Annotated in this window: 59 protein-coding genes and 1 tRNA gene (1 of these 60 running past the window's edge); 21 read left to right on the top strand and 39 right to left on the bottom strand. The window is 62.6% G+C overall.

The window, feature by feature from the left end; genetic code table 11:
* The 17 genes from nuoL to HFRIS_RS18650 form a co-directional block, all read right to left on the bottom strand.
* Positions 1-326: the 5' end (the start) of an NADH-quinone oxidoreductase subunit L gene (nuoL, locus tag HFRIS_RS18730; protein WP_039876423.1), read on the bottom strand. It extends 1,765 nt beyond the left edge of the window; the window shows 326 of its 2,091 coding nt (coding positions 1-326); it begins with the start codon at positions 324-326; the stop codon falls past the left edge of the window.
* A 115-nt stretch (positions 327-441) separates the two neighbouring features.
* Positions 442-750: an NADH-quinone oxidoreductase subunit NuoK gene (nuoK, locus tag HFRIS_RS18725; protein ID WP_006712949.1), complete on the bottom strand. Its 309-nt coding sequence runs from the start codon at positions 748-750 to the stop codon at positions 442-444.
* Between the two features lie 18 nt (positions 751-768).
* A complete protein-coding gene (locus tag HFRIS_RS18720) occupies positions 769-1,428 on the bottom strand; it encodes an NADH-quinone oxidoreductase subunit J (RefSeq protein ID WP_039876421.1) in 660 nt (219 codons plus the stop codon).
* A 135-nt stretch (positions 1,429-1,563) separates the two neighbouring features.
* The gene (gene nuoI / locus HFRIS_RS18715; protein WP_006712947.1) at positions 1,564-2,052 is read right to left on the bottom strand and encodes an NADH-quinone oxidoreductase subunit NuoI; all 489 of its coding nucleotides are present in this window, start codon (positions 2,050-2,052) and stop codon (positions 1,564-1,566) included.
* 21 nt (positions 2,053-2,073) lie between these two features.
* Positions 2,074-3,144, bottom strand: coding sequence for an NADH-quinone oxidoreductase subunit NuoH (gene nuoH, locus HFRIS_RS18710; RefSeq protein WP_006712946.1), 1,071 nt, complete (start codon positions 3,142-3,144; stop codon positions 2,074-2,076).
* Between the two features lie 2 nt (positions 3,145-3,146).
* Positions 3,147-5,474 (bottom strand): NADH-quinone oxidoreductase subunit NuoG, encoded by a 2,328-nt coding sequence (gene nuoG, locus HFRIS_RS18705; protein WP_006712945.1) that lies wholly within the window; start codon positions 5,472-5,474, stop codon positions 3,147-3,149.
* 83 nt (positions 5,475-5,557) lie between these two features.
* Positions 5,558-6,853 carry an NADH-quinone oxidoreductase subunit NuoF gene (gene nuoF / locus HFRIS_RS18700; protein ID WP_006712944.1) on the bottom strand — a complete coding sequence of 432 codons (1,296 nt, stop codon included), beginning with the start codon at positions 6,851-6,853 and terminating at the stop codon, positions 5,558-5,560.
* Entirely contained in the window at positions 6,850-7,341 is a 492-nt protein-coding gene (gene nuoE / locus HFRIS_RS18695) for an NADH-quinone oxidoreductase subunit NuoE (protein WP_006712943.1), read from the bottom strand. The genes nuoF and nuoE overlap by 4 nt, the downstream gene beginning before the upstream one ends.
* A 92-nt stretch (positions 7,342-7,433) precedes the next feature.
* Positions 7,434-8,687, bottom strand: coding sequence for an NADH-quinone oxidoreductase subunit D (locus HFRIS_RS18690; protein WP_006712942.1), 1,254 nt, complete (start codon positions 8,685-8,687; stop codon positions 7,434-7,436).
* Positions 8,687-9,283, bottom strand: coding sequence for an NADH-quinone oxidoreductase subunit C (locus tag HFRIS_RS18685; RefSeq protein ID WP_039876418.1), 597 nt, complete (start codon positions 9,281-9,283; stop codon positions 8,687-8,689). The genes HFRIS_RS18690 and HFRIS_RS18685 overlap by 1 nt, the downstream gene beginning before the upstream one ends.
* Positions 9,284-9,292: 9 nt before the next feature.
* On the bottom strand, positions 9,293-9,769 hold the full coding sequence (locus HFRIS_RS18680) for a NuoB/complex I 20 kDa subunit family protein (protein WP_006712940.1): 477 nt from the start codon (positions 9,767-9,769) through the stop codon (positions 9,293-9,295).
* A 3-nt stretch (positions 9,770-9,772) separates the two neighbouring features.
* On the bottom strand, positions 9,773-10,132 hold the full coding sequence (locus HFRIS_RS18675) for an NADH-quinone oxidoreductase subunit A (RefSeq protein ID WP_006712939.1): 360 nt from the start codon (positions 10,130-10,132) through the stop codon (positions 9,773-9,775).
* 119 nt (positions 10,133-10,251) lie between these two features.
* Positions 10,252-10,336, bottom strand: a tRNA-Leu gene (locus tag HFRIS_RS18670).
* 109 nt (positions 10,337-10,445) lie between these two features.
* Complete coding sequence (gene secG / locus HFRIS_RS18665) at positions 10,446-10,820, bottom strand: preprotein translocase subunit SecG (protein WP_077235632.1); 375 nt, start codon at positions 10,818-10,820, stop codon at positions 10,446-10,448.
* Between the two features lie 82 nt (positions 10,821-10,902).
* The gene (gene tpiA, locus HFRIS_RS18660; protein ID WP_006712936.1) at positions 10,903-11,652 is read right to left on the bottom strand and encodes a triose-phosphate isomerase; all 750 of its coding nucleotides are present in this window, start codon (positions 11,650-11,652) and stop codon (positions 10,903-10,905) included.
* Positions 11,653-11,754: 102 nt separating this feature from the next.
* Complete coding sequence (locus tag HFRIS_RS18655; protein WP_006712934.1) at positions 11,755-12,732, bottom strand: NAD(P)H-quinone oxidoreductase; 978 nt, start codon at positions 12,730-12,732, stop codon at positions 11,755-11,757.
* A gap of 27 nt (positions 12,733-12,759) precedes the next feature.
* On the bottom strand, positions 12,760-13,287 hold the full coding sequence (locus tag HFRIS_RS18650) for a winged helix DNA-binding protein (protein ID WP_006712932.1): 528 nt from the start codon (positions 13,285-13,287) through the stop codon (positions 12,760-12,762).
* Positions 13,288-13,498: 211 nt separating this feature from the next.
* Between HFRIS_RS18650 and pxpB the strand changes: the two genes are divergently transcribed.
* The 6 genes from pxpB (at position 13,499) to HFRIS_RS18620 (ending at position 18,945) form a co-directional block, all read left to right on the top strand.
* Positions 13,499-14,152 carry a 5-oxoprolinase subunit PxpB gene (gene pxpB / locus HFRIS_RS18645; RefSeq protein ID WP_006712930.1) on the top strand — a complete coding sequence of 218 codons (654 nt, stop codon included), beginning with the start codon at positions 13,499-13,501 and terminating at the stop codon, positions 14,150-14,152.
* Positions 14,149-15,183: a 5-oxoprolinase subunit C family protein gene (locus HFRIS_RS18640; RefSeq protein WP_006712929.1), complete on the top strand. Its 1,035-nt coding sequence runs from the start codon at positions 14,149-14,151 to the stop codon at positions 15,181-15,183. The genes pxpB and HFRIS_RS18640 overlap by 4 nt, the downstream gene beginning before the upstream one ends.
* Positions 15,184-15,193: 10 nt before the next feature.
* Entirely contained in the window at positions 15,194-15,934 is a 741-nt protein-coding gene (gene pxpA / locus HFRIS_RS18635) for a 5-oxoprolinase subunit PxpA (protein ID WP_006712927.1), read from the top strand.
* A gap of 213 nt (positions 15,935-16,147) precedes the next feature.
* A complete protein-coding gene (locus tag HFRIS_RS18630; RefSeq protein ID WP_006712925.1) occupies positions 16,148-16,876 on the top strand; it encodes a DUF969 domain-containing protein in 729 nt (242 codons plus the stop codon).
* Entirely contained in the window at positions 16,873-17,859 is a 987-nt protein-coding gene (locus tag HFRIS_RS18625) for a DUF979 domain-containing protein (RefSeq protein ID WP_006712924.1), read from the top strand. Before HFRIS_RS18630 ends, HFRIS_RS18625 begins: the two co-directional genes overlap by 4 nt.
* Before the next feature lie 81 nt (positions 17,860-17,940).
* A complete protein-coding gene (locus tag HFRIS_RS18620) occupies positions 17,941-18,945 on the top strand; it encodes a DUF2891 domain-containing protein (protein ID WP_006712922.1) in 1,005 nt (334 codons plus the stop codon).
* Between the two features lie 84 nt (positions 18,946-19,029).
* Here HFRIS_RS18620 and HFRIS_RS18615 read toward each other — a convergent pair whose 3' ends face one another.
* The 3 genes from HFRIS_RS18615 to rpsO form a co-directional block, all read right to left on the bottom strand.
* On the bottom strand, positions 19,030-20,322 hold the full coding sequence (locus HFRIS_RS18615; protein ID WP_006712920.1) for an NAD(P)/FAD-dependent oxidoreductase: 1,293 nt from the start codon (positions 20,320-20,322) through the stop codon (positions 19,030-19,032).
* Positions 20,323-20,670: 348 nt separating this feature from the next.
* A complete protein-coding gene (pnp, locus tag HFRIS_RS18610; RefSeq protein WP_006712918.1) occupies positions 20,671-22,806 on the bottom strand; it encodes a polyribonucleotide nucleotidyltransferase in 2,136 nt (711 codons plus the stop codon).
* Between the two features lie 330 nt (positions 22,807-23,136).
* On the bottom strand, positions 23,137-23,406 hold the full coding sequence (gene rpsO / locus HFRIS_RS18605; protein WP_006712917.1) for a 30S ribosomal protein S15: 270 nt from the start codon (positions 23,404-23,406) through the stop codon (positions 23,137-23,139).
* A 214-nt stretch (positions 23,407-23,620) separates the two neighbouring features.
* On the opposite strand from rpsO, the gene HFRIS_RS18600 reads away from it, so the two are divergent.
* Positions 23,621-24,145, top strand: coding sequence for a hypothetical protein (locus HFRIS_RS18600; RefSeq protein ID WP_006712916.1), 525 nt, complete (start codon positions 23,621-23,623; stop codon positions 24,143-24,145).
* A gap of 80 nt (positions 24,146-24,225) precedes the next feature.
* Here HFRIS_RS18600 and HFRIS_RS18595 read toward each other — a convergent pair whose 3' ends face one another.
* From HFRIS_RS18595 to HFRIS_RS18580, 4 genes are all read right to left on the bottom strand, one after another.
* Positions 24,226-25,578 (bottom strand): GntP family permease, encoded by a 1,353-nt coding sequence (locus tag HFRIS_RS18595; protein ID WP_006712915.1) that lies wholly within the window; start codon positions 25,576-25,578, stop codon positions 24,226-24,228.
* Positions 25,579-25,818: 240 nt separating this feature from the next.
* Positions 25,819-26,202: a RidA family protein gene (locus HFRIS_RS18590; RefSeq protein WP_006712914.1), complete on the bottom strand. Its 384-nt coding sequence runs from the start codon at positions 26,200-26,202 to the stop codon at positions 25,819-25,821.
* Positions 26,203-26,274: 72 nt separating this feature from the next.
* The gene (locus HFRIS_RS18585) at positions 26,275-27,765 is read right to left on the bottom strand and encodes an N-acyl-D-amino-acid deacylase family protein (RefSeq protein ID WP_006712913.1); all 1,491 of its coding nucleotides are present in this window, start codon (positions 27,763-27,765) and stop codon (positions 26,275-26,277) included.
* A gap of 1 nt (position 27,766) precedes the next feature.
* Positions 27,767-28,651, bottom strand: coding sequence for a MurR/RpiR family transcriptional regulator (locus HFRIS_RS18580; RefSeq protein WP_006712912.1), 885 nt, complete (start codon positions 28,649-28,651; stop codon positions 27,767-27,769).
* Positions 28,652-28,812: 161 nt separating this feature from the next.
* On the opposite strand from HFRIS_RS18580, the gene HFRIS_RS18575 reads away from it, so the two are divergent.
* Both HFRIS_RS18575 and HFRIS_RS18570 read left to right on the top strand, forming a co-directional pair.
* Positions 28,813-30,105: an amino acid deaminase gene (locus HFRIS_RS18575; RefSeq protein WP_006712911.1), complete on the top strand. Its 1,293-nt coding sequence runs from the start codon at positions 28,813-28,815 to the stop codon at positions 30,103-30,105.
* A gap of 81 nt (positions 30,106-30,186) precedes the next feature.
* A complete protein-coding gene (locus HFRIS_RS18570; RefSeq protein ID WP_006712910.1) occupies positions 30,187-31,110 on the top strand; it encodes a sugar kinase in 924 nt (307 codons plus the stop codon).
* 13 nt (positions 31,111-31,123) lie between these two features.
* Here HFRIS_RS18570 and HFRIS_RS18565 read toward each other — a convergent pair whose 3' ends face one another.
* A complete protein-coding gene (locus tag HFRIS_RS18565; protein WP_006712909.1) occupies positions 31,124-32,452 on the bottom strand; it encodes a tetratricopeptide repeat protein in 1,329 nt (442 codons plus the stop codon).
* Positions 32,453-32,670: 218 nt separating this feature from the next.
* Positions 32,671-34,236: an aminotransferase-like domain-containing protein gene (locus HFRIS_RS18560; RefSeq protein ID WP_006712907.1), complete on the bottom strand. Its 1,566-nt coding sequence runs from the start codon at positions 34,234-34,236 to the stop codon at positions 32,671-32,673.
* A 175-nt stretch (positions 34,237-34,411) separates the two neighbouring features.
* Here HFRIS_RS18560 and HFRIS_RS18555 point away from each other — a divergent pair, with 175 nt between their 5' ends.
* The 3 genes from HFRIS_RS18555 (at position 34,412) to HFRIS_RS18545 (ending at position 37,241) form a co-directional block, all read left to right on the top strand.
* The gene (locus tag HFRIS_RS18555) at positions 34,412-34,780 is read left to right on the top strand and encodes a hypothetical protein (RefSeq protein WP_006712905.1); all 369 of its coding nucleotides are present in this window, start codon (positions 34,412-34,414) and stop codon (positions 34,778-34,780) included.
* A 210-nt stretch (positions 34,781-34,990) separates the two neighbouring features.
* A complete protein-coding gene (locus HFRIS_RS18550; protein ID WP_006712902.1) occupies positions 34,991-36,490 on the top strand; it encodes a sensor domain-containing diguanylate cyclase in 1,500 nt (499 codons plus the stop codon).
* Positions 36,447-37,241 (top strand): alpha/beta hydrolase, encoded by a 795-nt coding sequence (locus tag HFRIS_RS18545; protein ID WP_006712900.1) that lies wholly within the window; start codon positions 36,447-36,449, stop codon positions 37,239-37,241. The genes HFRIS_RS18550 and HFRIS_RS18545 overlap by 44 nt, the downstream gene beginning before the upstream one ends.
* Before the next feature lie 4 nt (positions 37,242-37,245).
* Here the strand turns inward: HFRIS_RS18545 and HFRIS_RS18540 are convergent, their stop codons facing one another.
* The 8 genes from HFRIS_RS18540 to HFRIS_RS18505 all read right to left on the bottom strand — a co-directional run bounded on the left by HFRIS_RS18540 (position 37,246) and on the right by HFRIS_RS18505 (position 44,714).
* The gene (locus HFRIS_RS18540; RefSeq protein ID WP_006712898.1) at positions 37,246-37,746 is read right to left on the bottom strand and encodes a hypothetical protein; all 501 of its coding nucleotides are present in this window, start codon (positions 37,744-37,746) and stop codon (positions 37,246-37,248) included.
* Between the two features lie 197 nt (positions 37,747-37,943).
* Positions 37,944-38,804 carry a CDP-diacylglycerol--serine O-phosphatidyltransferase gene (pssA, locus tag HFRIS_RS18535; RefSeq protein WP_006712897.1) on the bottom strand — a complete coding sequence of 287 codons (861 nt, stop codon included), beginning with the start codon at positions 38,802-38,804 and terminating at the stop codon, positions 37,944-37,946.
* A 76-nt stretch (positions 38,805-38,880) separates the two neighbouring features.
* Positions 38,881-39,525 carry a phosphatidylserine decarboxylase gene (locus tag HFRIS_RS18530; protein WP_006712895.1) on the bottom strand — a complete coding sequence of 215 codons (645 nt, stop codon included), beginning with the start codon at positions 39,523-39,525 and terminating at the stop codon, positions 38,881-38,883.
* A 226-nt stretch (positions 39,526-39,751) separates the two neighbouring features.
* Positions 39,752-40,282, bottom strand: coding sequence for a hypothetical protein (locus HFRIS_RS18525; protein ID WP_006712893.1), 531 nt, complete (start codon positions 40,280-40,282; stop codon positions 39,752-39,754).
* Between the two features lie 89 nt (positions 40,283-40,371).
* Positions 40,372-41,181 carry an SIMPL domain-containing protein gene (locus tag HFRIS_RS18520; protein WP_006712891.1) on the bottom strand — a complete coding sequence of 270 codons (810 nt, stop codon included), beginning with the start codon at positions 41,179-41,181 and terminating at the stop codon, positions 40,372-40,374.
* A gap of 231 nt (positions 41,182-41,412) precedes the next feature.
* The gene (ilvC, locus tag HFRIS_RS18515) at positions 41,413-42,429 is read right to left on the bottom strand and encodes a ketol-acid reductoisomerase (protein WP_006712890.1); all 1,017 of its coding nucleotides are present in this window, start codon (positions 42,427-42,429) and stop codon (positions 41,413-41,415) included.
* A 72-nt stretch (positions 42,430-42,501) separates the two neighbouring features.
* Positions 42,502-42,993 (bottom strand): acetolactate synthase small subunit, encoded by a 492-nt coding sequence (gene ilvN / locus HFRIS_RS18510; protein WP_006712888.1) that lies wholly within the window; start codon positions 42,991-42,993, stop codon positions 42,502-42,504.
* Positions 42,994-42,995: 2 nt separating this feature from the next.
* Positions 42,996-44,714, bottom strand: coding sequence for an acetolactate synthase 3 catalytic subunit (locus HFRIS_RS18505; RefSeq protein ID WP_006712886.1), 1,719 nt, complete (start codon positions 44,712-44,714; stop codon positions 42,996-42,998).
* 556 nt (positions 44,715-45,270) lie between these two features.
* Between HFRIS_RS18505 and HFRIS_RS18500 the strand changes: the two genes are divergently transcribed.
* The 5 genes from HFRIS_RS18500 to HFRIS_RS18480 all read left to right on the top strand — a co-directional run bounded on the left by HFRIS_RS18500 (position 45,271) and on the right by HFRIS_RS18480 (position 48,974).
* The gene (locus tag HFRIS_RS18500; RefSeq protein ID WP_006712884.1) at positions 45,271-45,849 is read left to right on the top strand and encodes an RNA polymerase sigma factor; all 579 of its coding nucleotides are present in this window, start codon (positions 45,271-45,273) and stop codon (positions 45,847-45,849) included.
* Complete coding sequence (locus HFRIS_RS18495; protein WP_006712883.1) at positions 45,846-46,253, top strand: DUF3619 family protein; 408 nt, start codon at positions 45,846-45,848, stop codon at positions 46,251-46,253. The genes HFRIS_RS18500 and HFRIS_RS18495 overlap by 4 nt, the downstream gene beginning before the upstream one ends.
* Before the next feature lie 4 nt (positions 46,254-46,257).
* A complete protein-coding gene (locus HFRIS_RS18490; protein WP_006712882.1) occupies positions 46,258-47,139 on the top strand; it encodes a DUF3106 domain-containing protein in 882 nt (293 codons plus the stop codon).
* A 285-nt stretch (positions 47,140-47,424) separates the two neighbouring features.
* The gene (locus HFRIS_RS18485) at positions 47,425-47,949 is read left to right on the top strand and encodes an RDD family protein (RefSeq protein ID WP_006712881.1); all 525 of its coding nucleotides are present in this window, start codon (positions 47,425-47,427) and stop codon (positions 47,947-47,949) included.
* Positions 47,950-48,044: 95 nt separating this feature from the next.
* The gene (locus tag HFRIS_RS18480; RefSeq protein ID WP_006712880.1) at positions 48,045-48,974 is read left to right on the top strand and encodes an alpha/beta fold hydrolase; all 930 of its coding nucleotides are present in this window, start codon (positions 48,045-48,047) and stop codon (positions 48,972-48,974) included.
* A 130-nt stretch (positions 48,975-49,104) separates the two neighbouring features.
* Here the strand turns inward: HFRIS_RS18480 and HFRIS_RS18475 are convergent, their stop codons facing one another.
* Together HFRIS_RS18475 and HFRIS_RS18470 are read right to left on the bottom strand one after the other, a co-directional pair.
* Positions 49,105-49,452: a hypothetical protein gene (locus HFRIS_RS18475; protein ID WP_039876428.1), complete on the bottom strand. Its 348-nt coding sequence runs from the start codon at positions 49,450-49,452 to the stop codon at positions 49,105-49,107.
* A gap of 124 nt (positions 49,453-49,576) precedes the next feature.
* On the bottom strand, positions 49,577-50,422 hold the full coding sequence (locus HFRIS_RS18470) for a ferritin-like domain-containing protein (RefSeq protein ID WP_039876407.1): 846 nt from the start codon (positions 50,420-50,422) through the stop codon (positions 49,577-49,579).
* 128 nt (positions 50,423-50,550) lie between these two features.
* On the opposite strand from HFRIS_RS18470, the gene HFRIS_RS18465 reads away from it, so the two are divergent.
* Both HFRIS_RS18465 and hslO read left to right on the top strand, forming a co-directional pair.
* Positions 50,551-51,075, top strand: coding sequence for a gamma carbonic anhydrase family protein (locus HFRIS_RS18465; RefSeq protein ID WP_006712877.1), 525 nt, complete (start codon positions 50,551-50,553; stop codon positions 51,073-51,075).
* A gap of 20 nt (positions 51,076-51,095) precedes the next feature.
* Positions 51,096-52,025: an Hsp33 family molecular chaperone HslO gene (gene hslO, locus HFRIS_RS18460; RefSeq protein WP_006712876.1), complete on the top strand. Its 930-nt coding sequence runs from the start codon at positions 51,096-51,098 to the stop codon at positions 52,023-52,025.
* Positions 52,026-52,390: 365 nt separating this feature from the next.
* Here hslO and HFRIS_RS18450 read toward each other — a convergent pair whose 3' ends face one another.
* From HFRIS_RS18450 to HFRIS_RS24985, 3 genes are all read right to left on the bottom strand, one after another.
* Positions 52,391-53,113, bottom strand: coding sequence for a pseudouridine synthase (locus HFRIS_RS18450; protein ID WP_006712873.1), 723 nt, complete (start codon positions 53,111-53,113; stop codon positions 52,391-52,393).
* 1 nt (position 53,114) lies between these two features.
* Complete coding sequence (locus tag HFRIS_RS18445) at positions 53,115-53,942, bottom strand: RNA methyltransferase (RefSeq protein ID WP_039876404.1); 828 nt, start codon at positions 53,940-53,942, stop codon at positions 53,115-53,117.
* A gap of 65 nt (positions 53,943-54,007) precedes the next feature.
* Positions 54,008-54,256: a hypothetical protein gene (locus HFRIS_RS24985; protein ID WP_244436318.1), complete on the bottom strand. Its 249-nt coding sequence runs from the start codon at positions 54,254-54,256 to the stop codon at positions 54,008-54,010.
* Between HFRIS_RS24985 and HFRIS_RS18440 the strand changes: the two genes are divergently transcribed.
* Together HFRIS_RS18440 and HFRIS_RS18435 are read left to right on the top strand one after the other, a co-directional pair.
* Positions 54,249-55,046 (top strand): inositol monophosphatase family protein, encoded by a 798-nt coding sequence (locus HFRIS_RS18440; protein WP_006712869.1) that lies wholly within the window; start codon positions 54,249-54,251, stop codon positions 55,044-55,046. The two genes, HFRIS_RS24985 and HFRIS_RS18440, sit on opposite strands and share 8 nt — an antisense overlap.
* A 99-nt stretch (positions 55,047-55,145) precedes the next feature.
* Positions 55,146-55,598, top strand: a 453-nt coding sequence (locus tag HFRIS_RS18435) for a VOC family protein (RefSeq protein ID WP_006712868.1), incomplete at its 3' end; no start/stop codon positions are given.

Genomic DNA, 55,598 nt, shown 5'->3' with positions numbered 1-55,598 from the left:
TGGACCATCAGGGACACGAAGGTCACCACGCACATCATCATCGCGGTCAGGCTGTCGACCATGAAGCCGATCTCCAGCTTGAGACCTGCCACCGTCATCCAGTTGTACAGCGTACCGTTGTAGGTGGCGCCATCCAGCACTGCGAGCAGGGTCTGGATCGAGATGATGGCGGCGATCAGCACGCCAAGGATGGTCACGGTGTGCGACACCTTGCGGCCAACCACGTTGCCGAAGAATTTGGTACCCAGCAGACCGGCGATAGCCGAGCCTGCCAGCGGCGCCAAGGGTACAGCAAGAAGAAGATGTGGGTTAAGTTGCCCAGCCATGATGAACCTTATCGCTTATTGGCTGCCCCGCTTGCACCATCTGCTGCAAGGGGGCCTCCCATCTTTAAATGAAATCCAAACCAGAACGCAAAAACAGGATGCTGCGGATGCCGACTCAGCCCTTGAGGCTATCGAGGTCTTCCACGTTGATGGTATCCAGGTTACGGAACAGCACCACCAGAATCGCCAGACCGATCGCGGACTCAGCCGCGGCCACGGTCAGGATGAAGAACACGAAGATCTGTCCGCCCGCGTCACCGAGGTAATGCGAGAAAGCAATGAAGTTCATGTTGACCGCCAGCAGCATCAGCTCGATCGCCATCAGCAGCACGATGATGTTCTTGCGGTTCAGGAAAATACCGACGATCGAGATCGCGAACAGGATCGCGCCGATGATCAGGTAGTGGGAGAGCGTGATTGCCATGATTCTTGTTCGCCCTTCTTAAGATTGTTGACCGGCGGCCGGCTTGTCGGCCACGACGGCGGCATCGGTGGCCGACGCGTTGCGGGTGGATTCGGCAGGCATGCTGACCAGACGCACGCGGTCCGATGCCTTGACCTTGACCGCCTGGGCCGGGTCGAAGTACTTGCTGTCCTTGCGCTTGCGCAGGGTCAATGCAACTGCGGCGACGATGGCCACCAGCAGGATCACGGCGGCGATTTCGAAGGCGTACACGTATTCGGTGAAGATCAGCTTGCCCAGCGGCTTGGTCTGGCCCAGCGTGTCGGATGCGGCCGGCACCTGCGATTCGGACACCCAGAAGCTGCGCAGCAGGACCGCGGCCATCTCCAGCACAATGATCACGCCGATGGTGGCAGCCAGCGGGAAGTAACCCCAGAAGCCTTCGCGCAGCTTGTCCAGGTTGATATCGAGCATCATCACCACGAACAGGAATAGCACCATCACCGCGCCGACGTAGACCAGCACCAGCACGATGGCCAGGAATTCGGCCTTGAGCAGCATCCAGAGACCGGCTGCCGAGAAGAAGGACAGCACCAGGAACAGCGCGGCATGCACCGGGTTGCGGGCCGTGATGACGCGTACGGCGGCAATCACCAGGATCACCGCGAACACGTAGAACAAGACAGTTTTAAATTCCATAATCAACCAGAAGTTGGTTCATTCAATCAGCACGGGGACCGCAGTTGCGGCCATCCCATCGCAATACATCCAACAGATTCCTGCCAGCCTTCCACCACCCTGCCCGGCCGCCTTCAGGTGGCCCGGCAGTACCGATCAACGGTAGGCGGCGTCAGCGGCACGGGCGGCGGCGATTTCGTTTTCGTAACGGTCGCCCACTGCCAGCAGCATTTCCTTGGTGTAGTACAGGTCGCCCCGCTTTTCACCGTGGTATTCCAGGATGTGCGTTTCAACGATCGAGTCGACCGGGCAGGATTCTTCGCAGAAACCGCAGAAGATGCACTTGGTCAGGTCGATATCGTAGCGGCTGGTGCGACGGGTACCGTCGGCACGCTGCTCTGATTCGATGGTGATGGCCATCGCCGGGCAGACCGCTTCGCACAGCTTGCAGGCGATGCAGCGCTCTTCACCGTTGGGATAGCGACGCAGTGCGTGCAGACCACGGAAACGCGGCGACATCGGTGTCTTTTCCTCAGGGAATTGCACCGTGATCTTGCGCTTGAACAGGTAGCGACCGGTCAGGGCAAGGCCCTTGAACAGCTCGCGGAGCATCAGGCTGCCGAAAAAATCCTTAATAGCTTCCATTTTTAGCCTCAGCCTTCCAACTTATTTCCAGATATTCCACGGCGACTGAATCCAGATCGCCACGACCACCAGCCACACCAGGGTCAGCGGAATGAACACTTTCCAGCCCAGACGCATGATCTGGTCATAGCGGTAGCGCGGGAACGATGCGCGAATCCACACATACAGCGACAGGAAGAAGAAGGTCTTCAAGCCCAGCCAGATCCATCCCGGGATGAAGTCCAGCGCCGATACCGGAGCCGACCAGCCGCCGAAGAACAGCAGTGCGGTCAGGATCGAGATCAGGATCATCGCGGCGTATTCCGCCAGGAAGAACATGGCGAAGGACATGCCCGAGTATTCAATCATGTGACCGGCCACGATTTCGGATTCACCTTCCACCACGTCGAACGGGTGACGGTTGGTCTCGGCCACGCCGGAGACGAAGTAGATCACGAAGATCGGCAGCAGCGGCAGCCAGTTCCAGGACAGGAAGTTCAGACCCATGCTGGCGAAATGACCGGTAGTCTGGCCCATGACGATGTCAGTCATGTTCAGGCTGCCCGAGACCATCAGCACCACCACCAGGCAGAAGCCCATGGAGATTTCGTAGGACACCATCTGTGCCGAAGCGCGCATGGCACCCAGGAAGGCGTACTTCGAGTTGGAGGCCCAGCCGGCGATGATGATGCCGTAGACTTCCATCGAGGTGATGGCCATCAGGTACAGCAGGCCGGCGTTGACGTTGGCCAGCACGTGCTCGGGCGAGAACGGCACCACAGCCCAGGCGGCCAGCGCGGGCATGATGGTCATCACCGGAGCCAGGTAGAACAGCGCCTTGTTGGCCTTGGACGGGGTCGAGATTTCCTTGAAGATCAGCTTGACGGCGTCAGCGATAGGCTGCAGCAGACCGGCAGGGCCGACGCGGTTCGGGCCCAGACGCACGTGCATCCAGCCGATCAGCTTGCGCTCCCAGTAGGTCATGTAGGCCACGCACACCAGCAGCGGCACCATCACCACCAGGATCTTGACCAGCGTCCACACCAGGGTGAACAGGGTCGGACCCAGGTAGGCCGGGCCTACGTTGTTGATTTGGGCGATCAGGTGATCCATTTTTACGCTTTCTCCACGACGATTGCGCCAAACATGCCGCCCAGTGCAGCGGTGGAGGCGTGCGCAGCAGCGACGCGGACCACGTTTTCCGGCAGTTTCTTATCGATGGCTGCAGTCAGCGCAGCGCTGCCGGAGCCTTGCTTGACCTTGACTTGGTCGCCTTCGGCCACGCCCAGCTTGGTCGCCAGTGCAGCCGACAGCCATGCCTTGGGCGCCTGGCCATCGCGGGTTTCCAGCAGCGGTGCGGAACGACGGGCAACGGCATCGGCGAAGTAGATGGGCACATCGGCCACGCGTTCCACGGTACCAGTGGCCGCAGCAACTGCCTGCAGCTGCACGGAGGCGGTGTTGTTCAGGCGGGCCGACAGGTCGGTTTCCTTGCCCAGCAGCTCATCGCGGATGGATTCGGAAGTCTCGTAGTCGAAGTTTTCCAGTTCCAGCAGGTTACCCAGCACACGCAGGACCTTCCAGCCCGGACGCGCATCGCCGGCCGGCTTGACGGTACCGTTGAAGCTTTGTGCACGGCCTTCGGCGTTGACGAAGGTGCCGGAGGTTTCGGTGAACGGAGCGATCGGCAGCAGGACGTCGGCGTAGTCGGCACCATGCTTGAAGGCCGACATGACCACGACCATCTCGGCCTGGTTCAGGGCAGCACGCGCGGCTTGCGGGTCATGGCTGTCCAGTTCCGGCTCGGCGTTCAGCAGCAGGTAGGCCTTGCGCGGCTGTGCGAACACGGCGGCAGCGTTGGCGCCCTTGCCCGGGGTCGGGACGGCGTTGGCCAGGTAGCCACCGACGGCGTTGCCGCCTTCGGTCAGCACACCCAGCTTGGCACCGGTCTGTTCAGCGATCCATTGGGCCGCAGCATGCAGTTGGGCAGCTTGCGGATGCTGGACGGCGGCATTGCCCAGGAACACGGCGCGGCCTTCGCCCGACAGCAGGCTGGCGGCGGTGGCCTTGGCAGCATCGGAGGCGGTCACGCCGGCATAGGCAGCGGGAGCGGCCACGCCCTTGGCTTCGGCCACGGCCACGGCCACTTCGGCCAGGGCGGACAGCCATGCCGAAGGAGCGGCGATGATCTTGTTGGCCACCGGCATCAGCAGGTCGTCGTCGGTCGCGTGCAGCACGCTGAGCTTGGCACCGCTCTTGACGGACTGGCGCAGGCGGGCCGACAGCAGCGGGTGATCCTTGCGCAGGAAGGACCCGATCACGAAGACGCGGTTCAGCTGCGAGAACTCGACGATGGACATGCCCAGCCACGGCTTGATCTGGCCATCCAGAGCGAAGTCGGACTGACGCAGGCGGAAGTCGATGTTGTCCGAACCAACACCGCGCACCACCTTCTGCAGCAAGTTCAGTTCTTCCAGCGTGGAGTACGGGGTACCCAGTGCGGCGATGGCATCGGCACCATGTTCATGACGGATGTTGCGCAAGCCGTGGGCAACGTATTCCAGCGCGGTCTGCCAATCCACTTCCTGCCACTTGCCGTCTTGCTTCAGCATGGGCTTGGTCAGGCGCTCGGCGCTGTCCAGGGACTCATAGGAGAAACGGTCCTTGTCGGAGATCCAGCACTCGTTGACCTCTTCGTTCTCGAAGGGCAGCACGCGCATGACCTTGCCGCCCTTGACCTGGACGATCAGGTTGGCGCCGACGCTGTCGTGCGGGCTCACCGACTTGCGACGCGACAGCTCCCAGGTGCGGGCGCTGTAGCGGAACGGCTTGGAGGTCAGGGCACCGACCGGGCACAGGTCGATCATGTTGCCCGACAGCTCGGAGTCCACGGTCTTGCCGACGAAGGTGGTGATCTCGGAGTGTTCACCGCGACCCAGCATGCCCAACTCCATCACGCCGGCCACTTCCTGGCCGAAGCGCACGCAGCGGGTGCAATGGATGCAGCGGTTCATTTCCTTCATGGAGATCAGCGGACCGACGTCCTTGGGCTCCACGACACGCTTTTCTTCCTGGTAGCGCGAGGAAGAACCGCCGTAACCGACGGCCAGATCCTGCAGCTGGCACTCACCACCCTGGTCGCAGATGGGGCAATCCAGCGGGTGGTTGATCAGGAGGAATTCCATCACGCCCTTCTGGGCTTTGACGGCCTTGTCGCTGGCGGTGCGCACGATCATGCCGTTGTTCACGGGCGTGGCGCAGGCAGGCAGCGGCTTCGGGGCCTTTTCGACCTCGACCAGGCACATGCGGCAGTTAGCCGCGATGGACAGTTTCTTGTGATAGCAGAAGTGAGGGATGTACGTGCCGATCTTGTTGGCAGCGTCCATGACCATGCTGCCTTCCTGCACTTCAACCTTCTTGCCGTCTATTTCGATTTCAACCATGGCTGTTTGCCCAAGCTAAATATTCTTTGCCAACGATACCGGCGGAAGGCTCATCGCATTCCGCCCGGCATCCCCTGCCCTGTTCAGATGTATGCCGGAACCAGGCAGTGTTTGTGCTCGATGTGGTACTCGAACTCTTCGCGGAAATTCTTCACGAACGCGCGTACCGGCATGGCCGCTGCATCACCCAGCGCACAGATGGTGCGCCCCTGGATGTTGTCGGCCACCGAGTTGAGCACGTCCAGATCTTCCATCTTGCCGTGACCGTTCTCGATACGCTCCACCATGCGGTACATCCAGCCGGTGCCTTCGCGGCACGGCGTGCACTGGCCGCAGGATTCTTCGTAGTAGAAGTAGGACAGACGCAGCAGCGACTTGACCATGCAACGGGTCTCGTCCATCACGATCACCGCGCCCGAACCCAGCATCGAGCCGGCCTTGGCGATGGCGTCGTAGTCCATGGTGGTGTCCATCATGACATCGCCACGGATCACCGGAGCGGACGAGCCGCCAGGAATGACTGCCTTGATCTTCTTGCCGCCGCGCATGCCACCTGCCAGTTCCAGCAGCGTGGAGAACGGTGTGCCCAGCGGGATCTCGTAGTTGCCCGGACGCTCGACGTCGCCCGAGATCGAGAAGATCTTGGTACCACCGTTGTTGGGCTTGCCCATCTCGGCGTAGGCCTGCGGGCCCACCTGGAAGATGAACGGCACGGCCGCAAAGGTCTCGGTGTTGTTGATGGTGGTCGGCTTGCCGTACAGGCCGAAGCTGGCCGGGAACGGCGGCTTGAAGCGCGGCTGCCCCTTCTTGCCTTCCAGCGATTCCAGCAGCGCCGTTTCTTCGCCGCAGATGTAGGCACCGTAACCATGGTGCGCATGCAGCTGGAAGCTGAAGCCGGTACCGAGGATGTTGTCGCCCAGGAAGCCGGCGGCGCGCGCCTCTTCCAGAGCAGCCTCGAAACGCTCGTACTCGGCGAAGATCTCGCCGTGGATGTAGTTGTAGCCGACGGTGATACCCATCGCGTAACCGCCGATGATCATGCCTTCGATCAGCGCGTGCGGATTGTAACGAATGATGTCACGGTCCTTGAAGGTACCCGGTTCGCCTTCATCTGTATTGCAGACGAGGTACTTCTGACCCGGGAACTGGCGGGGCATGAAGCTCCACTTCAGGCCGGTCGGGAAACCTGCGCCACCGCGACCACGCAGGCCGGAGGCCTTGAGATCGGCGATGACTTGTTCGGGCGTGATCTTGTCGTTGAGGATGCGCTTGAGCGACTCATAGCCGCCGCGCTTGACGTAATCCTCGAGGTGCCAGTTCTCGCCATTCAGGTCGGCGAGGATCAGCGGTTTGATGTGGCGGTCGTGCAGGCAGGTCATTTCTTCAGTTCCTCCAGCAGCGCGTCGATCTTTTCGTTGGACATCCAGCTGCACATCTGATGGTTGTTGACCAGCATGACCGGTGCGTCACCGCAGGCCCCCATGCATTCGCCTTCCATCAGCGTGAACTGGCCGTCGGCCGTGGTTTCACGATAATCGATGCCCAGCTTGTGCTTCAGGTGATGGGCGGCGCGTTCGCCACCCGACAGCAGACACGGCAGGTTGGTGCACACGGTGATCTTGTGCTTGCCCACCGGGCTGGTGTTGAACATGTTGTAGAAGGTCGCAACTTCCTGCACAGCCACGGCGGGCATGCCGATGTAGTCGGCGATTTCCTGCTGCAACTCGGCCGGCAACCAGCCATGTTCCACCTGGGCGATACGCAGTGCGGACATGACCGCAGACTGGCGTTGATCCGCCGGGTATTTCGCGAGTTCGCGATCGATCTTCTTAAGGGCTTCTTGACTTAACAGCATATCGTTGGCCATCCATGCGCATCATTACTGCGCGGTTATTGGATATTCCCCAAACCTGACGGGCTTCTCATCGAAGCCCGCCTTGACTCTTACTCTCGTTCGACTTACCGGTCGATTTCCCCGAACACGATGTCCTGGGTACCGATGATGGTGACCGCGTCGGCAATCATGTGACCCTTGGCCATTTCGTTCAGGGCCTGCAGGTGGGCAAAGCCCGGAGCGCGAATCTTCAGGCGGTACGGCTTGTTGGCACCGTCCGAGACCAGGTAGACACCGAACTCGCCCTTCGGATGCTCGACGGCGGCATACGCTTCGCCGGCAGGCACGCGGAAACCTTCGGTAAACAGCTTGAAGTGGTGGATCAGGTCTTCCATGTTGGACTTCATGTCCGCACGCTTGGGAGGAGCGATCTTGTGGTTGTCGGTGATGACCGGACCCGGGTTGTTGCGCAACCATTCCACGCACTGCTTGATGATGCGATTCGACTGGCGCATTTCAGCCACGCGCACCAGGTAACGGTCGTAGCAGTCGCCGTTCTTGCCCACGGGGATATCGAAATCCATCAGGTCGTACACTTCGTACGGCTGCTTCTTGCGCAGGTCCCAGGCGATGCCCGAGCCACGCAGCATCGGACCGGAGAAACCCATCTGCAGCGCACGTTCCGGCGAGACCACACCCACGCCCACCAGACGCTGCTTCCAGATACGGTTATCGGTCAGCAGGGTCTCGTATTCATCGACATAGGTCGGGAAACGGTTGGTGAAGTCTTCGATGAAGTCCAGCAGCGAACCCTGACGGTTTTCGTTCAGTTCGCGGATGGCCTTCTCGTTGCGCACGATCGAAGCCTTGTACTGCGGCATGCTGTCCGGCAGGTCGCGATAGACGCCACCCGGACGGTAGTAGGCCGCGTGCATGCGGGCGCCGGAAACGGCTTCGTAGCAGTCAAAGAGGTCTTCGCGTTCGCGGAAGGCATACAGCAGCACGCCCATTGCACCCACGTCCAGCGCGTGCGCGCCGATCCACATCAGGTGGTTCAGCAGGCGGGTGATCTCGTCGAACATCACGCGGATGTACTGCGCGCGCAGCGGCACTTCCAGACCCAGCAGACGCTCGATGGCCAGCACATAACCGTGCTCGTTGCTCATCATCGAGACGTAGTCCAGGCGGTCCATGTAAGGCACGGACTGCAGGAAGGTCTTCTGCTCGGCCAGCTTTTCAGTGCCACGATGCAGCAGACCGATATGGGGGTCGGCGCGCTGGATGACTTCACCGTCCAGCTCCAGCACCAGACGCAGCACACCGTGCGCGGCCGGGTGCTGGGGACCGAAGTTCAGCGTATAGTTTTTGATCTCTGCCATTATTTGATCCCGTAGTTTTCTTCACGAATGATGCGCGGAGTAATCTCGCGCGGCTCGATCGTCACGGGTTGATAGATGACGCGTTTCTGTTCGGCGTCGTAGCGCATTTCGACATAGCCCGACACCGGGAAGTCCTTGCGGAACGGGTGGCCGATGAAACCATAGTCGGTCAGGATGCGGCGCAGGTCGGGGTGGCCGTCGAACAGGATGCCGTAGAAGTCGAAGGCTTCGCGTTCGTACCAGCCAGCCGAATTCCAGATCGGATCGACCGATGCCACGATGGGCAGGTCGTCATCCGGTGCGAACACGCGCACACGCACACGCCAGTTGTGCGCAATCGACATCAGGTGCGACACCACGGCAAAGCGCGGTCCTTCCCAGGCGCCGTCGCCATAGGTCGAATAGTCCACGCCGCACAGATCGAGCAGCTGCTCGAAGCGGGTGTCGGCATGGTCACGCAGAACGCGCATGGCCGACAGATAGTCGGCCGCCTTGACCACCACGGTGACTTCACCGAGGGCCACGGTCAGATTCTGAAGATACCCTCCAAGCGCATTACGCAGGGCGGCTTCGAGAGTTTCCAATTTTGTCGTCATACTGCCCTCTTAGCGCGCGATGGTGTTGGTGCGCTTGATCTTGTTCTGCAACTGGATCACGCCATACAGCAGCGCCTCAGCCGTCGGCGGGCAACCCGGAACGTACACGTCCACCGGCACGATGCGATCGCAACCGCGCACCACCGAGTAGGAGTAGTGATAGTAACCACCGCCATTGGCACAGGAGCCCATGGAAATGACCCAGCGCGGCTCCGGCATCTGGTCGTAGACCTTGCGCAGTGCCGGCGCCATCTTGTTGCAGAGGGTGCCGGCCACGATCATCAGGTCGGACTGGCGCGGCGACGGACGGAACACCGCACCGAAGCGGTCCAGATCGTAACGCGAAGCACCGACGTGCATCATTTCAACCGCGCAGCAGGCCAGACCGAAGGTCATGGGCCACAGGGATCCGGTACGGGTCCAGTTGATTACCTTATCCAGCGAGGTGGTAACAAACCCCTCATTCAATACGCCTTCAATAGACATGGCTTACTCCCAATCCAGGGCACCCTTTTTCCAGATGTACCAAAATCCGACAACAAATTCAGCGATGAAGACCATCATCGTGACGAAACCTTGCCAGCCCAGCTCACGCATGGACACGCCCCAAGGGAAGAAGAAGGCGGTTTCCAGATCAAACAGGATGAACAGGATGGCGATCAGGTAGTAGCGCACATCGAACTTCATGCGCGCATCTTCGAATGCTTCGAAACCGCATTCGTAAGGAGAAGTTTTTTGAGCGTCCGGCTTATGCGGACCGAGAAGACGACCGAGGAGCTGGGGAGCGACACCGACACCGATGCCGACAAGAATAAACAGGAGGACTGGGAAGTAATTTTCGAGGTTCACGATTGGCCGCTATGCGTTGGTTTATCGATGGGAATGATTCTCAATATCAATCAGAAACTTCCTCGACAAAAAGCCAGCTCAGGCACTAGGACCTTCGCTGGCTTTTCATTTCATTTCTATGGTGCCGACGACGAGACTCGAACTCGTACAGCTTTCGCCACTACCCCCTCAAGATAGCGTGTCTACCAATTTCACCACGTCGGCCTGAGACTGCTATTGTACCTTCATTTGTTACTCTTGTTCAATGCACAATCAGCTAAAAAGAAAGATTCTTCTATGTTTATTCCGGGATTATTCCAGAATGCGCAAAGGCTTATTTCGGAATCTGATTCGACTGGTCAGCCGGCTTGGCAGCATCAGCCGGGGCAGCAGGAGCGGCCGGCGCAGCTTGTTGGGCAGGAGCGGCCGGCGCCTGCAGATTATCCATCACGCCGCCGCTTTGCGCCACGTGATGATTGCCGATGAACGTCAGACCCAGGGTCGCGACGAAGAAGATGCCGGCTGCCACGGCGGTCGACTTGGACAGGAAGTTCGACGACCCGGTAGCACCAAACAGGCTGCCGGACGCGCCGGAGCCAAAGGCTGCCCCCATGTCGGCACCTTTACCGTGCTGCAACAGCACCAGACCGATGATCGCCAGCGCCGCCAGCACCTGAACTACAACCACAACCAAAAACAAAGTATTCATTTAAACAAGTCCACTCTTGATGTTTCAATTGCCCGCTGCCGAAGTATCCCTTCCGCAACTGACAAACCCCTTACTCTACCCTTCAGGCCGCCGCGTTGACGATGACCAGAAAATCCGTTGCCTTCAGTGCCGCGCCGCCGATGAGACCACCATCGATATCGGCCATGGCCAGCAATTGCTGCGCGTTGTCCGGCTTCATGCTGCCGCCGTACAGGATGCGCACCTTGGCGGCTGCCTCGGCACTCTTGGCACCCAGGCGCGCACGCAACATGGCATGTACTTCCTGCGCCATTTCCGGCGTCGCCGTCTTGCCGGTGCCGATGGCCCAGACAGGCTCGTAAGCCACCACGATGCGCGCCGCATCCTCAACGCTCAAGGCCGTCAGCACCACATCGAGCTGACCACCCACGATTTCATTGGTCTGGCCGGCCTCACGCTGCTCCAGCGTCTCACCCACGCAGACCACCGGCACCAGGCCGGCACTCAGCGCTGCCACTGTCTTGGCCGCCACCGCTGCGTCGGATTCGCCATGGTAGGCGCGACGCTCGGAGTGGCCGAGGATGACGTATTGCACGCCGAATTCCAGCAGCATCGATGCCGACACCTCACCGGTGTAGGCACCGGAGGCGTGGGCCGACATGTCCTGCGCACCCAGCGCCACGGCCGAACCGGCGACGGCGCCCTGCACCTGTGCCAGATAAGGTGCCGGAACACATACCGCGACGTCGCAGGCAGCGGCCGGCAGGCCTTCCTTGATGCCGGCCACCAGGGCCGCATTGGCAGCCAGGCTGCCGTTCATTTTCCAGTTACCGGCTACAAGTTTGCGACGCATAGGCTGTGTTCTACGAGATGGGTGTCAATTTGGATAACCTCGTATTGTAGCCGGTTGCTGTAAAGGCGGTCAAACCGGACCGCCCGAGCTTCACCTGCGCGCCTACAGTTCCAGCATGATCTTGCCGATGTGGGCACTCGATTCCATCATCGCGTGCGCCTGGGCCGCCTGCTCCAGCGGGAAGCGCTGGTGGATCACCGGCTTGATCTTGCCGGCTTCGATCAGCGGCCAGACGTGCTGACGCAGATTGGCGGCAATGGCCGCCTTGAACGTCACCGGGCGCGGGCGCAAGGTCGAGCCGGTGATGGTCAGGCGACGACGCATCACCTGCCCCATGTCGAGCTGCCCCTTGGCACCGCCCAGCTGGGCGATGAAGACCAGCCGACCGTCATCGGCCAGCGCCTTGATTTCACGTGGCAGGTAATCCCCACCGACCATGTCCAGGATGACATCCACCCCACGGCCACCGGTCAATTCCTTGACCACGGTCTCGAAATCCTCGGTCTTGTAGTTGATGGCGCGCTCCGCACCGAGCTCTTCGCAGGCCCGGCACTTTTCGGCACTGCCAGCGGTGGCGAACACCCGATGCCCCAGGGCGCGGGCGATCTGGATGGCCGTGACGCCGATCCCGGACGAACCGCCCTGCACCAGCAGGGTTTCCTCGCCCGACAGTTGACCCCGGTCGAAGACATTGCTCCAGACCGTGAAGTAGTTTTCCGGCAGCGCGGCCGCCTCCAGGGCGCTCAGGCCCTTAGGTACCGGCAGACACTGCGCCAGCGGGGCCGCACAGTATTCGGCATAGCCGCCACCCTGCACCAGCGCGCAGACCAGGTCGCCCAGCTTGAAGCCGCTGTCACCCAGCTCACCGGCCACGATCTCGCCGGCCACTTCCAGGCCAGGCAGGTCGGAGGCGCCCGGCGGCACCGGATAGTTGCCGGTACGCTGGAACACGTCCGGACGGTTCACGCCAGCGGCATGCACCTTGATCAACACTTCACCGGGCTTCAACTCCGGCACCGGGCGCTCGCAGGGTTGCAATACCTCGGGGCCGCCAAATTCCTTGATTTCGATTGCTCGCATGGGTCCTGTCCTTGATCGATAGTAGGTTCAGAGCGACGCTGCGGCGCGCGCAGCCGTGTCATAGAGCCCGGAGGCATTGCGCAACAGCTGGGCCGCCTGGCCGATGTCGTGATTGGAGACGCCGCTTTCGGCCTGAGTCTCGATGAGGCAGCGCTCGCGCACCTCACGGTAACGCATGCACAGCGCCTGCCCCTCGGGCGTGGTGGAAAACAGCAGTTCCTTGCCGGCCTTCTCGCTCTGCACCAGACCGGCCTTCACCAGCTTCTTCAATGCATAGGTGACCACGTGAGTATCTTCGACGTTCAATACAAAGCAGATGTCGGCCAGCTTCTTCTTGCGCTCGCGGTGGTTCACGTGGTGTAGCAGGGAGACTTCGATGGCCGTCATGTCCTTGGCGCCGGCGGCCGACATGCAGCGCACCATCCAGCGGTTGAAGGCGTTGCCCGCCATGATCAGTCCGTATTCCAGCTCGGACATCTCGGCACTGCGCTCGGAAACCAGATGCTGGGAAGAGACGATCTGGGGTGCGTTGGAAGGTGGGTTGGGCTGGTTCATCAGGGCAAGTTCAGTCACGACAAAATGGCAACACTATATCGCAAAGCAAAATAAATAATTTATCGACACATTGTCTGTATTTTGCGCGGAAGGTAATATCGGCATCCAGGTAGTCGCCTTAAATTTACAAGCCGACAAGAACTGCCGCCGATTCACGCGCCGACGCCATCACGGGCCGATCGCTTCATCCATACCGAGCAACAACAAGAACATGCAGCCCCCGAAGATTCATCCGCTAGGCGACAGCGCGCTGCTCTGCAGCCTGCCCGCGCCTGCGAGCCTGCCCCAGCAGCAACGCATCTGGAACCTGGCCCAATTGGCCGCCCAATGGGACGAAGTCAGCGAAGTGGTCCCCGGCATGAACAACCTGACCCTGTTCCTGCACCGCCCGGTGCGTGATCTGGACACCTTGCGCGAACGCATCACGCAAGCCTGGCCCGGTCAGCATGCCAGCCGCTACCAGGGCCGCGTGGTCGAGATCCCGGTGGTCTACGGCGGCGATGCTGGCCCCGACCTGGAGAACGTGGCGCGCCACACCGGCCTGTCCAGGGAGGAAGTGATCCGCCGCCATAGCGCCGGTGACTACGTGGTCTATTTCCTCGGCTTCATGCCGGGCTTTGCCTACATGGGTGGCCTGGCCCCGGAACTGGCCACGCCACGCCACACCACCCCGCGCATGACCATTCCTGCCGGTTCGGTGGGCATCGGCGGCGAGCAGACCGGCATCTACCCGATGCCCTCGCCCGGCGGCTGGCAGGTGATCGGCCAGACCGCCCTGCACCTGTTCGACCCGGCCCAGGAACCGCCGACGCTGCTGCGTCCGGGCGACCATGTGCGCTTCACCGTGGAAAGGATCGACGCATGATCGAGATCCTCCAACCCGGCATGCTGGCCTCGGTACAAGACCTCGGACGGCCCGGCCATCGCAGCCAGGGCATCCATCCCGGTGGCGCCCTCAACGCACTGGCGCTGGCCAGCGCCAACCTGCTGGTCGGCAATGCGCCCGGCGCCGCCGGCATCGAGATCACCATGGGCCTCTGCGAACTGCGCTTCGGTCGCGCCACCCGCATTGCACTGGGCGGTGACGATATCGGTGCCACGCTCGACGGCAAACCGATATCGGCCTGCTGGAGCCTGCCGGTCAGCGCCGGCAGCGTGCTGCGCCTGGCCCCGGTGGCGTCCGACCTGCCGCAGCACCCGGCGCGCCACAGCATGCGCAGCTACCTGGCGGTGGCCGGCGGCATCGATGTGCCCATGGTCCTGGATTCACGCAGCACCGACCTGAAAGCCGGCTTCGGTGGGCATCAGGGACGCGCCCTCAAGCGTGGCGACAAACTTGCCGTCGGCGACGACCAGGCCGCCCTGCGCGCAGTCAGCGGCCCAGCCTTCGGTGTCCGCGCCCCCGACTGGAGCCACAACGACCTGCCAGCGCATCAGCGCGGCGGGCATATCACGCTGCGCGTCTTGCCCGGCCCCGAGATCGAGGAATTCACCAAGGCCGCACGCGAAGCCTTCTGGTCCGCGCCCTGGCGCATCACCCCCAGCAGCAACCGCATGGGCTACCGGCTGGAAGGCGAAGAGCTCAAGCGCAAACACGCCCGCGACATGCTCTCCCATGGCGTGGTGCCGGGCGTGATCCAGGTCCCCCCTTCGGGCCAGCCCATCATCCTGATGGGTGATGCCCAGACCACCGGGGGCTATCCCAAGATCGGCGTGGTCATCGGCGCCGACCTGTGGAAGCTGGCGCAGGCCCCGCTCAATGCCACCCTGCGGCTTGAGCCCTGCACCCTGGAGCAAGCCCTGCTCGCGGCCGAGCAACAGCAGCGCTATCTCGATACCATCCGCGATACCGTGGCGGCGCTGGACTGGTCGCGCGCCACGCTCTACAAGAAATGAGGATTACGCCATGCACATCGACCTGAATGCCGATCTCGGCGAAGGCTGCGACACCGATGAAGAGCTGCTGACCCTGGTCAGCTCGGCCAACATCGCCTGCGGCTGGCATGCCGGCGACGCCGCCACCATGCGCCGCTGCGTGCGCTGGGCAATCCAGAACCACGTCGCCATCGGCGCCCACCCCAGCTTCCCCGATCGCGAAAACTTCGGCCGCAGCACCATGCACCTGCCGCCCGAGGAAATCGTCAGCGGCATGCTCTACCAACTCGGTGCACTGGACGCCATCGTGCGCGCCGAAGGCGGCCGCCTGCGCCACGTCAAGCCGCATGGTGCGCTCTACAACCAGGCCGCCAAGGATGCCGTGCTGGCCAACGCCATCTGCGCCGCCATCCGCACCTTCAATCCCGAACTGAGCCTGGTTGGCCTGGCCGGCAGCGAACTGATTGCCGCCGCCCGTCATGCCGACCTCGATGCGGTGGAAGAAGTCTTCGCCGATCGCGCCTATGAGGCCGACGGCAGTCTGGTGGCGCGCAGCAAGCCAGGTGCCATGATCGAGAACGATCAGGATGCCATCGCCCAGACCCTGATGCTGGTCCAGCAAAAGCAGGTCAAGGCCGTCGACGGCAGCATCGTCAGCGTGAACGCCCAGACCGTCTGCCTGCACGGAGACGGCCCGCATGCGCTGGATTTTGCGCGGCAGATCCGCGCCCGCCTGCATGAAGAACGCATCACCGTGCGTGCCGCGGCCTGAACAGCTCGTCGGCGCTAGCGCGCCTCACGAATTGCCCGGTCCTCCGGACAAATTGCAGTACCCATAACAATTAGAAATGTCGAAGCTGGGAGACCATGAGATCGCGACTACTCCATGCCTGCGTCCACCAGGACGCATCAGCAGGGAGGCCACGGTTAGGCTGGCATGGCCCTTGCAGCGACTGGTTCAACTCATTCACAACCAGGAGTCTTCATGGAGAGCACGACACTATTGCCACTGATCGGGATACCGATCGTCGTGGCCGGATTTGCACTACGTTTCAACCCGCTGCTGGTGGTTACGGTCGCGGGGCTGACGACCGGACTCTCGGTCGGCATGGATTTCGGCATGCTGCTGGAAACCTTCGGCGAGAAGTTCGTCAACAGCCGTTCCCTGGCGACCTTCCTGCTGATCCTGCCCATTATCGGGCTGCTCGAACACTACGGTCTGAAGGAACGTGCACAAGCCTGGATTTCAGGCATTGCCAGCGCCACTTCCGCGCGCATCCTGATGCTCTATTTCCTGCTGCGTGAAGGAACTGCCGCGCTGGGTCTGATCTATCTCGGCGGCCAGGCGCAGACCGTGCGTCCGCTGCTGGCGCCGATGGCCGAGGGAGCCGCCGTCAACGCCTATGGCGAAGACCTGCCGCAACCCATCCGCGACAAGATCAAGGCACACGCCGCCGCCTGCGACAACATCGCCGTGTTCTTCGGCGAAGACATCTTCATCGCCTTCGGCGCCGTCCTGCTGATGGATGCCTTCCTCAAGGAAAACGGCATCACCAACATCGAACCGCTGCACATCGGCCTGTGGGCCATCCCCACCGCCCTCTCGGCGCTGGTGATCCACATGTTCCGCCTGACCCGCCTGGACGCCTCCATCAGCCGCGACGTGGATGCCTGGAAAGCCGGCCAAAACGACTCTTCCAAGGTGGCCGCATGAACACGCTCATTTCCATCAACCGCATCTACTACCTCATCGGCATCATCGTCATGATGCTGGTGGTGATGACCCTGCGCGACAAGGGCAACCCCAAGCGCCTGAGCACGGCACTGTTCTGGTTCCTGTTCGGCGCCGTCTTCCTGTTCGGCGACCTGCTGGTGGAGAACCTGGGCAAGTCCATGGGTCACCGCATCATCGGCGCTACCGTCATCATCATCTCGCTCATCGCCGGCACCGGCATGCTTTCCATGGGCAGCTACGCCACTTCGAGCTACGAAGAACGCGTGAGCTCGGCCAAGCGTCTGGGCAACTGGCTATTCTTCCCCGCCGTGCTGATCCCGGTGATCACGGTGGCCTGTACCGTGCTGCTCAAGGGCGTATCGGTTGGCGGCGTGATGCTGCTGGACCAGAAGCAACTGACCCTGGCCGCACTCTGCGTAGCCTGTATCTGCGCCCTCATCGCCGGTTGCGTGCTGACCCGTGGCACGCCGCTGCAGGCAGTGCGCCAGTCGCGCCGGCTGGTGGACTCGATCGGCTGGGCCGCCATCCTGCCGCTGATGCTGGCCATGCTGGGAGGCGTCTTCGTGGCCGCCAAGACCGGCACCTCGGTACAGCAGGTGGTGAGCCTGTTCGTCAATCCGGACAACCGTTTCCTGGTGGTGGTGATCTATTGCGTGGGCATGGCACTGTTCACCATGGTGATGGGGAACGCCTTTGCCGCCTTCCCGGTGATGAGCGCGGGCATCGCCCTGCCCTTCCTGATCGTCGGCCATCATGCCGACCCGGCACCGCTGGTGGCCATCGGCATGTACTCCGGCTACTGCGGGACCTTGATGACTCCCATGGCCGCCAACTACAACATCGTGCCGGCTGCACTGCTGGAACTGAAGAACAAGTACCAGGTCATCAAGGTACAGATTCCGACCGCCCTGACGCTGCTGACGGTCAACGTGTTCCTGATGTATTTCCTGGCTTTCCGCTGATCGTATCGGCGAGCCTGAAGTGGCCGTCCAAGCGCGGCCACTTCGTTCCATCCCTGCCTCATGAAGTCCAAGGAATCCCCCATGCAACTCACCATCGAACGGGCAGAAGACTTTGCCCGCATGCCACTGGCCTATCTGCGCCAGGAATATCCCAACCACATCATGCATGTGCTCCATGGCGCAGCAGACGTGCTCTCGCCGCGCGCCATGCATCCGGTGTTCTACGGCTGCTACGACTGGCACTCGGCGGTCCATGGCTTCTGGCTGCTGCTGCGCTGCGTGCAACGTTTCCCGGCCCTGCCGGCACGCAGCGACATCGAAGACATCTTCGATGAGCACTTCACGCGGGAACTGATGGAACGCGAGACCGATTACTTCCGCGTCGGCGGTCGCGGCCCCTTCGAACGCCCCTATGGCTTCGGCTGGATCCTGGCGCTGGACCAGGAACTGGCACAGTCGGCCCTGCCCCGCGCCGCTGCCTGGCGCAGCGCCATGGCACCGCTGACCATGGAAATCCGCAGCCGCCTGCTGGACTATCTCTCCAAGCTCAGCTATCCCATCCGCGTGGGTACCCACTACAACACCGCCTTCGCACTGGCGCTTTCGCTGGACTATGCGCGCCACGTGCAGGACAGCGAACTGGAAACGGTCATCGTAGACAGTGCCCTGCGGTATTTCAGCAAGGACACCGACTATCCCGCTCACTATGAACCGGGTGGAGACGAGTACATTTCCGGCGCGCTGACCGAAGCGCTCCTGATGAGCAAGGTTCTTTCCAGCGCCGACTTCCCCGCCTGGTTCGACCGCTACCTGCCGCGCGTGGCCGAGGTCTCGCAGATCATGCAGCCGGCGCATGTCTCGGACCCAACCGATCCCAAGATCGCCCACCTGGATGGCCTGAACCTGTCCCGCGCCTGGTGCATGAAGACCGTGCTGCGACACCTGCCCGCCACCCACGCGGCACGCGCTGCCATGGAGACCTCCGTACAGCGTCACATCGGTGCCTCCATCGATCAGGTGGTCGGCAGCCACTACAGCGGCGGCCACTGGCTGGCCAGCTTCGCCATGCTGGCGCTGGAAGACTGAGGCCGACACCCTGTCTCCACACAGCACAACGCCCGCGCTTCCAGCCATGGAAACGCGGGCGTTGTTTCTGCGAGGCGGCGAAAACTACTCGGCCACTTCCTTGCGCAATGAGGGCGCTTCGGCCTGCGTGGGCAGGGTCGCCGAGATCACCCGCGCACTGCGCTTGAAGGTGAAGTAGGCCCAGGCCCAGTCGGCCATCACCATGATGCGGTTGCGGAAGCCGATCAGGAAGTACACGTGCACGAACAGCCAGAACAACCAGGCCGGGTAGCCCGAGAACTTCAGCTTGCCGACCATGGCGATGGCGGCCTTGCGACCGATGGTGGCCAGCGAACCGTAGTCCTGATAGACGAAGGTCTCGGGCTTCTGTCCCGCGATGCGATGCCTGATATTGCGCGCCGCCACCCGCCCCATCTGCTTGGCCGCCGGCGATACGCCCGGTACCGACTTGCCATCGGACTGCGCGGCCGCCAGGTCACCGATCACATACACATCCTCATGCCCGGCGATATTGAGCTCCGGCGACACCGGAACGCGACCGGCACGGTCCACCTCGACCCCGAGCTGCTTGCCCAGCGGCGAGGCCGCGACCCCCGCCGACCAGATCACGGTGCGCGTGGCCAGGCTCTGCTCGCCGTCGAAATTGGCATAGCGCACGCAGGTCTCGTCGATATGCACCACGCGACAACCGGTACGCACATCCACACCCAGCTTTTGCAACTGCTCGCGCGCCTTTTCCGACAGGTCCGGCGGATAGGCCGCCAGCACCCGCTCCGAGCCTTCCACCAGCACCACCCGCGCCGAATGCGGATCGATGTTGCGGAATTCGCCAGACAAGGTATGCCGGGCGATTTCCACCAGCGTCCCGGCCATTTCCACGCCGGTGGCACCACCGCCGATGACGGTAAAGGTCAGCCACTCCTGGCGGCGCCGCGCATCGGTTTCGCGCTCGGCCCGCTCGAAGGCCATCAGGATGCGCTTGCGGATCTCGAAGGCATCTTCCAGCGTCTTCAGACCCGGCGCCAGCGCGCTCCACTCGTCGTGACCGAAATAGCTGTGGGTGGAGCCCGCCGCGACGATCAGATGGTCATAGGACAGCACGCTGCCGTCTTCCAGCGTGACGCTCTTGCCGGCGGTATCGATGCCGGTGACTGCCGCCATCAAGGTGGTCAGGTTGCTCTGGTGCGCCAGGATGGCGCGGATCGGCGCACTGATGGCCGGCGCCGACAACCCGGCCGTTGCCACCTGGTACAGCAGCGGCTGGAACAGGTGGTGGTTGCTGCGATCGATCATGGTGATGCGCAGGTCGGCACTGGCCAGCTCGCGCGCGGCAGCCAGGCCGCCGAATCCACAACCGATGATGATGACATGGGGCATCGCCTTCCTTTCAAAAGTAATGTGTTGTTCTGCCTGTATGTACCCACCGGCTCGCGCCGGATCAGGCACTACAGATGTCCCCTACTCTCTATTCGGATGCACCTGCAGACGGGCGCGCGGCTCCCCTTGCGGCCGTGACACCCGGGGACATCGCAGCAAGCTTGATGTCCCTCATTGCAGAAGGACAGGTTCTCATACTTTTGGTTCGAAATCACTGGGACAGATTGTCCCGGCCGGCAAGCACGCAAGCGCATGCGCCCAAAGAAAAATCCCCCACGCCGCGAGGCATGGGGGATTTTTCTGTCGGTGACCCGCCGGCAGCCTTGTCAGCGCCCGCGCAGCCTGGACTTACTGCGGGTCTTGCGGAGCAGCTTCGCCACCCTCTTCAGCCTGGGCAGCCTTCATCGACAGCTTCAGGCGACCGCGGTCGTCGGTCTCCAGGACCTTCACGCGTACTTGCTGGCCTTCCTTCAGGTAGTCAGCCACGGCATTGACGCGCTCGTTGGCGATCTGGCTGATGTGCAGCAGACCATCCTTGCCCGGCAGGACCTGGACGATGGCGCCGAAGTCCAGCAGCTTCAGGACGGTGCCTTCGTAGATCTTGCCCACTTCCACGGAAGCGGTCAGCTCTTCGATACGGCGCTTGGCTTCCTGGCCAGCCGATGCATCCACGGAGGCGATGGTGACCACGCCTTCGTCGCTGATGTCGATCTGGGTGCCGGTTTCTTCGGTCAGCGCACGGATCACGGCGCCGCCCTTGCCGATCACGTCACGGATCTTTTCCGGATTGATCTTGATGGTGATCAGGCGCGGTGCGAAGTCGGACAGCTCGGCACGACCGGCCGGGACGGCTTCCTGCATCTTGTCCAGGATGTGGTGGCGGCCTTCCTTGGCCTGCTCCAGCGCGACCTGCATGATTTCCTTGGTGATGCCCTGAATCTTGATGTCCATCTGCAGTGCCGTGATGCCACTGGCAGTACCGGCCACCTTGAAGTCCATGTCGCCCAGGTGATCTTCATCGCCCAGGATGTCGGTCAGCACGGCAAACTTGTTGCCTTCCTTGATCAGACCCATGGCGATACCGGCCACGTGCGACTTCATCGGCACGCCGGCGTCCATCAGTGCCAGGCAGCCGCCGCAGACCGATGCCATCGAGGAGGAGCCGTTGGACTCGGTGATTTCCGAGACCAGGCGCACCGAGTAGCTGAACTCGTCAGCTGCCGGCAGTGCGGCGATCAGCGCGCGCTTGGCCAGGCGGCCGTGACCGATTTCACGACGCTTCGGGGTACCCACGCGACCGGTTTCGCCGGTGGCGAACGGAGGCATGTTGTAGTGGAGCATGAAGCGGTCGGTGTATTCGCCCAAGAGGCCGTCGATCTTCTGCTCGTCACGGGCGGTGCCCAGGGTCGCGATGACCAGGGCCTGGGTTTCGCCACGGGTGAACAGGGCCGAGCCGTGGGTACGCGGCAGCACGCCGGTACGGATCGAGATCGGACGCACGGTGCGGGTGTCGCGACCGTCGATACGCGGTTCGCCTTCCAGGATCTGCGAACGCACGATCTTGGCTTCCAGGTCGAACAGGATGGAACCGACTTCGGCAGCGTCAGCAGCCACGCCGTTGTTGGCAGCGGCTTCAGCGACCAGGGCTTCGTTGACCTGGGCCGAGACGGCCTTCAGCTTCTCGGTACGGGCTTGCTTGTCCTTGGTCTGGTAGGCTTCGCGCAGCGGGCCTTCGGCCAGTTGCGACACGCGGGCGATCAGGGCTTCGTTCTTGGCCGGCGCGGTCCACTGGACTTCCGGCTTGCCACCGTCGCGCACCAGCGCGTGGATGGCTTCGATGACGGCCTTGGACTGGTCGTGACCGAACACGACCGCGCCCAGCATCACTTCTTCGGACAGTTGGTCGGCTTCGGATTCCACCATCAGCACGGCGGTTTCGGTACCGGCCACCACCAGATCCAGTTGCGAGGACTTCAGCTGGGTCTGGGTCGGGTTCAGGACGTACTGACCGTCGATGTAGGCCACGCGGGCGGCGCCCACCGGGCCGTTGAAAGGGATGCCGGCCAGCGACAGGGCAGCCGAGGCGCCGATCATGGCGGGGATGTCCGGATCGATTTCAGGGTTCACCGACAGCACGTGGATGATCACCTGGACTTCGTTGAGGTAGCCTTCCGGGAACAGCGGGCGGATCGGGCGATCGATCAGGCGCGAGGTCAGGGTTTCCTTTTCGGAGGGCTTGCCTTCACGCTTGAAGAAACCACCGGGGATACGACCGGCAGCATAGGTCTTCTCGATGTAGTCGACCGTCAGGGGGAAGAAATCCTGGCCGGGCTTGGCTTCCTTGCGGGCCACCACGGTAGCCAGGATCACGGTGTCTTCCACCGAGACCACGACGGCGCCGGAGGCCTGGCGGGCGATTTCGCCGGTTTCCAGGGTGACTTGATGCTGACCGTACTGGAAGGTCTTGCTTACTTTATTGAACACGGTATTTCCTTTCTTTTATGGAGCCTGCCCCGACTGTGTCCGCGGTGCGCGACTTCCTTTTGCCGACAGATTTTCAGGCGCTGTCGTTCACCTCACCACAGTGGCCGGCGAAACCGGTCACTCACGACGAACGCGGCATTGATCAAACAAACAGCCTGCCGCGATGAAACAATGATCTATTCCTGCCCGGAGGGCGTTGCGCTCCGTTGCGCCCCGGCCTACGCCTGAGCTTGCGGAATCGCAAAAAACAAAATGCCCGCGTCAACGAGTGACGCAGGCATTTCGTGGTGGTCCCGGGGCTGACCCCGGAGACCCAGACGCGAAGTCAAATTACTTACGCAGACCGAGTTTCTCGATCAGGGCGCGGTAACGGTCGGCGTCCTTGTTCTTCAGGTAGGACAGCAGGCTCTTGCGACGGTTGACCATCTTGATCAGGCCACGACGGGAGTGGTGATCCTTGACGTGGGCCTTGAAGTGGCCGTTCAGGTCGTTGATGCGTGCGGTCAGCAGCGCGACTTGCACTTCCGGAGAACCGGTGTCGTTCGTGCCGCGGGCGTTTTCGGAGATAATGGCAGCCTTGGCTGCTTTTTCGATGGACATTGCTTTTACCTTTCACAAGCGGTGTGCGGAGCGTCAAATGATGTGCCCTGCATACCGTGAACAAAAAATGAGAATCCGGCCAACTCGACCGGACGCGAAATTATATAGCAAAAAGCCATTCCAACCAACATTCGCAGACAGGATCACACCTGAACGCCCCATCCATCCCCGGGCGAAGATGCGATACCGGAATGACCACAAGAGGAAATTGACCATGAAGCAACTCTCCCCCTTCCTGCGCCGCGGCCGCCCGCTACTGGCCGCAGCCCTGCTGGCCAGCGCCGCACTGAGCGGCTGTGCCTCGCTGTTCCAGCCGCCCGTGACGCCCGGCGAGAGCGAAGAACAGGTAGTCGCCCGCCTGGGCGCGCCCAGCAATGTGTATCCGGATGGCGACAGTCGCCTCTTCGAATACGCTGCCGGCGCCTTCGGCCAGTATCAGTACATGGCCCGCATCGGCCCTGATCATCGCCTGGTTTCCTACCAGCAAGTCTGGACGATCGAAAACTTCCGCGCCATCCGCACCAAGCAGGACACCAAGCTTGACGTGCTGCGTCGGGTCGGCCGCCCCACCGAAGTGACACGCTATGCCCGCATCCCCTTCGAGGCCTGGAACTACGGTTTCAAGGAAAGCGGCGTATGGAATTCGCAGATGACCGTCTACTTCACCGACCAGGGCATCGTGGAAAAGGTCGAGAACGGCCCCGACCCGCGCTTCGACGACACCCGCTCGCGCTTCTGACCCGCCCATTGCCGCCATGAAAAAGGCCGCCCGCTCTGCACTGCAGCGGGCGGCCTTGTCACGAAGACGGTCGGTCAGGCTCAGACCACGGTGGCCAGCGCCAGCGTGAACAGCAGGGCCAGCACCGAGACCAGCGTTTCCATCACGGTCCAGGTCTTGAAGGTCTGCGGCACGGTCATGTTGAAGTATTCCTTGACCAGCCAGAAACCGCCGTCATTGACGTGCGACAGGATCAGCGAACCGGCACCGGTGGCCAGCACCATCAACTCCGGACGCACGCCACCGACGGTGGAGACGATGGGCGCGACGATGCCGCAGGCGGTGGTCATGGCGACCGTGGCCGAACCGGTGGCCACGCGGATCAGTGCAGCGACGAACCAGCCCAGGATCAGCGGCGACAGATGTGCATCGGTGGCGATACCGACGATGGCCTTGGAGACGCCGCCATCCATCAGGATGCGACCGAAGCCGGCACCCGCACCCACCACCAGCGTGATGCTGGCGATCGGGGCCAGACATTCGTTGCTGAATTTCAGGATCTGGTCGGCGCCGAAACCACGGGCGCGACCGAAGGTCCAGAAGCTCACCAGGGTGGCGATCAGGAGCGCGATGACCGAATTGCCGATCAGGCGCAGGAAGTCATTGGCGAAGGTCTTGGGCGCGAAGAACAGGTCAGCCCAGCTACCGATGAGCATCAGTGCCACCGGCAACAGGATGGTGAAGAGCGTGATGCCGAAGCCCGGCAGTTCACGGTCCTTCTTGCTGTCATCGACGAATTGCGAGATCAGCGGATTGTCCGGATCGGGAATCACCACCTTGGAGATCAGCTTGCCGAAGATCGGGCCGGCGATGATGGCCGTGGGAATACCCACGATCAGCGCAAACAGGATGGTGCGACCGATATCGGCGCTATAGGCGGTCACCGCCAGCAGCGCAGCCGGGTGCGGCGGAATCAGACCGTGCACCACCGACAGGCCTGCGACCATGGGGATGCCCACCAGCACCATGTTGGTACCGGTACGCTTGGCGACGTTGAAGGCGATCGGCACCAGCAGCACGAAACCGACTTCGAAGAACACCGGCAGACCGACGATGAAGGCCACCGTCATCATGGCCCAGTGCACGTTCTTTTCACCGAAGGCCTTGATCATGGTGTTGGCGATGCGCTCGGCGCCACCGGACTCGGCCATCATCTTGCCCAGCATGGTACCCAGCCCCACCACCAGTGCGATGTGACCCAGCGCGTTGCCCACGCCGGTTTCGAAGGCCTTGACGATGTTACCCATCGGCATGCCCACGGACAGGCCCAGCAGCAGCGAGACCACGATCAGCACGATGAACGGATTCATCTTGAATTTGGCGATCAGCACGATCAGTGCAATCACCGCTACCAGTGCATAGACCAGTAGCGCACTCCCTTGTACAGCCTCCATCTGTTGCTCCTCTTCAGAAGGTAAAAAGACACCCGCCGGCGATACCACACCCCTGCCGGCAAACATGAACTGCCAAATCGAACAGAACTCTTGAAACGCTCAGATGAATCAAATGATTTAAATAATTTAGATTATTGATACGACTCAAATCATCAGACTCACATCATTCACTGCGGCGACTTCATCGGCAGGCCGCATCGGGATACTTGACGACCCCTTCGATGCCAGCCCGCCAGGCCATCAGCGCTTGAAGGCCACGCAATCGACCTCGACCTTGCAATCCACCACCATGCTCGACACCACGCAGGCGCGGGCCGGGGGATTGGCGCCGAAGTATTCCTTGAAGACCTTGTTGAAGGACTGGAAGTCGCGCGCGTCATCCAGCCAGACGCCACAGCGCACCACGTGTTCCGGTCCGTAGCCGGCTTCCTTCAGGATCGCCAGCACGTTCTGGATGGCCTTGTGCGATTGCGCCACGATGCCGCCATCGATCACTTCGCCGTTTTCCATGGCCACCTGACCCGACACGTACAACCAGCCGTCAGCGGCCACTGCGCGTGCGAATGGCAGATGCTGACCACCGGTACCGCTGCCGCCTTCCACGCCAAATCGTTGAATACTCATTGCTGCTCCTTCACTTTGATTCACATTGAAACTTGAAAAACCGAAAAAAACCTAAGCCCGGCTTCACCGTATTCAGGCGGCTTCCTTCTGCAATTTGCGCGCCAGGAAGCGACCGGAGCGTACAGCGGTGGCCTGCTTGTCCTGGCCGCGATAGGCCAGCTGGCCGTTGACCCAGACGCCCTCGATGCCATGTGCCGGCTGCATCGGATCGGTAAAGCTGGCCGCATCACGGATGGTGTCGGCATCGAACAGCACCAGGTCGGCGTGATAGCCAACCCGCACGAAGCCGCGCAGGTCCAGCCCGAAGCGCTGCGCCGACAGGCCGGTCATCTTGTGCACGGCGGTGGCCAGCGAGAACAGCTTCTGTTCGCGGCTGTAATAGCCCAGCACGCGCGGGAAGGCGCCCCACAGGCGCGGGTGCGGCAGCGGATCGTTGGGCAGACCGTCGGAACCGACCACGGTGGCCGGGTGCGAGAGGATGCGATTGACATCGTCATCGGACATGCAGTGATAGACCGCGCCGGCCGGCATCAGGCGCCCAGCCGCCGTATGCAGGTCCACACCCCACTCGGCGGCGATCTGCTTCAACATCTTGCCGCCCTGCTCCGGATGCGGCTCGGACCAGGTGACCTGGATGTCGTAGTCGGCCGTCACCTGCTTCAGATCCAGCGTGGACGAGCTGGCGGTATAGGGATAGCAGTCGCAGCCCACGTGCTGGTGCCGCGCCGCCGCCTCCAGCGCCTGCAGCACTTCGCTGCTGCGGCCCCAGTTTTCCACGCCGGCACATTTCAGGTGCGAAATCACTACCGGCACGCGGGCATGCTTGCCGATACGGAAGGCCTCGTCCATGGCCTCGAGGATGTCGGCAAATTCGCTGCGCAGGTGAGTGGCATACATGCCGCCGAACTCGGCCAGCGGTTCGGCCAGGGACAGCACCTCCTCGGTGGGCGCATTGATGGCATTGCCGTAGGCCAGACCCGTGGAGAGGCCAAGCGCGCCGTGCTCCAGCGCCTCGCGCAACTGGGTGCGCATGCCGTCGATTTCGCTCTGCGTGGCAGCGCGATCCAGACGGTCCATATGGTTGTTGCGCAGGGCCGTGTGGCCGACCAGCGCGGCCACGTTGATGGACGGTTGCGCGGCATTGACGGCCTCGACATAGCTGGCAAAGGTCGGATAGTGGAAGGCCTCGGATTTGCCCAGCAGGTTCATCGGGTCCGGCGGATCGGCCTTGAGCGTGACCGGCGCGGCGCTGATGCCGCAATTGCCGACCACGACCGTAGTCACCCCCTGCGAAAGCTTGGGGAACATCTCCGGGGTGCGGATGACGTTGGTGTCGTCATGCGTATGCACGTCGATGAAGCCGGGCGAGAGCACGCGGCCGGTGGCATCGATCTCCTGCGCGGCATGCCAGTGATCGAGCTGGCCGATGGCGGCAATGCGGCCCTTGTGGACGGCCACGTCGAGCACCTGGGGCTCGGCGCCGGAACCGTCGATCACCAGGGCGCGGCGGAACAGGGTATCGCAGCGACGCTCCCCGTCCTCGGTATGGGTGGTGGATATCATGTCAGTCTCCCAGCGGCTGGTGCAGGTCGCCCCCGCCGCGATGTGCGTCGAGCACGTACTTGAGGCGGCGCAGCCGCTCCTGGCTGCTTTCCTTGTGCAGCAGGGCCAGCTCCAGCACCAGCATGTCCAGCGTCGCCATCATGGCGTAGCGCGACGAGGACGGTTTGAAAATCAGGTCGGTCTCCAGCGTCTTGATGGGCAAGAGCACATCGGCCAGCCTGGCCAGTGGCGAACCGAGGGCGGTGATGGCGATCAGCTTGACGCCGTATTCCCGCGCCACCTCGCAGCTGGCCAGCAGTTCCGGCACGCTGCCGGTGGTGGAGAAGACCAGCAGCACGTCTTCCTTGTCCAGGGTGGCGGCCACCATCTTCTGCAGCACCGCGTCGTGGTAGGTCGCCACCGGTCGCCCCAGGCGTACCAGGCGATAGCGCGCCTCGTCGGACATCATGGTCGAGCCGCCGCCCATGCCGAAGCAGTAGATCATGCGCGCGCCCTGCAGCAGGTGCGCGGCTTGCATCAGCATGTCGGGGTTGAGCATGGCGCGATTCAGTTCCAGCACCGCATGGATGTCGCGATAGACCACGTCGGCCAGTTCCGGCGGCTGTTCCGACGGCAGGGTCTTGGCGCCATCGAAGAAGCGCTGGCCCACCGCCACCGCCTGTGCCAGCAGGAACTTGAATTCACGCACGTCGCGGCAGCCCATGGCCTTGGCAAAGCGTGTCACGCTGGCCACCGACACCCCGGCCTTCTCGGCCAGCTCACCGATGCTGGCGCTGGCGGCGGCCGAGAGGTCGCCCAGGATGGCCTCGGCCACCTTCTGTTCGGCCAGTCGCAAGGTGCTGCTACGCTCGCTGATGCGGGAAATGATGTCCAATGTCTGCGCCATGGGGTGAAAGGATCAGGTCGGCGGAAAATACCCGGAAAAGTGCATGCCGGATGCACCAAAAAGAGCCGCGAAAATAATTTATGTTATTTACTAACACGGCGTAAACATAGTAAATTCAAGGCTATTATTACGTCAATCCTAATTTCACAGGAATTAATGCGATGAATGATACAAACTACCACGGACCTTATCAGCCAGGCATCGTCGACCCGCTCAACAAGGGTCTGGGCGCCCTGCCCCAGCCGCTGTCGCCGCAGCAGGCCGGCAGCGTGCGCTGGAACCTGCTCAACGAGGACATCAGCCTGCCTGCCGCGGTGTTGTATGAAGAAAAGATCGCCCACAACCTGAAGTGGATGCAGGAATTTGTCGGCCAATACCAGGTCAAGCTGGCCCCGCACGGCAAGACCACCATGGCGCCCAAGCTGTTTGCGCGCCAGCTCGACACCGGCGCCTGGGGCATCACCCTGGCCACTGCGCACCAGACCCTGGCGGCCTACCACCACGGCGTGCGCCGCGTGATCATGGCCAACCAGCTGGTGGGCAAGCGCAACATGGCCATCATCTCGGAGCTGCTGGCCGACCCCTCATTCGAATTCTTCTGCCTGGTCGATTCGGCCGATCTGGTGGAGCAGCTCGGCCGCTTCTTCGCCGAACGCAAGCAAACCCTGAACGTACTGCTGGAACTGGGCCCGGCCGGCGGTCGCACCGGCGTGCGCGATGCCGACCAGCAGGCTGCCGTGCTGGCCGAGATCGAACGCTGGGACAGCCTCGCCCTGGCCGGGGTGGAAGTGTATGAAGGCGTGCTCAAGGAAGAGGTCGATATCCGCCGCTTCCTGCAACGCGCCGTGGCCTGTATCGGCGATCTGGCCGCGCAGGGCAAGCTGGCGCGCCGCCTGGCGCACGGTCCGGCAGTGCTGACCGGGGCCGGTTCGGCCTGGTACGACGTGGTGGCCGAAGAGTTCGGCCAGGCCGATATCGGTGCGGCCCTGGACGTGGTGCTGCGCCCGGGCTGCTACCTGACCCACGACGTGGGCATCTACCGCGCCGCGCAGGCCCAGATCCAGGTGCGCAATCCGGTGGCGCACAGCATGCGCAGCCAGTTGCAGCCGGCGCTGCAGCTATGGGCCTACGTGCAATCCATCCCGGAAAGCGACAAGGCCATCATCGCCCTGGGCAAGCGCGACGCCGCTTTCGATGCCGGCCTGCCGGCACCGGTGACGCGCTTCCGTCCGGGCCATGACACCCAGCCGCAGGCCACCCCAGCGCACTGGGAAGTCACCGGCATGATGGACCAGCACGCCTACCTCAAGATCACCGCAGGCGACGACATCAAGGTCGGCGACATGATCGCCTTCGACATCTCGCACCCCTGCCTGACCTTCGACAAGTGGCGTCATCTGGTGGTGGTGGATGCGCGCTTCGATGTCACCGACATCGTGCAGACCTTCTTCTGAGGCCGCCCGGTTCATCCGGGTTTCCATCCCGGTTTTTATTCATTTTCGTTCCTGCGTACTTCGACTTCGTTTCAGCACAACATGAGCAAGCAGATCCTCGCCTATGGCGAAGCCATGGTGGAATTCAACCAGAGCATCGCGTCGCCGCGCAATTTCCTGCAGGGATATGGCGGCGACACCTCCAACTTCGCCATCGCCGCCGCCCGCCAGGGTGCGGCCTCGGCCTATATCAGCGCCGTCGGCGACGATCATTTCGGGCAGGACCTGCTGGCCCTGTGGCAGCGCGAACAGGTCGACGTGCAGCACGTGGCCGTGCGCCCGGGCGCCAGCACCGGCATCTACTTCGTCACCCATGACGACAGCGGCCATCAGTTCCACTACCGCCGCGCCGGCTCGGCGGCCAGCCAGTACCAGGCGGCCGACCTGCCGCTGGAGAGCGTCGCCAGCGCGGCTGCCCTGCACCTGTCGGGGATCAGCCTGGCCATCAGTGAAAGCGCCTGCGAAGCAGGCCTGGCCGCCATGGCCCAGGCCCGTGCAGCCGGCGTGCCGACCTCGCTGGATACCAATCTGCGTCTGCGTCTGTGGTCGCTGGAGCGCGCCCGCGAAAAGATGGAACAGGCCTTCGGCCTGTGCGATATCTGCCTGCCGAGCTGGGAAGATGTGTCCATGCTGACCGGACTGGAAGATCGCGACGCCATCGTCGATCGCCTGCTGGGCTATGGCGTGCAACTGGTGGCCTTCAAGCTGGGCAAGGAAGGCTGCTACGTGGCCACACCCCAGGAGCGGCGCATGGTGGCGCCCTATCCGGTACAGGCGCTGGATGCCACCGGCGCCGGTGACTGCTTCGGTGGCGCCTTCATGGCCGAGCTGATGCGCGGCAGCGATCCCTTCGCGGCGGCGCGCTACGCCAATGTCGCCGCCGCCCTGTCCACCACCGGCTATGGCGCGGTGGAACCCATCCCCACCCGCAGCCAGGTCGAAGCCGCACTGCACGCGGCGGCCTGAATACCCGATCCGATCAGCGGCGGCGGGCCACCAGCAACATGCCCGCCACCGGCTGTCGCACTTCCTCGCGCAGGATCTCGTCGCTGTCGTGCAGCACCTCCATGCCGTGCGCCTGCAATACCCGCTGTACGTAGTCGCGCCCGTGGCGATAGCGACCGCTGGCATGCAGGCAATAACCGTCCTCGGCGGGGTCATGGGCCGTCAGTGCCTCGACCGTGAAGGCGAAATAGCCGCCACTGCGCAAAGCGCAAGCGACCGCGCCAAAGACCTGATCCAGGTCGCCGAAGTAGATCATCGTGTCGGCGGCGGTGACGAGGTCGCAGGATTGCGGATGCCGCGCCAGGTAGTCGCCGATCTCGGCCTTTTCCAGATGGGCGTAGAGCCCGGTGCTGGCGGCCTTTTCCAGCATCTTGCCGGCCAGGTCGACGCCGATGATGCGATGCGAGAACGGCGCCACCTGGGCCGCGCACAGACCCGTACCGCAGCCGATGTCGACGGTGGCGAACTGGCGTGACGGCGCCAGCAGCCGCGCCAGGCCCTGGGCGATCAGGCTGGGGCCGCGATAGGCCAGGCTTTGCAGCAGGTTGGCCTCGAAGGTCTCGGCGTAGCGGTCGAAGTGCGATTCGATGTAGCGGTCCGAGGCACGGGCGGGCACCTCGTCCTGTGAGCAGGCGGCCAGCATGTGGGCTGCGATCGGGTTGTCCGGTTGCTCTTGCAGCCAGGCGCGATAGGCTTGTGCGGCCTCCTCCAGACGGCCGAGGAAATAAAAGGAAATCCCCACCATCTCCCACGACTTACCCTCCATCGGCGGCAGCACGTAGGCGCGGCACTGGTAATGCGAGGCCTGCATCTTGTCGCCCGCGGCTTCATGCAGGCTGCCCAGGTGCAGCAGGGAGGGCACAAACTCGGGGGCAATCTCCACCGCCCGCTCGAAGGCCGCCATGGCGTCTTCCCGGCGCTCTTGCTGAAGCAGGGCGGCGCCCAGGTTGTTCCAGACGGTGTGGTCTTGCGGCGTCAGCGCCAGCGCGTCGGCGTAGGCCTGCTCGGCGTCTTCCACCTGGCCCAGCGCAAACAGCACGTTGCCCAGGTCGTTGTGCCAGGCTGCGTTGTCGGGCTCCAGCGCGCTGGAAAGCTCCAGCTTGTCCAGCGCTTCTTCATGGCGCCCGGCCTGATGCAGCCAGATGCCGTAGAAGTGCAATGCCACCGGCTCGATGGGATCCTCTTCCAGCACCGCCTCGTAGACAGCACGGGCCTCGTCCAGGCGCCCGGCCATGTGGGCGTCGATCGCCGCGTGCAAACGGACCTGGTGGGCGTGCTGCGTCTGCTGCTGCGGTTCAGGCATGGACTGGTCTCCCGGAAAGGACATCGGATCAAGGCGGCACGCGTGAGAATGCAAGCCTTCGTCTTTACATGTTCTTTACAAGTCTGACGCAGCCCGCCCTTTCGGGCAATGCCTGATTCTCTGCCCTCCCTGCCTCATCACCGGCCCGGAATGCAAAAAAGGCCGCCCCGGGACTGCACCCGGGGCGGCCTGACGAAACCTTCACCTTGCCGACGGCCCTACTGTCCGGCCAGGCTATGCCCGATACTGCCCAGGCGGCGCAGCGCCTGGTCCAGTTCGCGGGTAAAAGGATGGCCGCAGCAGATGCGCAGGAAATGCCCATAGCGGTTGGAATTGGAAAAGATCGCTCCCGGCGACACCCCCACGCCCTCGGCCAGCGCCCGTTCGAACATCTGCTGCGAGCACACCTGCACCGGCAGCTCCACCCACAGGCCGACGCCGCCATTGGGCACATTCAGGCGCGTGCCCTCGGGGAAATAGGCGGCAATCGATTCGGCCATGCGTTCGCGCTGCTCCTTGAGCAACTGGCGCAGGCGGCGCAGGTGGCGGTCGTAGGCCGGGCTGGCGATGAAGTCGGCGGCGGTGACCTGGGTCCATTCCTCGTTGGCGCGGGTATGGGTGAACTTGAGCATCTTGACCCGCTCATGCCAGCGCCCGCCATTCATCCAGCCCAGGCGCATGCCCGGCGCCAGCACCTTGTTCAGGGAGGCACAATAGATCACATTGCCGCTGCGATCGCGGCTCTTGAGACTGGACGGCGGCACGTTGCCGTCGGCCAGCTCGGTGTAGGCATCGTCTTCGATCAGCGGCAGGCGCAATTCTTCACACAGGCGCACCAGCTTGTCCTTGTGCTCGTCGGGCATGATGCAGCCCAGCGGGTTCTGCAGGTTGGGCACCACCACCACGCCCTTGATATTGCCGTAGGTGCGCACCGCCAGTTCCAGCGCCTCCACCGAGATGCCGGTATGCGGGCTGGTCGGGATCTCCAGCGCCTTCATGCCCAGATTTTCCAGGGCCTGCAACAGGCCGAAATAGGTCGGCGACTCCACGGCGATGGTGTCACCGGGGCCGGCCACCGCCCGCAGGGCCAGGTTGAGCGCTTCGATACAGCCGTGGGTGACCACCACTTCTTCGTGATCGATGCGCATGCCATGGTGCAGCGCCCGCCGCGCCACGGCCTGGCGGAAGGTGGCATTGCCGTTGTGCGGCATGGCGCTGGTGAGCAGCTCGGGGCGGTCGCGCAGGGCACGCATGGCGGCCTGCTTCAGGGTTTCCACCGCATACAGCTCGGGCGCGCAGGTCATGCCGGAAAGGTCGATGCGCGGCGCACCGCTCTGGCGCAGGGCGATGTATTGCGACACCTTTTCATGGATGCCGGCGTACTGCTCGGGATCGATGGCCATCAGGCTCTTGGGCTCCTGCACCGGGCGGATGGCCGAGCGGCGCGGCTGGCGCACGAAATAGCCGGAACGCGGACGGGCTTCCAGCCAGCCGCCCTCCTCCATATGACGCAGCGTCTGCAAGGCGGTGGACAGGCTCACCTGGTGCTGGCGCATCAGGTCGCGCACCGAGGGCATGCGGTCGCCAGCCACCAGGGTGCCGGACTGGATCGCACCCTGATAGTGCTCCGCCAGGCGCCGGTACAGCGGCTGGCGCGCGCCTTCCGGGCTGACCGTGGGCGTGCCAACATCAGCGCCAACATCGGCGCCAGATTCAGCGCCAGATTCAGGAATGGCCGGCGGTAGCGCGGGCTTGAGATCGGGGAGGTGGAGGCTGGTATCCATAACAGTCATCATCTTCTTCCGGCAAGAACCAGAACAGATACAGAGTATTCGAAAAGCAACGGTAACAGAGCAAAAAAACGGCCGCTGTTACGCAGCAGCCCGAATTTTCCTGTGCCTGTTGCGCTGCCTGGCGACTCCCTAGACTGCACTCATCCCCACCACGACGGAGCCAGCCATGCCTACCCCCAGCCACCCCACCCTTCCCGCCGCCCAGCCTACGCCCCGCAGACTGCAACTGGGCAACGGGCAACACCTGCAACTGTGGCTGCCGGCCGGCAGCCAGCTGCTGTGCCAGGCGCCGCTGTTGCGCATCACCGAAGGGACGTACTGGCAACTGGATCGCCTCGTCAGCCGCCAGACCCGTCTGGAGGATGGAGAGTGCCTGGTACTGGAGCGCGAGGGCTGGGTCGGCATCCTGGCGCCGCGCGGCGGCGAATTGCTGTGCCTGGCCGCGCCGCATCTGCCCTGGCATGCGCCCTGGAGCAGACTCCTGCGACGGCTGGGCGATTGGCGCAACGTGCTGCTCGCAAGTCGGGTGCGCTGATCGCTGATGTGAGCGCCGAAGTGGCGCAGTGGAGGCGGTGGACGCGGTGGATGTGAATGATTAACTTTCAATCAACAAAACCACCGTCAAATCCGCGGTTTTCACGGTAATAGCGCAAACAATGGCGTGAATTTACGCAAACGGCCGGCGAAGATGTGCAGGAGAGCATGCAAACCATTACACTTCAGCATCAGCAAAAGATGAAGTGTTATGCAGAACGATCAGCCTCCAGCAAGCCCTGCGCCGGCCGCTATCCCGGCGCTTTCAGAAGAAGATACCTTCGACCTGACTCCGGTTTCCTTATGGAAAGAGGATTACAGCGGCCTCAAGCGCCTGTTCGACCAATGGCGCGCCGAGGGTGTCACCGACCTGCGCAGCTACCTGACCCAGGACACCTCGCGGGCGCAGGCCTGCGCCATGCAGATCAAGGTGGTCGACGTCAACCGCCGTACCCTGGAATGGTACGAGGCACGCGACCTGGCGCATCTGGTGGCGAACCTGGACAAGGTGTTCCGGGACGACATGATCGATACCTTCATCGACGAAATGGTGCAGCTCTGGAACGGCGGTTCGACCTTCTCCAGCTATACCGTCAACTACACCCTGGGCGGCAGGCGGCTGGATATCCAGCTGTCCGGCCGCATCATGCCGGGTAGCGAAGAGAGCTGGGACTACGTGCTGCTGGCCATCGAGAACGTCACCGAACGCGAAACCGCCCGCAAGAAACTCTCGCGCAGCGAAAACTATGCGCGCGGGCTGTTCGAGTATTCGCCCATTTCGCTGTGGGTGGAGGACTTCAGCGCCGTCAAGCGGCTCTTCGACGACCTGCACCGCATCGGCATCACCGATTTCCGCACCTTCACCGACGTCCACCCCGAGTTCGTGGAACGCTGCATGCAGGAAATCCGCGTCATCGACGTCAACCTGCAGACGCTGTCCATGTTCGGCGCGCCGGACAAGGCCACCCTGCTCTCGCGCCTGTCGGACGTGTTCCGCGATGACATGCGGCCGCACTTCAATGAGCAGCTGATCGAGCTGTGGAACGGCAACCTGCTGCACCACCGCGAAGTAGTCAATTACGCGCTCAACGGCGATACGCTGCACGTGCATCTGCAGTTTTCTGTCTTCCCCGGTCACGAAGACAACTGGGACCTGGTGCTGGTGGCGCTGACCGACATCACCGCCCGCAAGAAGGCCGAGGCCTACCTGGAATTCCTGGGCAAGCACGACGAGCTGACCAAGCTGCACAACCGCGCCTACATGGTCGATGAACTGAACCGCCTGGAGCGCAAGGGCCCCTTCCCGGTCAGTGTGATCGTGGCCGACCTGAACGGCCTGAAGGAAGTCAACGATGAGCTCGGCCATGCCACCGGCGACGGTCTGCTGCGCCGGGTGGGCGAAGTGCTGGGCAAGGCGGTTGAACGTCCGGGCAGCGTGGCGCGCACCGGTGGCGACGAATTCGCCATCCTGCTGCCGGCTACCGACGAGCGCGGCTGCCAGTTGCTGATGGACCAGATCCAGAAGCTGGTGGAGATCAACAACCAGTATTACTCCGGCGTGACGCTGAGCCTGTCCATGGGCGCGGCCACCGCCACCCCGGGTGAGCGTCTGGAGCACGTGGTGCAACGTGCCGATGCCTTGATGTATGAAGCCAAACGCCACTTCTATGCCAGCAGCCCCAGCCTGGAACGCCGCCATCCCGGCGACTGAAGCCATCACCGCTCCCATCGCCACTCCCACCACCCTCCAGCTCGCTGACGGCCTGCTGCAGGAAGAACTGGCCCTGGCCGTCGGCGCCGAAACGCTGGCGGCCGACCTCATCCGTGCCGCGGACGGCCAGGCCGTCCATACCCTGGTGCTGCATGGTGCCGGGCAAGGCCACCGGCAGCGCCAGTGGCCGCTACGCCAGACCCTGGCCCGGCTGGGATGCGCCAGCGCGGCCATCGATTTTTCCGGCCATGGTGCCAGCAGCGCCGTGCATCCCAATTCCCTTTCCAAACGGCTGGCTGAAGCCCAGGCGGCGCTGGAGCGCTGCACCGTCGGTCCACGCACTGTGGTGGGCGTGAGCATGAGCGGGGAAATCGCCCTGCGCCTGGCCTGCCGACCCGACAACCAGATCACCCACGTGGTCACGCTGGTAGGTGCCATCTATGATGGCGCGGCCTTTGCCCTGCCCTTCGGACCGGCATTCAGCACAGCCCTGCGCCGCCCCGGCAGTTGGCGCGAAGCTGCGGTACTGGAGATGATTTCGCACTACCGGGGACGCATCACGCTGGTACGGGCCAGCGAGGATGCCGTGATTCCCGCCGAGGTGGCGGAGCTGGTGCGGCAACACGGCACGGCGGCGGACTGCCGCATCATCGACCTGCCCGGCGTCGATCACCGCATCAGCGAACGCAGCCAGCACGATGCCGCCCTGCGCGAGCAACTGGCCAGGCTGATTGCGGGAGCAAGCGCGTAAGCGCTCAGGCGGTGGTGGAAATGAGACCGCCGACGATACCCTGATTGATCAGGTCGCCAACGATGGTGCTGGTGAGGCCGGGATCGGACTTGAGCAGCGACGACAGATCGGATGTCAGGCCACTGTTGCCGCTGAATTGCCCGTTGCCGTCATAGATGCCGGAGCTCGTCGGCGGGGTCGTGATGCTGGCGAGGATGCCCTGGTAATAGGACTGGCTGGCCTGGTTCTGGGTCAGGTCTGGGGAGGTATTGTCGGCCGAACCGGCGCTGACGATAGCATCAAACAGGCCGGCGGCATTGTAGGTCAGGGCATTCTGCCCCTGGCCACTGCCTGCGCCCGCGCCGCCCAGGCTGACGATCACCGAGGCATCGGTCGACAATTCGATGGCCTGCGCCACCGCTGCCGGATTGTCGCTGGCCTTGACCGGATTGCTGGCGCCACTCTCTGCGGGAAGACCGTAGGAGTTCAGACTACCCAGCGATGTCAGTGTGGTATCGATTGCCATGATCTATTTTCATTCATGTCGCGATTGCGAACTGTGAAGAAATATATAAAGCGATGAACGCAGTTTAGCAAAAACTTGCCGGATGTGAAGGCGACCCCAAAAAACCGCACTGGCCCGGAAGCAAAACACCCGGCACGGGGCCGGGTGTCTGCGTAGCTGGCATGGCCATGACCATGAAGAGCCATGACCCGGGCAACTCAATGCGGCTCGTCCCCATGCTCATCCTTGGTCTGCACGATGCTGACCGGGCGGCCCTTGAGACGGCGCCAGAGATAGACGCCATAGCCGGACAGGCCGTACAGCACGAACAGGCCGAACAAGACCTTGGACGGATCGCTGGAAATGAGCACCAGCGCCACCACCACCAGCAGTGCGGCGATGAAGGGCACCGGCTTGCGGAAATTGACGTCCTTGAAGCTGTAGAACGGCACATTGGTCACCATGGTAATGCCGGCGTACAGGGTGATCACCCAGCCATACCAGCTGAGGTCGGTACCGGCAAAGCGCAGGTCATCCATGAGCCAGACGAAACCGGCCACCAGTGCCGCTGCGGCCGGGCTGGGCAAGCCCTGGAAGTAGCGCTTGTCGACCACCGCGATATTGGTGTTGAAGCGCGCCAGCCGCAGCGCGCCACCAGCGCAATAGACGAAGGCCGCCAGCCAGCCCAGCTTGCCCATGCCGCGCAGCGACCATTCGTAGACCACCAGCGCCGGCGCGGCACCGAAGGAGACCATGTCGGACAGGCTGTCGTACTGGGCGCCGAACTCGCTCTGGGTATTGGTCATGCGGGCGACCCGGCCGTCCAGGCTGTCCAGCACCATGGCCACGAAGATGGCGATGGCGGCATAGTCGAACTTGAGGTTCATCGCCATCACGATGGCGTAGAAACCGCAGAACAGCGCGGCCGTGGTGAAGGCATTGGGCAACAGGTAGATCCCGCGCGACCGGCGCCGCACCACCACCTGCCCGGATTCGTCCAGTTGCGCCGCCTTGGGCTTGCGCAGGGATTTCGGGAAGGGAATGCCGGCCTTGGCCTTGCGTCGTCTTAGTGTTGGCATCGATGTCCAGTAGAGGTTATGCAGAAAACCACCCGCCTCATTCATACAGCGGCGGGTGCAGGCTATGCAGGTGTGATCAGAGTTCGGCCAGAATGGTTTCGGTCGCGGAAACCTTTTCACCCACGCTGACCTTGGGGATAGCGGTCAGCGGCAGGTACACGTCCACCCGCGAGCCGAAGCGGATGAAACCGTAGCGCTGGCCACGGGCCAGGGTGTCACCGGCCTTGACGTAGCACAGGATGCGGCGGGCGATCAGGCCGGCCACTTGCACGCAGGTCACGCTGTGACCGCTGGTGGTGGTGATGGCCAGGGCATTGCGCTCGTTTTCCAGCGAGGCCTTGTCGAGGTCGGCATTGACGAACTTGCCGGGGAAGTATTGCACCTTCTCGATCTTGCCATCCACCGGGGAACGGTTGGAGTGGACGTTGAAGACGTTCATGAAGACGCTGATCTTCAGGGCTTCACGGTCGGTATAGGGATCATGGGCGCGAGCCACCACCACGATACGGCCATCGGCCGGCGACAGCACCGCATTGGCAGCCTGCGGGATCACGCGCGGCGGATCGCGGAAGAACTGCAGCACGAACAGCGCAATGATCCACAGCGGGAAGGACCAGGCGCCGCAGAAATAGGTGGCCAGCAGTGCCACGACCACGGCGATGGTCAGGAAGGGCCAGCCTTCGCGGGCGATAATGGGGTGGGGATAGTGGTTATTGTTCAATGTTGCTCCAATGATCGCGCAGTGCTCGCGGAAAGTTCAAAAGTAAAAGCGTGCCTATTCTAGTCCAGCGCCCATTAAATGCAACGAAATGCGCCGCCCGGGGCGCTTGGCGGGCGCTATTTGACGGTCTGGGAGAGGTTTTGCCAATCCGCCCGCGGGGCGGGTCGACTCCGGCGGTGGCTGTCGACCCGGGAGGGGCGGTGGCGGCCGTACAGACGAGCGGCCGCTAGCGGGGCTGGGGATGCGAGAAGCTGAACTTCAGTTCATTGCGCGCCAGACCTTTCGGTCCGGTCAACTGCATCTGGCCGACCAGCACGGTCGCTTCGACGTCGGCATAGTCGAAACCGGTCACCTCGGTGACCTGGCGCAGGTCACCCTGGCTGCGCTGCTGAGGTTCGTCGGCGATGATGCCGGCAGGTTCCTTGCCCAGCGGCGCACAGGCCTTGATGTCATTGACCATGCGCTGGTAGGCGCGCCCCAGATCAGCCGGCGAGGCCAGGCGCCAGACGCAGGAATAGACGGAGGAGTTGCTGGAGATGGTACAGACCTCGGCCCCATCGAGCATGAAATTGGACAGGTAGACGGGGCCACGTTTGTCGCCCTTGACGACCGAGTCCTGACCATCCTTCTTCCAGCCGTCGAAATGTGAGGGGGCCTGCTGCTGCATGGCCCGCAGGTCGGCACAGATGTCGGCATGGGCGCTACCGGCCAGCAGGACGGCCGCGACGGGAAGGATGAGCTTGGCGATGTTCCGCATGTGGATCCTTAAAACGGAAAGGGAGGCCGATTATAGCCTCCCTCCCCTGTCAGCCCGTGCGGGCTGACAGTTCTTGACACCGGTCCTGCCTACTTGAAACGCACCTTGCCGACCAGACGCATGTTGACGGTGGATTCGCCCGGCTCGAAGCTGGGTTCGGCCACGCTGGCGTTTTCCTGCACCATGTCCGAACGCATCATGGCGGCCTTGGCCATGGGGGCGGCGGCCGGTGCCGCATAGTTGCCCGAGCCTTCGAAGTCAACTGTCTCGATCACGGCATCAGACGGAGCGCGATGCATGGCATTGGCGATGAAGCCGACGCGCTCTTCCAGGTTGCGATAGGTGGCATTGACCAGGGCCGCATCCAGCTTGCGGGCCGCCGCCGGGCTCAGTCCGAACTGCAGGCCGTTCAGGTTCAACAGGCTCTGTGCCGACGCCACAGTTTTGGGCAGTGCGCTCAGGTTCTCGGTGGTCATCTCCAGGTACTGGCCGACGCGCCAGCCCACCACTGCGCGGGCCTTGGCCGGCTGACGCGGTTGTTGGGGCGTGACCTGGGGCGGCTCGGCATAGACCGCATAGGTGTAGTAGCCGTAGCTCTTGAGCGTGGCTTGCGGGTCCTGGCGCTTCAACAGCTCGATGCCCTGCTTCATCTTCTGGTTCACACGGGAGGCGGCGGTGGCCTTGTCCTTGTCTTGCTCTTCAACCTGCAGGGTCACGCGGGCCTGGTCATTGGCTACGCTGATCTCGCCATTGGCGGGAACCACTACCATGGTACCGGTGGTGGCGACGGCAGCCGGCATGCTGCCCTGGGCTTGCGCCGGAGTCTGCGCCTGGACCTGCGATGCCAGGCAAGCGGTCGCCAAAGCGGCGCCCAACATCAGTTTGCGGGAAGGTGTCATAGGGGATCCTCTTTATTCTTGGTCGTGGACGGGTGATGATAACTTCATATTCAAGTCATTCACCCTGCACTTCGACGACTGCCCATCCGCTTGGTTCTTGGGCAAATGCAACAAGCGGTAACGACACGGCCCTTCATCTCGCGCCCCCGTCATCCGCATCGATGCGCAGGGGTGCAGGGGCGAAAAAAAACGCCACGGCGAACCGTGGCGTTTTTTTGCACAAGTGGCAGATCAGTTCTTGCTTTGATCGACCAGCTTGTTGGCCTTGATCCAGGGCATCATGGCGCGCAGCTTCTCGCCCACGATTTCGATCTGGTGTTCGGCGTTGATGCGACGACGTGACATCAGGGTCGGTGCACCGGCCTTGTTTTCCAGGATGAAGCTCTTGGCGTATTCGCCGGTCTGGATGTCTTCCAGCACCTTCTTCATCGCAGCCTTGCTCTCGGCGTTGATCACGCGCGGGCCGGTCACGTACTCGCCGTATTCGGCGTTGTTGGAGATCGAGTAGTTCATGTTGGCGATGCCGCCTTCATAGATCAGGTCCACGATCAGCTTCAGTTCGTGCAGGCACTCGAAGTAGGCCATTTCCGGAGCGTAACCGGCTTCCACCAGGGTTTCGAAACCGGCCTTGATCAGTTCCACGGTACCGCCGCACAGCACGGCCTGTTCGCCGAACAGGTCGGTTTCGGTTTCTTCGCGGAAGTTGGTTTCGATGATGCCGGCACGGCCGCCGCCGTTGGCGGTGGCGTACGACAGGGCCAGGTCACGGGCCGAGCCGGACTTGTCCTGGTGCACGGCGATCAGGTGCGGCACGCCGCCACCCTGGCTGTAGGTCGAACGCACGGTGTGGCCGGGGGCCTTCGGAGCGATCATGATGATGTCCAGGTCAGCGCGCGGCACGACTTGGCCATAGTGGATGTTGAAGCCGTGGGCGAAAGCGACGGTGGCGCCTTGCTTGGCGAACGGTGCGACGTTTTCGGCATAGACCTGGCCGATGTTTTCGTCGGGCAGCAGGATCATGATGACGTCGGCGTCCTTGACGGCGTCGTTCACTTCAGCGACCTTCAGGCCGGCCTTCTCGGCCTTGGACCAGGAAGCGCCGCCCTTACGCAGGCCGACGGTGACCTTCACGCCCGAATCCTTCAGGTTCAGCGCGTGAGCGTGACCTTGCGAACCGTAACCGATGATGGTCACGTTCTTGTTCTTGATCAGGGACAGGTCTGCGTCTTTGTCGTAGAAAACTTTCATGATTTTTCCTATATTCCGAATAGCTCGAATTGAATGTATGTATGTGTGATGGGTACTGCCTGGCGCGGTCGATCAGATCTTCAGGATCCGTTCGCCGCGACCGATGCCGGAGCCGCCGGTACGGACCGTTTCCAGGATCGCAGTGCGGTCCAGGGCGTCGATGAAGGCGTCCAACTTGCTCTTGGCGCCGGTCAGCTCGATCGTATAGGTCTTCTCGGTGACATCGATGATGCGGCCACGGAAGATATCCGCAGTACGCTTCATCTCTTCCCGTTCCTTGCCCACTGCGCGCACCTTGATCAGCATCAGTTCGCGCTCGATGTGCGCGCCTTCCGTCAGATCGACGACCTTCACCACCTCGATCAGGCGGTTCAGGTGTTTGGTGATCTGTTCGATCACATCGTCCGAACCGGAGGTCACGATGGTCATGCGTGACAGGGTCGGGTCTTCGGTGGGTGCAACGGTGAGCGTTTCGATGTTGTAGCCGCGTGCGGAGAACAGACCCACGACACGGGACAATGCGCCGGCTTCGTTTTCCAGCAGCACAGAAATGATATGGCGCATGATTAGAGATCCTCCGAACCCAGCAACATTTCAGTCAAACCCTTGCCCGCCTTGACCATGGGCCAGACGTTCTCGGTTTGATCCGTGATGAAGTTCATGAAGACCAGCCTGTCTTTCATGGCGAAGGCTTCGCGCAGCGCGCCGTCGACATCGCCCGGTTTCTCGATTTTCATGCCGACGTGGCCGTAGGACTCCGCCAGCTTGTTGAAGTCCGGCAGCGAATCCATGTAGGACTCGGAATAGCGCGAACCGTAGTCGATCTGCTGCCACTGACGGACCATGCCCAGGAAGCGGTTGTTCAACAGGATGATCTTGGGGGTCAGGTGATACTGCTTGCAGGTCGCCAGCTCCTGGATGCACATCTGGATCGAGGCTTCGCCGGTGATGCAGGCCACGGTCGCATCGGGGTTGGCCATCTGCACGCCCATGGCGTACGGCAGGCCCACGCCCATGGTGCCCAGGCCGCCGGAGTTGATCCAGCGACGCGGCTTGTCGAAACCGTAGTATTGCGCGGCCCACATCTGGTGCTGGCCGACGTCGGAGGTGATGAAGGCATCGCCCTTGGTCACTTCCCACACCTTCTGCACCACAGATTGCGGCTTGATGAATTCGTCCGAGGTAGCGAACTTGAGGCAATCACGCTTGCGCCACTCGTTGATCTGCTTCCACCAGTTGTCCAGCGCCGCGCCGTTCTGGCGGGTCTCGGCGGCATCCAGCTGGACCAGCATTTCCTGCAGCACGTCCTTGACATTGCCCACGATGGGGATGTCGACCTTGACGCGCTTGGAAATCGACGACGGGTCGATATCGATATGGATGATCTTGCGGGCGTTCGAGGCGAAATGCTTCGGATTGCCGATCACACGGTCGTCGAAACGGGCACCGATGGCGATGAGCACGTCGCAGTGCTGCATGGCCATGTTGGCTTCGTAGGTGCCGTGCATGCCGGGCATGCCCACGAACTTGTCGCTGGACGAACGATAGGCACCCAGGCCCATCAGGGTGTTGGTACAGGGATAGCCCAGGCGATCGACCAGCTTGTTCAACTCGGGCGAGGCATTGGCCAGGATGATGCCGCCGCCGGTGTAGATCATCGGACGCTCGGCCGACAGCAGCAGCTGCAGTGCCTTGCGGATCTGGCCCGAGTGGCCCTTGTCGACCGGCTTGTAGGAACGCATTTCCACCGCCTTCGGATACTCGTAGGCGCAGGTATGCATGGTGATGTCCTTCGGGATATCGACCAGCACGGGGCCGGGACGGCCGGTGGTGGCGATATAGAAGGCCTTCTTGACGGTTTCCGCCAGGTCCTTCACATCCTTCACGAGGAAGTTGTGCTTCACGCAGGGGCGGGTGATACCGACGGTGTCGCACTCCTGGAACGCGTCCTGACCGATGGCGGTCGACGGCACCTGGCCGGAGATCACCACCATGGGGATGGAGTCCATGTAGGCCGTGGCCAGGCCGGTGACGGCATTGGTCACACCGGGGCCGGAGGTGACGATGGCCACGCCGACCCGTTGCGAGCTACGCGAATACGCGTCCGCAGCGTGCACGGCAGCCTGTTCGTGACGAACCAGGATGTGCTGGAATTTGTCTTGCTTGAAGATTGCGTCGTAGATATAGAGGACGGCGCCACCAGGATAGCCGAAGACGTGTTCAACACCCTCTTCAGCCAGGCAACGGACGAGTATATCCGCGCCGGTGAGTTGCTCAGCACTCATGCTGCTTCCTTTCAAGGTCCATTGGAAATTGATCGGATGTTCTCTCCTGACGGAATCGCATTCGTCGTCTTGCCGGCAGCATCCCTTTATTGTGCGGTCACGCCGTTTCTGCGCTCCAACCGTAGTGGAGTTTGAAACGCCGCTCAACGCGACTCGTTCAGCCTTGGTACAAGTTCGACTCTTACTGATTCCTCGCGCTTGTGGCACGGGTTAGAACAAACAAGCTTTAAACCTATAAAGCATTTCCTGCACCGGCACGACCTTATGTGAAGCACCGGCAAGGAACAAAAACGCCCCAGATGTGGGAGGCGGGAAACAGGACAGTAATGCGTTGCATCATTTTGGTCAAGCTAATTCAGGTGGAATGGCGGCGAAATGATCGGCTGCACTCGCGTTTGTGGCGCCGCGCGGGGATAAACTTCAGGACAAAGACAGCCAACTTTGCTAGCATTCGGTCTGCTTTTTGACGATTTCTTGCATTTTTCGCATTTCGGCTGGCCAGACATGAACCTCTTTGCCCGTGTTGGCCGGCAACCCATCCGGCACACCGTATTGCATGGCAACTGACAAAGAACTCTCCGATTTTCTTGAAAGTGTCGAACGCCGCGCCTTCAAACAGGCGGTGTATGCCGTGCGCAAGGACGAAGCCGCGTTGGACATCGTTCAGGATGCGATGATCAAGCTGGCCGAGAAATACGGCGACAAACCGGTCGGCGAATTGCCGATGCTGTTCCAGCGCATCCTGCAAAACACCATCCATGACTTCTTCCGCCGCGAAAAGGTGCGCAACACCTGGGTGAGCCTGTTCTCCAGCTTTGGCGGCAACCACAGCGATGGCGACGGCCCGGACGACTTCGACGTCCTCGAAAGCCTGGAATCGGAAGACGGCTCCGAAGCCGCCGAATCCAGCGCCGACAAGGTCGAGCGCGAGCAGACCCTGAACCTGATCGATGCCGAAATACAAAAGCTGCCTACGCGTCAACGGGAAGCATTCCTGATGCGTTATTGGCAGGACATGGACGTGGCGGAAACGGCCGCCGCCATGGGTTGCTCCGAAGGTAGCGTAAAAACCCATTGCTCCCGCGCAACTCACGCGCTGGCTCAAGCTCTAAGAGCCAAAGGAATCTCATTATGAAGAACAAGGAAATGCAATTCGCCTACAAGGTGAAGCTGGCGCTTGACGCCAATCTGGACAACCTGTCCGACGACACCCTGCAAAGCCTGGCTGCTGCACGCCGGGTCGCGCTGGCACGCAAGAAACACACGCCCATGACCGTGCGCGTCGAACAGCCCGTGCTGGCAGGCGCCTTCGGCGGCGGCATGCTGCATCAGGAAAGCCCGTCCTGGTGGAACCGCCTGGGAGTGGCCGCGCCACTGCTGGTGGGCATCATCCTCTTTGCCGGCATCTATCAGCACGAGAACGCCAAGCGCGTCTCCTACCTGGCCGACATCGATGCGGCCGTGCTCTCCGACGAGCTGCCGCTGTCGGCTTACCTGGACCATGGTTTCAACGCCTTCCTGGCAGAAAAGGGACAATAAAACGATGCGCAAGACCACCGGCACTCCCGTCAACGCCTACGCCCGCCTTTCGCGCATCGCGCTGGCGCTGGCCGTGCTGGCCGGTGGATTGAGCTGCGCCTGGACCGTGGCGCAGAACACGCAAACCGTCGCACCCGCTGCCACCCCGGCATCGCCACCTGTAGCCAGCCCGGCCAACGCTGGCACCGCAGCTGCGCCGACAGCACCGGCCGCTGCGGCAACAGCAGCTACCTCGACAGGCACCTCCCATCCCGCCAAGTCCGCCACCAAAACCGCCACCCGCAAGCCCGAGAGCAAGCTGGCCTGGGCCAATCTCTCGCAAGCCCAGCACGAAGCACTGGAACCGCTGACCGTCGAGTGGCCGCGCATGAGCGAGCTGCAGAAAGAAAAATGGCTGGAAATCGGCAAGCGTTACGCCAAAATGAAGCCGGAAGAGCAACAGCGCCTGCATGAACGCATGCGCGACTGGGTCAAACTGACCCCGGCACAGCGCAGCGCCGCCCGCACCAACTACGCCCGCGCCAAGAAGCTCGATGCGGAAGAAAAGCACGAGCAGTGGACCAAGTACCAGCAATTGTCCGAAGAGCAGAAAAAGAAGCTCGCCGAAGCCAAGCTGCCGCGCCGCGTTGCCAAGCTGCCGACCACGCCTTCGGCCGCTGCGCCCACCATCCAGCTTCCAGCCGAGGCACTGGATCGTCCGTTGCCTGTCGTCCCGGCCCCAAGCCCGGCCGCAGCACCTGCTCCGGCCCTGGTCCCAGGCTCGCAAGCCGCGCCGGTGCCGGCCCTGACACCCACTGCGGCGGCTCCGACCACGGTGGCCATCAGTGCCGCAGCGACCGCGCCAGCCGTGACGGCTGCAACGAACACGACGGCTGACAGCAAGTAAGCCCGCCATTCTGCCTGGTCCGATCATCCGGCCAGGTTCACCCCGTTCGTCGCCCCTCTGTTCCCCCGGCGTTTCCAACGCTTTCGCGCTCGACGCAAGTCGCTACGCCACCACCTTTCCCACCTTGCGCTGGCTCAAGTCAGCGCATAGGCAAGCCGGCCCGATTGCTTTACCATCTGCGGGCCGCGCCAGCGGCATGCATGCCCGCGATCTGGAGAGTGACCGAACCCCATCACCACCCCTCCCTGCGGCCACCACACCAACAACCAGGACCGAACCCGGACCATGACGGATTTCACCACGCCCTCCCTGCGCCGCCGCCTCAGCAGCATGCTGTATGAATCGATGCTGCTGTTCGGCGTGCTGTTCATGTCCGGCTGGCTGTTCTCCACCCTGCTGCAACAGCGCCACGCACTCTACCTTCGTCATGGCCTCGAAGCCTGGCTGTTCCTGGTGCTGGCGGTCTATTTCATCTGGTTCTGGACCCACGGCGGGCAGACCCTGGCGATGAAGACCTGGCGCTTCAGGGTGGTCGATCGCCAGGGGCAGCCGGTCGGGCTCTGGCGCGCAATGCTGCGTTTCCTGCTGGCCTGGCTGTGGATACTGCCGGGGCTGGCACTGGCCTCGCTGGCACGCGGACAACACTGGCTGCTGGTCCTGATCCCGGCGGCCAACCTGCTTCTCTGGGCGCTGACCAGCAGGGTCGATCGGCAAGGCCAGTTCCTGCACGACCGCCTCGCCGGCACACGCCTGGTCGACATCACCCCACCGCTGAAAGCGCCCCTGCAGCAAGCCGACGCCAAGTCATGAAGCAGACATGAGCGCAGCGTGGCGCTCTGTTATGCTCTCGGGCGACCGCATGCGCCTGCATGCCCGCCCACCCGATCGCCCGGACGCCCGCCCGCATGATTTCACGCATCTCCAGAACCCTGCTCCTCATCCAGTTCGGCATTGCGATCCTGTTCTACCTCCTGCTGCGGCATTTCGAGTGGCCTATCGTGGCCGCCGCCGTGGGCGGCCTCCTCATCGTCCTGCTGCTGCGCGCGCAGATCACCGCCAACAGCTTCTTCCTGACCTGGCCGTATCGCGGCCGCACCTCCAACCCGGTGGAAATCAGCTGGCTGCAGGTCGGCACCCTGTTCCTGCGGGAGTTCCGCGCGACCATGCTGTGCTCCTCCTGGGCCATGCCCTTCCTGCGTTTCGACCAGTTCAGCTATCCCGACACGACCTCGCTGCCGGTCCTGCTGATCCACGGCTATGGCTGCAACAGCGGCTACTGGCGCTGGATGAGCCTGGAGCTGCGCCAGGCCCACATCACCCACTATGCGCTGGACATGGAGCCGGTCTTCGGCAGCATCGACGAGTACGCGCCGCTGGTGCATGCCGCCGTGCAACGCGTGCTGGCCGAGACCGGCCAGAAGAAGATCGTCATCGTCGCCCACAGCATGGGCGGACTGGCCGCCCGCGCCTACCTGCGCGACCACGGCTGCGACCGCGTGGCCCGCGTGATCACCCTGGGCTCGCCCCACCACGGCACGGCCATCGCCAACTTCGGCATCGGCATCAATTGCGGGGAAATGAACTGGCTGGGCCGCTACGAAGAAGGCCGCAGCAGCGAATGGCTGCAAAAGCTCGCCGCCACCGAAGAAGCGGATGCCCTCTCGCACATCGTCTCGATCTATTCCCATCACGACAACATCATCTCGCCGCAGAGTTCAGCTCACCTGGATGGGGCCTGGAATATCCCGGTCATCGGCATCGGCCACGTCGCACTGGCGCTGGAGCCCTCCATCCAGGAGATGGTGATCGACCTGATCCACAACGCCCGTGAATAGCATCTGAAAAGAGCCGCCAAAAAGCACAATGCCGTCCAGCACTGGCGGGACGGCATCGGGATGGCCACCGGGCAACGACCGGTAGTCTGATAGTGCGCAAGAGGACGTGACTGGTTCTTCTTGCTTCTTCTTATTTCTTGGTTGCGTCCTGCAGCTTCTGACCGGCCTGCTCCATCTTTTCGCCGGTCTTCTGCGCCAGGTCCTTGGCGCCTTCCTTGGTCTTTTCGTAGGCTTCCTTGGCCTCGACCTTGGCCTGATCCAGGGCGCCATCGAGCTTGGAGCCGGACTCGCTGGTCTGGTCCTTGGCCTGGCCGGTCACCTCGTCAAGCTTCTTGCCGGCGTCCTGCACGGCGCCATCGATCTTCTTGCCCAGGGCCTCGGCCGGACCCGGCTCTTCCTTCTTCTGGCAGGCCGCCAGCAGGGAAATGGCGGCAACGCTCACGACCACACCGGCCAACAGTTTGGACATCTTGTTCATGTTGTCATCCTTTCCATTCATATAATCGATTCCAAAAGGTCGGAATTCGGGGAAGACGATAGCACAACAGCAAGCCCCGGCCCGCTGTCGCGAAAATTGCTTACATTTCTTGCAAATCCGTCGATCATCGCGAAAGATCGGTGAACATCAGCATTTCCTCGTCCGAAAAGCCGGCTGCCCGCCTGGCCTCCAGATTGAACGGCCCACGCAGGGGCGGCGCCTTGTGGCGCAGGCACAACTGGGCGAAAGTGGCCACCGGGTCCAGCTGGCGCTGTTCGCACAACCAGTTGAACCAGCGATTGCCAATCAGCACATGGCCCACCTCGTCGCGCATGATGATGTCCAGGATCTCCGCCGCCGCCAGGTCGCCCGCCTGCGCCAGCTTGGCACGTACCGGCGGTGCCGCGTCCAGCCCACGGGCTTCCAGCGTGCGCGGCACCAGCGCGATGCGCGCCAGGACATCGCCCTTGGTCGATTCCGCCATGTCCCACAAGGCATTGTGGGCGGTGAAATCACCATAGGCATAGCCAAGAGTCTTCAGATGGTCGGCCAGCAAACTGAAGTGATAGGCCTCTTCATCGGCGACCTGCATCCAGTCTGCATAGAAATCACGAGGCATGCCGGGAAAGCGCCAGACCGCGTCCAGCGCCAGGTTGATGGCATTGAACTCGATATGCGCCAGGGCATGGATCAGCGCCGCCCGGCCCTCGGGCGTGCCCATAGAACGATGCTTCACCTCCAGCGGCGATACCAGTTCCGGCCGCGCCGGACGGCCCGGGATCCCGCTGCCCTCGTCCAGCGCTGCCAGATCCTCCTGCTCCAGGGGCAGTTCGCCTGCCGACCACGCGGCCCGCAAGCTGCGCACCGCGCTGCACTTCATATCCGGACGGGTTTCTTTCAGGCAAGACAGGGCAGCACGACGCAGGCCGGTGAATGAAAAGACTTCATCTGGGGAAGAGGACTGATCCAAGGAACTGACTTTCAGGGAAGGTAAAATACGCGGTTGAGGACGCCGGACTTGTCTCCATATGAAGACAAGTTCACCGCAAGGCAAGGCATCACATACCGACCAGCAGGTAACGAGGAGACAATTTTATTATGGCGATCTACCAATTGGAGCAGGACACCCCCGAAATCCACGACACCGCCTACGTGGCCGAGTCGTCCACCGTGGTGGGCAAGGTGAAGATGGAGGCGCATTCCAGCGTCTGGTTCAACGTGGCCATCCGTGGCGACAATGAACTCATCACCATCGGCGAGAACAGCAACGTACAGGAAGGGGCTGTGCTGCATACCGACGTAGGGTATCCAATGGTGATCGGCAAGAATGTCACCATCGGCCACCAGGCCATGCTGCACGGCTGCACCATCGGCGAAGGCGCGCTGATCGGCATCCAGGCGGTGGTGCTCAATGGCGCCAGGATCGGCAAGAACTGCCTGGTCGGCGCCGGCGCGCTGGTGACCGAGGGCAAGGAGTTCCCCGACAACTCGCTGATCATCGGCACCCCCGCCAAGGCAGTTCGCCAGTTGAGTGAAGAAGATATCGCGCGCATGCACGCCGGCACGGACAGCTATGTCCAGCGCGCGCAACAGTTCAAGGCCAAGCTCAAGCGCATCGCCTGAGCCGCCAAGCAAAGGAAACAATGAAAGACACGCTGCAAAAATTCCTGGTCGACAACGCCCCCGTGCGGGGCGAGCTGGTCGAAATCTCCGACACCTGGCGCCAGGTCCAGGCCCGCCGCGACTATCCGGTCGCGGTACGCACGCTGCTGGGCGAGATGCTGGCGGCGTCTGCCCTGCTCTCGGCCAACCTGAAGTTCAATGGCATGATCGTCATGCAGATCCACGGCGATGGTCCGGTCAAGCTGCTGGTGGTGGAGTGCGACTCCGAACTGCAGCTGCGCGCCACCGCCAAGCTGGCCGACGATGCGCAGATCGCCGACGACGCCACCCTCACCGACCTGGTCAATGCCAACGGGGATGGCCGCTTCGTCATCACCCTCGACCCCAAGGACAAGCTGCCGGGTCAGCAGGCCTACCAGGGCGTGGTGCCGCTGGATGGCGACAGCGTGGCTACCGTGATCGAAAACTACATGCTGCGTTCCGAGCAACTGGACACCAAGCTCTGGCTGGCCGCCGACGAACACGTCTCACGCGGCCTGCTGCTGCAAAAGCTGCCTACCATCGGCGGCACCGCCGCCCCCACCGCCAAGCCTGAGGGCGAGCTGGAAGCCTGGAACCACATGGTCATGCTGGGCGACACCTTGCGGCGCGAGGAATTGCTCTCCACCGACATCGCCATGCTGATGCACCGCCTGTTCTGGGAACAGAACATCCGCGTCTTCGACCCCGTACATCCGCAATTCCACTGCTCCTGCTCGCGCGAGAAGGTCGGCAACATGCTGAAGATGCTGGGCCAGGAGGAAATCGCCGAAGCACTGACGCAGATGGAGAAGCTGGCCATCGACTGCGACTTCTGCGGGCAGCACTATGAGTTCGATGCGGTGGATTGCGCGCAACTGTTCGTGGCTGATGTAAGTGGTGCGAGCGAGGCGGGAGAGGTCCGGCATTAAGGAGGTAGGCGACCGGGGAAAGGGCCGAATTAATTCGGAAATGCCCAGGAAATCACCACGGGTGGCCGCTTCAATATGAGTACAGCAGCAATCTCTGCGGGAACACACTTATGATCGCCCGATGCCCTTCCCGCTCCGCCCCACTCCCGAAGATACGCCTCCGGCCCTAGAACAGACCGCGGAGGTCGTCGGCCCGCAAAACGAGGGCGAGAGGCACTTGCAGGTGCTTATCCTGGAGGCCTTTGAGCCCGGCCCATCGATCAGTATTTGCATCGATGAGTTCGCGGACTTGCTGCGCGCCCGCATCCAGAACCCACGCTGATCCTATGGCGTGCGTGTCAACCGAGGCGCTTTCGCATATTGGATCACTCCTGATCCGGCACCAGCAGCGCCATCTGTTGCGCATCCAGGTAAGTCCACTCCCCCTCCTCCAGCCCCAGCGCCTCCAGTTGCAAGCCACCGATGGCGACCCGGGACAAGGCGCTGCAATGATTGCCGGCGGCAGCCAGCATGCGCTTGACCTGATGGTATTTGCCCTGCTCCAGCACGATCTCCAGCAAGTTCTCACCCAGTTGGCCGCAGCGGGTGGCGGCCAGTGGCGCCGGTTCGTCGTGCAGTTGCACGCCCGCCTTCAGTTGCTCGATCAGCGCCTGCGTCACCGGCTCGGCGGTGGTGGCCGCATACACCTTGGGAACGTGGCGCTTGGGTGAGGATTGGGCGTGGATGAAGGCGCCATCGTCGGACATGAGCAACAGCCCGGTGGTATCGTGATCCAGCCGCCCCACCGGTTGCACATCGCGCCAGGTGAACTGCTCCGGCAGCAAGGTCAGCACGCCCGGATGATGGCTGGGCTTGCGCGAGCACTCGATGTTGGGCGGCTTGTTGATGGCGATGTAGACGTGCTCGCGGTATTCCCACTCTTCCTCGAAGATGGTCAGCACCAGCCCGGTGGGTTCGGGCGTGGCCCGGTAATCGTCCACCACTTCACCACCGATCGAGACTTCACCATCCTCGATCAGTTCACGACAATACTTGCGCGAACCGAAACCCTGCGATTGCAGGATGCGGTCCAGGGTCAGCTTGGCCATGTCAGCCTTCTCCTTGTTCGTTCTGTCCGGACTTGCCGGCCTTGGCCTGCTTGGGCTCCAGGATCTGGCGGGCGATACCGCGCAGGATGTTGACCTCTTCGGTCTCCAGCTGGGCGCGCGAGAACATGCGCTTCAAGCGCGGCATCAGTTTCTTGGGATTGTCGGGATTGAGGAAATCGATGGACACCAGCGCCTGTTCCAGATGGGCAAACATACCCTCGATCTCGGCCACGCTGGCACTCTGGCCATGGAACCCGACCTCGCCCGGCGCGCGCGCATCGCCGCTGGTCTGCATCGGCCCGCCCTGCACTTCCAGCTCCGTCATGCGGCACTCGTAGGCCAGCACCTGCACCGCCTGCGCCAGGTTCAGCGAGGAATAATCGGGGTTGGCCGGGATGTTCAACAACGCCTGGCACTTCTGCACCACCTCGTTGGGCAGTCCAAAGCGCTCGTTGCCGAACAGCAGCGCAGCATTGAGCCCGGTATCACGTGACAGCTGGCCGGCCAGCTCGCGGGGGGAGACCACCGGCGGCGAAAACTCGCGCAACCGGGCGCTGACGGCGGCGGCGAAGTTGCAGCCTTGCAACGCTTCTTCGACACTGCCGACGACGCGTGCATTTTGCAACACATCCAGTGCGCCACTGGCGAAGGCAATGGCTTCATCTTCCTTGACCGCGTCCGGAAAGCGCGGATTGACCAGCACCAGCTCCGAAAAGCCCATGGTCTTGATGGCCCGCGCCGCCGAGCCGATATTGCCCGGACTGCTGGTATTGACCAGAACGAAACGCAAACGGCTGAAAAGAGATTGTCCTGACACTTGCTTGTTCATTTAAAATAGCGGGATTCGCGCCCCAGGATAGGATATTGGCAAAACGTCAATATTGCAGCAACAGATCAAACCCAGGTTGGCTCAGGTTGATCGATTTGCGCCCCGGACTGCATGGCAAACCCGCAAGCATAACAGCCGCGGGTGGCGCAACGCTCATTAATTTCATCGTCGACTGGTTTGACTGCCGGGTTTCGCCTGGCCAGCTGTTCCGCAAGCTTGACGCGGGAGGCCGGCCCGTCGGCCATGGCGACGATGAGCAACGCAGCCATCGTCAACGATGGCCGCAATTTTAACGGAACCATCGGAATGATCATCCCACCCATGCTCAACACGGCGATCAAGGCAGCTCGCCGCGCCGCCACCATCATCAACCGCGCGTCCTTCGACGTATCGCTGCTGAAGGTCTCCAAGAAGTCGCACAACGACTTCGTCACCGAAGTGGACAAGGCCGCCGAGGATGCCATCATCGACGTGCTCAAGAACGCCTACCCCGACCACGCCATCCTGGCCGAGGAATCCGGTGCTTCCGACAACCTGCACGATGAAAACGAAAACGTCTGGATCATCGATCCGCTGGACGGCACCACCAACTTCATCCACGGCTTTCCGCAATACTGCGTCTCGATCGCCCTGCAACAGCGCGGCATCATCACCCAGGCGGTGGTCTACGACCCCACCCGCAACGACCTGTTCACCGCCTCCAAGGGCGCGGGTGCCTACCTGAACGAAAAGCGCATCCGCGTGGGCAAGCGCGACAAGATCGCTGACGCCCTGATCGGCACCGGCTTCCCCTTCCGCGACCTGGACGGCCTGAACGAATACGTCACCATGTTCAAGGTCATGACCGAGCACAGCGCCGGCCTGCGCCGCCCGGGCGCTGCCGCCCTGGACCTGGCCTATGTCGCCGCCGGCCGCCTGGACGGCTTCTTCGAGAAGGGCCTGAAGCCCTGGGACATCGCCGCCGGTTCCCTGCTGGTGACCGAAGCGGGCGGTATCGTGGGCACCTTCAAGGGCGACTCCGACTACCTCTACAAGGGCGACGTCATCGCCGGCAGCCCGAAGATCTTCGCGCAACAGGTCAACCTGCTGTCCGAATTTGCCTGATCCTTCACTTTTGCTTAAGCTCGTCTCGTGATCACACCCCGGTAGCCGCACTGGCATTGCTGCTATAGTGCCGCTACCGGCGATGACCGAGGAGACGACATGACCACCCCGCCTGACGCAGCCACGCTGCCCCAGTCCAGTCCTTCCGCCTGCGCCTTGCCGGCGGGCTACCACAGCGTCACTCCCTACCTGATCGTGCAGGCTTCCTCCGAGGCCATCGCGTTCTACGGCCGTGCCTTCGGCGCCGTGGAAGTCATGCGCCTGGACGGTCCCCACGGCAAGGTCTGGCACGCCGAAATCCAGATCGGCGATGCCCGCGTGATGCTGGCCGACGAACATCCCGAACTGGGCTTCCTGAGCCCGCAGACGCTGGGCGGCGCAGGCGTAAGCCTGCTGGTCTACGTGGCCGACGTCGATGCCGTCTTCAGCCAGGCGATTGCCGCCGGTGCCGTGCAATTGCGACCGGTGCAGAACCAGTTCTACGGCGACCGCTCCGGCACCCTGCGTGATCCCTTCGGCCACGTCTGGTCGATTGCCACCCACATCGAAGAC

It is taken from the genome of Herbaspirillum frisingense GSF30 (assembly GCF_000300975.2).
In the GTDB taxonomy this organism is placed as follows: domain Bacteria; phylum Pseudomonadota; class Gammaproteobacteria; order Burkholderiales; family Burkholderiaceae_D; genus Herbaspirillum; species Herbaspirillum frisingense.
The sequence above is the reverse complement of the archived record's forward strand: the minus strand, read 5'-3'. Positions and strand labels throughout refer to the sequence as shown.

Bases quoted from the DNA above. Each gene is read 5' to 3' on its own strand.
- nuoK (WP_006712949.1), bottom strand. From the start codon at position 750: ATGGCAATCACGCTCTCCCACTACCTGATCATCGGCGCGATCCTGTTC.
- HFRIS_RS18720 (WP_039876421.1), bottom strand. From the start codon at position 1,428: ATGGAATTTAAAACTGTCTTGTTCTACGTGTTCGCGGTGATCCTGGTG.
- nuoI (WP_006712947.1), bottom strand. From the start codon at position 2,052: ATGGAAGCTATTAAGGATTTTTTCGGCAGCCTGATGCTCCGCGAGCTG.
- nuoH (WP_006712946.1), bottom strand. From the start codon at position 3,144: ATGGATCACCTGATCGCCCAAATCAACAACGTAGGCCCGGCCTACCTG.
- nuoG (WP_006712945.1), bottom strand. From the start codon at position 5,474: ATGGTTGAAATCGAAATAGACGGCAAGAAGGTTGAAGTGCAGGAAGGC.
- nuoF (WP_006712944.1), bottom strand. From the start codon at position 6,853: ATGACCTGCCTGCACGACCGCCACATCAAACCGCTGATCCTCGCCGAC.
- nuoE (WP_006712943.1), bottom strand. From the start codon at position 7,341: ATGGCCAACGATATGCTGTTAAGTCAAGAAGCCCTTAAGAAGATCGAT.
- HFRIS_RS18690 (WP_006712942.1), bottom strand. From the start codon at position 8,687: ATGGCAGAGATCAAAAACTATACGCTGAACTTCGGTCCCCAGCACCCG.
- HFRIS_RS18685 (WP_039876418.1), bottom strand. From the start codon at position 9,283: ATGACGACAAAATTGGAAACTCTCGAAGCCGCCCTGCGTAATGCGCTT.
- HFRIS_RS18680 (WP_006712940.1), bottom strand. From the start codon at position 9,769: ATGTCTATTGAAGGCGTATTGAATGAGGGGTTTGTTACCACCTCGCTG.
- secG (WP_077235632.1), bottom strand. From the start codon at position 10,820: ATGAATACTTTGTTTTTGGTTGTGGTTGTAGTTCAGGTGCTGGCGGCG.
- tpiA (WP_006712936.1), bottom strand. From the start codon at position 11,652: ATGCGTCGCAAACTTGTAGCCGGTAACTGGAAAATGAACGGCAGCCTG.
- HFRIS_RS18655 (WP_006712934.1), bottom strand. From the start codon at position 12,732: ATGCGAGCAATCGAAATCAAGGAATTTGGCGGCCCCGAGGTATTGCAA.
- HFRIS_RS18650 (WP_006712932.1), bottom strand. From the start codon at position 13,287: ATGAACCAGCCCAACCCACCTTCCAACGCACCCCAGATCGTCTCTTCC.
- pxpB (WP_006712930.1), top strand. From the start codon at position 13,499: ATGCAGCCCCCGAAGATTCATCCGCTAGGCGACAGCGCGCTGCTCTGC.
- HFRIS_RS18640 (WP_006712929.1), top strand. From the start codon at position 14,149: ATGATCGAGATCCTCCAACCCGGCATGCTGGCCTCGGTACAAGACCTC.
- pxpA (WP_006712927.1), top strand. From the start codon at position 15,194: ATGCACATCGACCTGAATGCCGATCTCGGCGAAGGCTGCGACACCGAT.
- HFRIS_RS18630 (WP_006712925.1), top strand. From the start codon at position 16,148: ATGGAGAGCACGACACTATTGCCACTGATCGGGATACCGATCGTCGTG.
- HFRIS_RS18625 (WP_006712924.1), top strand. From the start codon at position 16,873: ATGAACACGCTCATTTCCATCAACCGCATCTACTACCTCATCGGCATC.
- HFRIS_RS18620 (WP_006712922.1), top strand. From the start codon at position 17,941: ATGCAACTCACCATCGAACGGGCAGAAGACTTTGCCCGCATGCCACTG.
- HFRIS_RS18615 (WP_006712920.1), bottom strand. From the start codon at position 20,322: ATGCCCCATGTCATCATCATCGGTTGTGGATTCGGCGGCCTGGCTGCC.
- rpsO (WP_006712917.1), bottom strand. From the start codon at position 23,406: ATGTCCATCGAAAAAGCAGCCAAGGCTGCCATTATCTCCGAAAACGCC.
- HFRIS_RS18600 (WP_006712916.1), top strand. From the start codon at position 23,621: ATGAAGCAACTCTCCCCCTTCCTGCGCCGCGGCCGCCCGCTACTGGCC.
- HFRIS_RS18595 (WP_006712915.1), bottom strand. From the start codon at position 25,578: ATGGAGGCTGTACAAGGGAGTGCGCTACTGGTCTATGCACTGGTAGCG.
- HFRIS_RS18590 (WP_006712914.1), bottom strand. From the start codon at position 26,202: ATGAGTATTCAACGATTTGGCGTGGAAGGCGGCAGCGGTACCGGTGGT.
- HFRIS_RS18585 (WP_006712913.1), bottom strand. From the start codon at position 27,765: ATGATATCCACCACCCATACCGAGGACGGGGAGCGTCGCTGCGATACC.
- HFRIS_RS18580 (WP_006712912.1), bottom strand. From the start codon at position 28,651: ATGGCGCAGACATTGGACATCATTTCCCGCATCAGCGAGCGTAGCAGC.
- HFRIS_RS18575 (WP_006712911.1), top strand. From the start codon at position 28,813: ATGAATGATACAAACTACCACGGACCTTATCAGCCAGGCATCGTCGAC.
- HFRIS_RS18570 (WP_006712910.1), top strand. From the start codon at position 30,187: ATGAGCAAGCAGATCCTCGCCTATGGCGAAGCCATGGTGGAATTCAAC.
- HFRIS_RS18565 (WP_006712909.1), bottom strand. From the start codon at position 32,452: ATGCCTGAACCGCAGCAGCAGACGCAGCACGCCCACCAGGTCCGTTTG.
- HFRIS_RS18560 (WP_006712907.1), bottom strand. From the start codon at position 34,236: ATGGATACCAGCCTCCACCTCCCCGATCTCAAGCCCGCGCTACCGCCG.
- HFRIS_RS18555 (WP_006712905.1), top strand. From the start codon at position 34,412: ATGCCTACCCCCAGCCACCCCACCCTTCCCGCCGCCCAGCCTACGCCC.
- HFRIS_RS18550 (WP_006712902.1), top strand. From the start codon at position 34,991: ATGCAGAACGATCAGCCTCCAGCAAGCCCTGCGCCGGCCGCTATCCCG.
- HFRIS_RS18545 (WP_006712900.1), top strand. From the start codon at position 36,447: ATGCCAGCAGCCCCAGCCTGGAACGCCGCCATCCCGGCGACTGAAGCC.
- HFRIS_RS18540 (WP_006712898.1), bottom strand. From the start codon at position 37,746: ATGGCAATCGATACCACACTGACATCGCTGGGTAGTCTGAACTCCTAC.
- pssA (WP_006712897.1), bottom strand. From the start codon at position 38,804: ATGCCAACACTAAGACGACGCAAGGCCAAGGCCGGCATTCCCTTCCCG.
- HFRIS_RS18525 (WP_006712893.1), bottom strand. From the start codon at position 40,282: ATGCGGAACATCGCCAAGCTCATCCTTCCCGTCGCGGCCGTCCTGCTG.
- HFRIS_RS18520 (WP_006712891.1), bottom strand. From the start codon at position 41,181: ATGACACCTTCCCGCAAACTGATGTTGGGCGCCGCTTTGGCGACCGCT.
- ilvC (WP_006712890.1), bottom strand. From the start codon at position 42,429: ATGAAAGTTTTCTACGACAAAGACGCAGACCTGTCCCTGATCAAGAAC.
- ilvN (WP_006712888.1), bottom strand. From the start codon at position 42,993: ATGCGCCATATCATTTCTGTGCTGCTGGAAAACGAAGCCGGCGCATTG.
- HFRIS_RS18505 (WP_006712886.1), bottom strand. From the start codon at position 44,714: ATGAGTGCTGAGCAACTCACCGGCGCGGATATACTCGTCCGTTGCCTG.
- HFRIS_RS18500 (WP_006712884.1), top strand. From the start codon at position 45,271: ATGGCAACTGACAAAGAACTCTCCGATTTTCTTGAAAGTGTCGAACGC.
- HFRIS_RS18495 (WP_006712883.1), top strand. From the start codon at position 45,846: ATGAAGAACAAGGAAATGCAATTCGCCTACAAGGTGAAGCTGGCGCTT.
- HFRIS_RS18490 (WP_006712882.1), top strand. From the start codon at position 46,258: ATGCGCAAGACCACCGGCACTCCCGTCAACGCCTACGCCCGCCTTTCG.
- HFRIS_RS18485 (WP_006712881.1), top strand. From the start codon at position 47,425: ATGACGGATTTCACCACGCCCTCCCTGCGCCGCCGCCTCAGCAGCATG.
- HFRIS_RS18480 (WP_006712880.1), top strand. From the start codon at position 48,045: ATGATTTCACGCATCTCCAGAACCCTGCTCCTCATCCAGTTCGGCATT.
- HFRIS_RS18475 (WP_039876428.1), bottom strand. From the start codon at position 49,452: ATGAACAAGATGTCCAAACTGTTGGCCGGTGTGGTCGTGAGCGTTGCC.
- HFRIS_RS18465 (WP_006712877.1), top strand. From the start codon at position 50,551: ATGGCGATCTACCAATTGGAGCAGGACACCCCCGAAATCCACGACACC.
- hslO (WP_006712876.1), top strand. From the start codon at position 51,096: ATGAAAGACACGCTGCAAAAATTCCTGGTCGACAACGCCCCCGTGCGG.
- HFRIS_RS18450 (WP_006712873.1), bottom strand. From the start codon at position 53,113: ATGGCCAAGCTGACCCTGGACCGCATCCTGCAATCGCAGGGTTTCGGT.
- HFRIS_RS18445 (WP_039876404.1), bottom strand. From the start codon at position 53,942: ATGAACAAGCAAGTGTCAGGACAATCTCTTTTCAGCCGTTTGCGTTTC.
- HFRIS_RS18440 (WP_006712869.1), top strand. From the start codon at position 54,249: ATGATCATCCCACCCATGCTCAACACGGCGATCAAGGCAGCTCGCCGC.
- HFRIS_RS24985 (WP_244436318.1), bottom strand. From the start codon at position 54,256: ATGATCATTCCGATGGTTCCGTTAAAATTGCGGCCATCGTTGACGATG.